Annotated in this window: 52 protein-coding genes and 1 pseudogene (1 of these 53 cut by a window edge); 16 read left to right on the top strand and 37 right to left on the bottom strand. The window is 66.3% G+C overall.

Annotation, left to right across the window (positions count from 1 at the left end; all coding sequences use genetic code 11):
* The 6 genes from CJ179_RS12615 to CJ179_RS12590 form a co-directional block, all read right to left on the bottom strand.
* Positions 1-213, bottom strand: the start of a protein-coding gene (locus CJ179_RS12615; protein ID WP_095861745.1) for a GTP-binding protein. Its footprint begins 1,014 nt before the window's first position; only the first 213 of its 1,227 coding nucleotides appear in the window; it begins with the start codon at positions 211-213; its stop codon lies off the left edge, out of view.
* Between the two features lie 113 nt (positions 214-326).
* The gene (gene nthB, locus CJ179_RS12610) at positions 327-968 is read right to left on the bottom strand and encodes a nitrile hydratase subunit beta (RefSeq protein ID WP_095861744.1); all 642 of its coding nucleotides are present in this window, start codon (positions 966-968) and stop codon (positions 327-329) included.
* Positions 969-993: 25 nt separating this feature from the next.
* Positions 994-1,617, bottom strand: coding sequence for a nitrile hydratase subunit alpha (nthA, locus tag CJ179_RS12605; protein ID WP_072944368.1), 624 nt, complete (start codon positions 1,615-1,617; stop codon positions 994-996).
* A 40-nt stretch (positions 1,618-1,657) separates the two neighbouring features.
* Positions 1,658-2,713, bottom strand: coding sequence for a phenylacetaldoxime dehydratase family protein (locus CJ179_RS12600; protein WP_095861743.1), 1,056 nt, complete (start codon positions 2,711-2,713; stop codon positions 1,658-1,660).
* 153 nt (positions 2,714-2,866) lie between these two features.
* Positions 2,867-3,772 (bottom strand): helix-turn-helix domain-containing protein, encoded by a 906-nt coding sequence (locus CJ179_RS12595; protein WP_373560139.1) that lies wholly within the window; start codon positions 3,770-3,772, stop codon positions 2,867-2,869.
* A gap of 113 nt (positions 3,773-3,885) precedes the next feature.
* Complete coding sequence (locus CJ179_RS12590) at positions 3,886-4,848, bottom strand: helix-turn-helix domain-containing protein (protein WP_072944362.1); 963 nt, start codon at positions 4,846-4,848, stop codon at positions 3,886-3,888.
* 281 nt (positions 4,849-5,129) lie between these two features.
* Between CJ179_RS12590 and CJ179_RS12585 the strand changes: the two genes are divergently transcribed.
* The 3 genes from CJ179_RS12585 (at position 5,130) to CJ179_RS51350 (ending at position 7,637) form a co-directional block, all read left to right on the top strand.
* Positions 5,130-6,677 carry an amidase gene (locus CJ179_RS12585; RefSeq protein WP_095861741.1) on the top strand — a complete coding sequence of 516 codons (1,548 nt, stop codon included), beginning with the start codon at positions 5,130-5,132 and terminating at the stop codon, positions 6,675-6,677.
* Positions 6,678-7,035: 358 nt separating this feature from the next.
* Positions 7,036-7,332 carry a putative quinol monooxygenase gene (locus tag CJ179_RS12575; protein ID WP_095861739.1) on the top strand — a complete coding sequence of 99 codons (297 nt, stop codon included), beginning with the start codon at positions 7,036-7,038 and terminating at the stop codon, positions 7,330-7,332.
* A gap of 137 nt (positions 7,333-7,469) precedes the next feature.
* The gene (locus tag CJ179_RS51350) at positions 7,470-7,637 is read left to right on the top strand and encodes a hypothetical protein (protein WP_179377576.1); all 168 of its coding nucleotides are present in this window, start codon (positions 7,470-7,472) and stop codon (positions 7,635-7,637) included.
* Positions 7,638-7,664: 27 nt separating this feature from the next.
* On the opposite strand, the gene CJ179_RS12570 is transcribed toward CJ179_RS51350, so the two are convergent.
* From CJ179_RS12570 to CJ179_RS12530, 9 genes are all read right to left on the bottom strand, one after another.
* Positions 7,665-8,960 (bottom strand): Glu/Leu/Phe/Val dehydrogenase, encoded by a 1,296-nt coding sequence (locus tag CJ179_RS12570; protein ID WP_095861738.1) that lies wholly within the window; start codon positions 8,958-8,960, stop codon positions 7,665-7,667.
* Positions 8,961-9,016: 56 nt separating this feature from the next.
* A complete protein-coding gene (locus CJ179_RS12565) occupies positions 9,017-9,688 on the bottom strand; it encodes a 4-carboxy-4-hydroxy-2-oxoadipate aldolase/oxaloacetate decarboxylase (protein ID WP_072944356.1) in 672 nt (223 codons plus the stop codon).
* A gap of 32 nt (positions 9,689-9,720) precedes the next feature.
* Positions 9,721-10,929: an aspartate transaminase gene (locus CJ179_RS12560; protein WP_095861737.1), complete on the bottom strand. Its 1,209-nt coding sequence runs from the start codon at positions 10,927-10,929 to the stop codon at positions 9,721-9,723.
* A gap of 141 nt (positions 10,930-11,070) precedes the next feature.
* Positions 11,071-12,135, bottom strand: coding sequence for an L-idonate 5-dehydrogenase (locus CJ179_RS12555; RefSeq protein WP_095861736.1), 1,065 nt, complete (start codon positions 12,133-12,135; stop codon positions 11,071-11,073).
* Between the two features lie 8 nt (positions 12,136-12,143).
* Positions 12,144-12,899 (bottom strand): SDR family oxidoreductase, encoded by a 756-nt coding sequence (locus CJ179_RS12550; RefSeq protein WP_095861735.1) that lies wholly within the window; start codon positions 12,897-12,899, stop codon positions 12,144-12,146.
* An 89-nt stretch (positions 12,900-12,988) separates the two neighbouring features.
* A complete protein-coding gene (locus CJ179_RS12545) occupies positions 12,989-14,338 on the bottom strand; it encodes an MFS transporter (protein ID WP_095861734.1) in 1,350 nt (449 codons plus the stop codon).
* Positions 14,335-15,378: a biotin-dependent carboxyltransferase family protein gene (locus tag CJ179_RS12540; RefSeq protein WP_072944348.1), complete on the bottom strand. Its 1,044-nt coding sequence runs from the start codon at positions 15,376-15,378 to the stop codon at positions 14,335-14,337. Before CJ179_RS12540 ends, CJ179_RS12545 begins: the two co-directional genes overlap by 4 nt.
* Positions 15,371-16,093: an allophanate hydrolase subunit 1 gene (locus CJ179_RS12535; RefSeq protein ID WP_095861733.1), complete on the bottom strand. Its 723-nt coding sequence runs from the start codon at positions 16,091-16,093 to the stop codon at positions 15,371-15,373. Before CJ179_RS12535 ends, CJ179_RS12540 begins: the two co-directional genes overlap by 8 nt.
* Positions 16,081-16,887 carry a LamB/YcsF family protein gene (locus CJ179_RS12530; protein ID WP_072944344.1) on the bottom strand — a complete coding sequence of 269 codons (807 nt, stop codon included), beginning with the start codon at positions 16,885-16,887 and terminating at the stop codon, positions 16,081-16,083. The genes CJ179_RS12535 and CJ179_RS12530 overlap by 13 nt, the downstream gene beginning before the upstream one ends.
* Positions 16,888-17,169: 282 nt before the next feature.
* Between CJ179_RS12530 and nac the strand changes: the two genes are divergently transcribed.
* Entirely contained in the window at positions 17,170-18,087 is a 918-nt protein-coding gene (gene nac / locus CJ179_RS12525; protein WP_095861732.1) for a nitrogen assimilation transcriptional regulator NAC, read from the top strand.
* Here the strand turns inward: nac and CJ179_RS12520 are convergent.
* The 5 genes from CJ179_RS12520 to kdgD all read right to left on the bottom strand — a co-directional run bounded on the left by CJ179_RS12520 (position 18,081) and on the right by kdgD (position 23,690).
* Positions 18,081-19,007, bottom strand: coding sequence for a D-isomer specific 2-hydroxyacid dehydrogenase family protein (locus CJ179_RS12520; RefSeq protein ID WP_095861731.1), 927 nt, complete (start codon positions 19,005-19,007; stop codon positions 18,081-18,083). The genes nac and CJ179_RS12520 overlap by 7 nt on opposite strands.
* A gap of 29 nt (positions 19,008-19,036) precedes the next feature.
* Entirely contained in the window at positions 19,037-19,810 is a 774-nt protein-coding gene (locus tag CJ179_RS12515; protein ID WP_095861730.1) for an SDR family oxidoreductase, read from the bottom strand.
* Complete coding sequence (locus CJ179_RS12510) at positions 19,807-20,340, bottom strand: gluconokinase (protein ID WP_095861729.1); 534 nt, start codon at positions 20,338-20,340, stop codon at positions 19,807-19,809. Before CJ179_RS12510 ends, CJ179_RS12515 begins: the two co-directional genes overlap by 4 nt.
* 127 nt (positions 20,341-20,467) lie before the next feature.
* The gene (locus CJ179_RS12505) at positions 20,468-22,690 is read right to left on the bottom strand and encodes a thiamine pyrophosphate-dependent enzyme (RefSeq protein ID WP_095861728.1); all 2,223 of its coding nucleotides are present in this window, start codon (positions 22,688-22,690) and stop codon (positions 20,468-20,470) included.
* Between the two features lie 85 nt (positions 22,691-22,775).
* Positions 22,776-23,690, bottom strand: a complete 915-nt coding sequence (gene kdgD, locus CJ179_RS12500) for a 5-dehydro-4-deoxyglucarate dehydratase (protein WP_072944333.1) — start codon at positions 23,688-23,690, stop codon at positions 22,776-22,778.
* Positions 23,691-23,923: 233 nt separating this feature from the next.
* Between kdgD and glsA the strand changes: the two genes are divergently transcribed.
* The 4 genes from glsA (at position 23,924) to CJ179_RS12480 (ending at position 28,614) form a co-directional block, all read left to right on the top strand.
* A complete protein-coding gene (gene glsA / locus CJ179_RS12495; RefSeq protein WP_072944331.1) occupies positions 23,924-24,937 on the top strand; it encodes a glutaminase A in 1,014 nt (337 codons plus the stop codon).
* Positions 24,934-26,577 (top strand): MFS transporter, encoded by a 1,644-nt coding sequence (locus tag CJ179_RS12490; RefSeq protein ID WP_218834810.1) that lies wholly within the window; start codon positions 24,934-24,936, stop codon positions 26,575-26,577. Before glsA ends, CJ179_RS12490 begins: the two co-directional genes overlap by 4 nt.
* A 148-nt stretch (positions 26,578-26,725) precedes the next feature.
* Positions 26,726-28,156, top strand: a complete 1,431-nt coding sequence (locus tag CJ179_RS12485) for an aldehyde dehydrogenase family protein (RefSeq protein WP_072944329.1) — start codon at positions 26,726-26,728, stop codon at positions 28,154-28,156.
* Between the two features lie 50 nt (positions 28,157-28,206).
* Entirely contained in the window at positions 28,207-28,614 is a 408-nt protein-coding gene (locus CJ179_RS12480; protein WP_095861727.1) for a hypothetical protein, read from the top strand.
* A gap of 135 nt (positions 28,615-28,749) precedes the next feature.
* On the opposite strand, the gene CJ179_RS12475 is transcribed toward CJ179_RS12480, so the two are convergent.
* The 7 genes from CJ179_RS12475 to CJ179_RS12445 form a co-directional block, all read right to left on the bottom strand.
* The gene (locus tag CJ179_RS12475; RefSeq protein WP_095861726.1) at positions 28,750-30,579 is read right to left on the bottom strand and encodes an amino acid permease; all 1,830 of its coding nucleotides are present in this window, start codon (positions 30,577-30,579) and stop codon (positions 28,750-28,752) included.
* Positions 30,580-31,140: 561 nt separating this feature from the next.
* Entirely contained in the window at positions 31,141-33,399 is a 2,259-nt protein-coding gene (gene katG / locus CJ179_RS12470; RefSeq protein WP_095861725.1) for a catalase/peroxidase HPI, read from the bottom strand.
* A 76-nt stretch (positions 33,400-33,475) separates the two neighbouring features.
* Entirely contained in the window at positions 33,476-33,901 is a 426-nt protein-coding gene (locus CJ179_RS12465) for a Fur family transcriptional regulator (RefSeq protein ID WP_072944321.1), read from the bottom strand.
* A gap of 211 nt (positions 33,902-34,112) precedes the next feature.
* Positions 34,113-35,171, bottom strand: a complete 1,059-nt coding sequence (gene moaA / locus CJ179_RS12460; RefSeq protein WP_095861724.1) for a GTP 3',8-cyclase MoaA — start codon at positions 35,169-35,171, stop codon at positions 34,113-34,115.
* Between the two features lie 59 nt (positions 35,172-35,230).
* Positions 35,231-36,352: an aromatic ring-hydroxylating dioxygenase subunit alpha gene (locus CJ179_RS12455; RefSeq protein WP_095861723.1), complete on the bottom strand. Its 1,122-nt coding sequence runs from the start codon at positions 36,350-36,352 to the stop codon at positions 35,231-35,233.
* A gap of 53 nt (positions 36,353-36,405) precedes the next feature.
* Positions 36,406-37,569: an NAD(P)/FAD-dependent oxidoreductase gene (locus CJ179_RS12450; protein ID WP_174705522.1), complete on the bottom strand. Its 1,164-nt coding sequence runs from the start codon at positions 37,567-37,569 to the stop codon at positions 36,406-36,408.
* Positions 37,566-37,928 (bottom strand): bifunctional 3-phenylpropionate/cinnamic acid dioxygenase ferredoxin subunit, encoded by a 363-nt coding sequence (locus CJ179_RS12445; protein WP_072944315.1) that lies wholly within the window; start codon positions 37,926-37,928, stop codon positions 37,566-37,568. The genes CJ179_RS12450 and CJ179_RS12445 overlap by 4 nt, the downstream gene beginning before the upstream one ends.
* Before the next feature lie 499 nt (positions 37,929-38,427).
* Between CJ179_RS12445 and CJ179_RS12440 the strand changes: the two genes are divergently transcribed.
* Complete coding sequence (locus CJ179_RS12440) at positions 38,428-39,285, top strand: bifunctional methylenetetrahydrofolate dehydrogenase/methenyltetrahydrofolate cyclohydrolase (RefSeq protein ID WP_072944314.1); 858 nt, start codon at positions 38,428-38,430, stop codon at positions 39,283-39,285.
* A gap of 15 nt (positions 39,286-39,300) precedes the next feature.
* On the opposite strand, the gene CJ179_RS12435 is transcribed toward CJ179_RS12440, so the two are convergent.
* From CJ179_RS12435 to CJ179_RS12415, 5 genes are all read right to left on the bottom strand, one after another.
* Positions 39,301-40,104 carry an IclR family transcriptional regulator gene (locus tag CJ179_RS12435; protein WP_072944312.1) on the bottom strand — a complete coding sequence of 268 codons (804 nt, stop codon included), beginning with the start codon at positions 40,102-40,104 and terminating at the stop codon, positions 39,301-39,303.
* A 144-nt stretch (positions 40,105-40,248) separates the two neighbouring features.
* Positions 40,249-41,070 (bottom strand): formate dehydrogenase accessory sulfurtransferase FdhD, encoded by an 822-nt coding sequence (fdhD, locus tag CJ179_RS12430; protein ID WP_095861722.1) that lies wholly within the window; start codon positions 41,068-41,070, stop codon positions 40,249-40,251.
* Between the two features lie 3 nt (positions 41,071-41,073).
* Entirely contained in the window at positions 41,074-43,398 is a 2,325-nt protein-coding gene (locus CJ179_RS12425; protein WP_095861721.1) for an FdhF/YdeP family oxidoreductase, read from the bottom strand.
* 140 nt (positions 43,399-43,538) lie between these two features.
* Positions 43,539-44,171, bottom strand: coding sequence for an MBL fold metallo-hydrolase (locus tag CJ179_RS12420; protein ID WP_095861720.1), 633 nt, complete (start codon positions 44,169-44,171; stop codon positions 43,539-43,541).
* Positions 44,168-45,253 carry an S-(hydroxymethyl)mycothiol dehydrogenase gene (locus CJ179_RS12415; protein WP_095861719.1) on the bottom strand — a complete coding sequence of 362 codons (1,086 nt, stop codon included), beginning with the start codon at positions 45,251-45,253 and terminating at the stop codon, positions 44,168-44,170. Before CJ179_RS12415 ends, CJ179_RS12420 begins: the two co-directional genes overlap by 4 nt.
* A 675-nt stretch (positions 45,254-45,928) precedes the next feature.
* Between CJ179_RS12415 and CJ179_RS12410 the strand changes: the two genes are divergently transcribed.
* Positions 45,929-47,437, top strand: a complete 1,509-nt coding sequence (locus tag CJ179_RS12410) for a BCCT family transporter (RefSeq protein WP_095862645.1) — start codon at positions 45,929-45,931, stop codon at positions 47,435-47,437.
* A gap of 95 nt (positions 47,438-47,532) precedes the next feature.
* Here CJ179_RS12410 and CJ179_RS12405 read toward each other — a convergent pair whose 3' ends face one another.
* Positions 47,533-48,759, bottom strand: coding sequence for an acyl-CoA desaturase (locus tag CJ179_RS12405; RefSeq protein WP_095861718.1), 1,227 nt, complete (start codon positions 48,757-48,759; stop codon positions 47,533-47,535).
* Positions 48,760-49,118: 359 nt separating this feature from the next.
* Here CJ179_RS12405 and CJ179_RS12400 point away from each other — a divergent pair, with 359 nt between their 5' ends.
* Positions 49,119-49,448: a WhiB family transcriptional regulator gene (locus tag CJ179_RS12400; RefSeq protein ID WP_095861717.1), complete on the top strand. Its 330-nt coding sequence runs from the start codon at positions 49,119-49,121 to the stop codon at positions 49,446-49,448.
* Positions 49,449-49,471: 23 nt separating this feature from the next.
* Here CJ179_RS12400 and CJ179_RS12395 read toward each other — a convergent pair.
* Positions 49,472-49,585, bottom strand: a pseudogene (locus CJ179_RS12395) (RidA family protein); the annotation flags it as partial.
* A 207-nt stretch (positions 49,586-49,792) separates the two neighbouring features.
* On the opposite strand from CJ179_RS12395, the gene CJ179_RS12390 reads away from it, so the two are divergent.
* The 3 genes from CJ179_RS12390 (at position 49,793) to CJ179_RS12380 (ending at position 53,852) form a co-directional block, all read left to right on the top strand.
* Positions 49,793-52,255: an FAD-dependent oxidoreductase gene (locus tag CJ179_RS12390; protein WP_095861716.1), complete on the top strand. Its 2,463-nt coding sequence runs from the start codon at positions 49,793-49,795 to the stop codon at positions 52,253-52,255.
* An 89-nt stretch (positions 52,256-52,344) separates the two neighbouring features.
* The gene (locus tag CJ179_RS12385; RefSeq protein WP_072951710.1) at positions 52,345-52,965 is read left to right on the top strand and encodes a cyclodeaminase/cyclohydrolase family protein; all 621 of its coding nucleotides are present in this window, start codon (positions 52,345-52,347) and stop codon (positions 52,963-52,965) included.
* Positions 52,962-53,852 (top strand): bifunctional 5,10-methylenetetrahydrofolate dehydrogenase/5,10-methenyltetrahydrofolate cyclohydrolase, encoded by an 891-nt coding sequence (locus CJ179_RS12380; RefSeq protein ID WP_095861715.1) that lies wholly within the window; start codon positions 52,962-52,964, stop codon positions 53,850-53,852. Before CJ179_RS12385 ends, CJ179_RS12380 begins: the two co-directional genes overlap by 4 nt.
* Positions 53,853-53,936: 84 nt before the next feature.
* On the opposite strand, the gene CJ179_RS12375 is transcribed toward CJ179_RS12380, so the two are convergent.
* Positions 53,937-54,602, bottom strand: a complete 666-nt coding sequence (locus tag CJ179_RS12375; RefSeq protein WP_371851628.1) for a GntR family transcriptional regulator — start codon at positions 54,600-54,602, stop codon at positions 53,937-53,939.
* Between the two features lie 222 nt (positions 54,603-54,824).
* On the opposite strand from CJ179_RS12375, the gene purU reads away from it, so the two are divergent.
* The gene (purU, locus tag CJ179_RS12370; protein WP_095861714.1) at positions 54,825-55,673 is read left to right on the top strand and encodes a formyltetrahydrofolate deformylase; all 849 of its coding nucleotides are present in this window, start codon (positions 54,825-54,827) and stop codon (positions 55,671-55,673) included.
* Positions 55,674-55,695: 22 nt separating this feature from the next.
* Positions 55,696-55,869: a hypothetical protein gene (locus tag CJ179_RS51345; protein ID WP_179377575.1), complete on the top strand. Its 174-nt coding sequence runs from the start codon at positions 55,696-55,698 to the stop codon at positions 55,867-55,869.
* A 109-nt stretch (positions 55,870-55,978) separates the two neighbouring features.
* Here CJ179_RS51345 and CJ179_RS12365 read toward each other — a convergent pair whose 3' ends face one another.
* Positions 55,979-56,587, bottom strand: a complete 609-nt coding sequence (locus tag CJ179_RS12365; protein ID WP_095862644.1) for a 5-formyltetrahydrofolate cyclo-ligase — start codon at positions 56,585-56,587, stop codon at positions 55,979-55,981.
* 108 nt (positions 56,588-56,695) lie between these two features.
* On the bottom strand, positions 56,696-57,328 hold a 633-nt coding region (locus tag CJ179_RS12360), incomplete at its 5' end, for a GntR family transcriptional regulator (protein WP_143548895.1).

Raw genomic sequence — 57,328 nt, 5'->3', positions numbered from 1 at the left:
GCCGTTGGTCATCTCGACGAGCTTTTCCTGTGATCGACTCAGCGAGATCTCTCGTTCGACCTCGGCACTGTCGATGTTGATCTCGCTCATGTCGTTGACGATCACCGCGACGCGCCGGCCTTCACGGTTGCGCAGGATCTGGTTCAGGAGTGTCGTTTTTCCTGCACCGAGGAATCCGGACAGCACGGTGACGGGGAGGCGCGTGTCATTCATTGGTCGGTTCCTTCCGGAGAATCTGGTTGTACTCGACGACAGACCGGCGGCGGAGGCGCGGAGTTCCGGGCAGGCTTTCCACCGCCGGTCTGTGTTCATCGTGTCGGATGCGTTCAGGCGGCTACCTTTTCGAGGTATCCCTCGAAGAGGTCGACCACGACACTGCCTGCGTCGGTGTCCTCGCCGAAGAGGTCCTCCGCCGTGAACTGGACGTGATAGGTGGATTCGGCACCGGCGTCGTCGCGCCCGTGGCCTATCGAGTCGGGGAACGGCCATTTCTCGGTGGTGCGGTGGGTGATCGTTCCGACCCGGCCGCGGCAGTATGCCGGCATCCGGATGTGCCCGGGCACGTGCTCGTCGCGGACCCGAACGCGCTGCCCCACCTCGAAGGTGATGCCGTCCGTCCGCGCCGGCCGGCCTTCCGATTCCGCAGGAAGGGACAACGGGAACGGGCCGCCCGCGAGCGCCTCGAGCTCGTCGTGGGTCAGGATTCCCTTCTCCACCATCAGGGTTGCGACGCCGATGACGTACCGCTCGTAGTACGGCGTCATCATGTAGTGGCGTGGTTCCATTCGTTCGACGACGTGCCTGACTTCGTCGACACTGAACGCCCCCAGGTCTGCGGCGCCGAGGAACAGCAGACTGTAGGGGAGGTGCTCCCACTCCGCGTGAAAGGGTCCGCCGATGTCGGCGTTGACGGTGTGCGGGACCTTACCGAACCCCTGGACACCGGCGAGATCGTGTACTCCATCCATGGATCTGTTCCTTCTCTTCGGGTGCTCAGGCGCTCGGAACCTGCGGGATCGCGACCCCGATCAGGCAATCTTTGGTGACGATCTGCTGGAGTTGCTCCCGGCTCCACCCCTCGGTGCCTGCCGGCCGCTGGGGCAGGACGATGTAGCGCGTTTCGGCGGTGGTGTCGTACACCCGGATCTCGACGCCCTCCGGAATGTCGGTGCCCATCTCGGACAGCACTTTTCTCGGTTCACGAACCACGCGGGCGCGGTACTCGAAGCTCTTGTACCAGGTCGGCGGCAGGCCGAGGATCGGCCAGGCGGTGCACGAGCACAGAGAGCAGACGATCACGTTCTTGAGTGTGGGCGTGTCCTCGAGCGCCACGATGTATTCACCCTGCGGTCCCAGGTACCCGTACGTGCCGACGGCCTCGGTACCGTCGGTGAGCAGAAGTTGCCGGAACTCGTCGTCGGTCCATGCCCGGGCGACCAGTTCTGCGCCGCGGTGGGGGCTGAAGTCCTCTTCGAACGTCTTCTTCCAGCCTTCGACGTATCCCTCGGGAACCAATCCCTTGCCGTCCAGCGCCCGGAACAGCGCCCAGGCGCGGTCGGCGGCCGGTGCCTGTGCGGGAGTCGCGTTCTCTGGTGTGTGTTCGATCGTTACCGACATTCTTCACCTTCTCTGTAGGGGCTGAAAATTGCGAATAGCTCTACTGCGGCGGCTGCGCATCACGCAGCATGCCGGTCAGCGGATGGCAATTGATGTACTCGTATCGCTGGTCGCGCGCGTCGAATACCGAGACTTCATGGTAAAGGCGAAGTTTCGACAAGCTGGCTGCGACGCGGAAGAAAGTGGTGAAGATTCGCAGGTGGGTGGGATGAGATTCCGCCCAGCGTTCGAGCTTGTCCAGCGAACCCCAGTGGCCGATGTTGTAACTCTGGTCGAGAAAATTTCCGTCCAGATCGATGTTGCGCACAAACCTGTTGCTGTAGCAGCCCACCGATTGTCCGTTGTCGCGCAGAAAGTCCATGCCGTCCTGCAGAGTGGGCAGAATCTCGTCGAGATACAAGTTGCGTTCCGCCGTTTCGGCCTCGGCCCAGTCCTGCCCGGAGCGGATCAGTGCGATGTTGTCGTGACCCTGAACCACCACGCGGCCACCTGCGGCGGGATCACCACTGAGTACGCGCAATTCACCCGACGGCTGGATCCAGTCGGTCTGGGAGATCGGGAAGCGCTCGCGCATCGAGCCCCAATAGCCGTGCTCATTGATCTCGCCGCTGATACCGCCCATGACGGCACCGACACCCGGAAGGGCGTCCTGGAACGCGTACAGCGTCTCGAACTGTTCGGCCCGCGGGGCCACGATCTCACGGAAGTGCCCCAGCCCCTCCGACAGCCTCTCGTCCGATGCCCACCAGTCGGCCACCTCCGGAAACTGGAGCCAACGATCATGGGCAGCAATATCTTTCCAATAGCCCACGACCATCAGATTCTCATGACTCTGATTGTCGACGTGATGGGTCAGGTCATAGTGCAACGGGCCGTCGGGCAGATCGAAACCAGCCACCATGTCGCGCATGGCGCGCAGCGCGGCCGGGCGTTGCGCGTCACCGCGGAACTGCACACCGAGGTATCCCATCACCACCTGCTGCACTTCTTCGGCGGCACGTCCCACCCACATCGGAAAGGGTGGCTGGTAGCCATCCGGGACGCGTCGGGTCAACGTGCGGGGGCAGGTGAGGTGATCGCTGATTGCAGATTCCATGAGGGCTCCTGGTTCTGGTTCATCGCGTGCGGGCCGCCGCGTCGGCGGCTGAAAATCCCGGCAACACAGAAGTTACCTCCCCGACCGACGGCGAATCTGACCGAGAGAGACAGGTATTTGGACGAGAGGGACAACTCGAGTTGCGTCCCGACGTCAGGTCCGCGGCGCTGCCGCCGTCGCCCGGTACTGGCGCGGGCTCATCCCGTACTCGCTCTTGAACGTGCGGCTGAACAGTGAGGGGTCGGCGAAACCCCAACGGCGAGAGATCTGGCCCAGCGAGCGATCCGGGGTCGTGCTCTGGGCCAAGTCGCGGCGACATTGCTCGAGTCGCCGCACTCGGATGACGCGCGATACCGTCGTGTCCTGCTCGGCGAATACCCGGTGCAGGTGCCGGGTGGAAATGCCGAGGGCCGAGGCGATCACGGACGGCGAGAGCGATGGATCTCCGAGGCTCTCGTCGATCATCGTGATCGCTGCGCGGTAGGTACTCGAACGTGGCGCGCCGACCGGCCGGCCGACGGCCCGCAGGACGGCAGTGACCAGGTCGCCGACCTCGTCCACGATTGCGTTCCCCGCTCCGGCATCGGATGCGATCCGGCTCGTCACGATGTCGTGAAGGAACCGGCCCACAAGCCCACTGGCTCCGGCACGGCCGTCGAAGGCTATCGCGGTGAGGTCGTGAATCTCCGTTTCGCTGAACGACAGTGAGCTCCTCGGCCACGTGAAGACCTCGAGCACCCACGAACCGTCATCCGGATGCCCGTCGATCCGCCAATCGAAAGGGCGAGACGTGTCGTACAGGACGAAGTCGTCGTGATCGAGTACGCACTCCCGGTCATCCTGGGTGACCACGGCACGCCCACGACGGATCCGCCCGATCTGGAGGTAGTCGGCACGGTCGGCTCTGGCCAGGCTGCCGCTGCGGGCGATCCGTTGCTCGGTCGATTGGACTGTGGACACCTTGAGATGAGCAAGTTCGGACGACCGCACCGCACCGGTGAACCGGGGGCGGTCTTCGATGCCCGAGACACTGAGGGCGACGAAGTGCTCGCGCAGCATGTCCTCCCAGTCGGAGGCCCGTGTCGTCCGCACGGGTAATGCAAACCCGGACCTGACAAGCATCGGTACCTCTCTTCGGTCTGATCGCGCAACGCTCCCCCGGGAGCCTTCGGTTACCGGTGCAATTCCCGGTACCTGCTCGGGCTGACGCCGTATCGGGTGGCGAACGCTCGGCTGAATACCGACAGATCGATGAATCCGAACTGCGCGGCGATATCGGTCAGCGAACGGGAGGCGTTGCGCGGTGACAGCATCGCGTCACGGCAGACCTCGAGTCGGTGTGCCCGGATCGTGGCTGCCACGGTGTTTCCGAATCGAGCGAACACTCTGTGAACGGTTCTCGTGGAGATGAAGAACGCATGGGCGATGCGCTGCGGGGACAGGTCCGGGTCGTCGAGATTCCGCTCGATGTACCGGAGCATGTTCGCGTAGAGGTCGCGTGCGGTGACATCGGGATCGTCCGGCTCAGCCTCTTCCTGTGCGGCGGTGATTGCCAGGTCTGCAATTCCGTCCGCCAGCCGCATCGCACCGCTTGGCGACGGTTCCTTCTCGACTGCGAGAAGTCCGGCGAGCATCGGCGACAGTAGCTGTCCTACTGCCGAATTGGATCGCACGGTCCGTGCCGTCAGTTTCTGCGACTCACCCTCGGTCAGCGAGACGGCACCGCGCGGCCACGTGAATACCTGGAGGTGCCATTCCGGTCGCAGGTTCCAGGTGAACGGGCGGGAGGATTCGTAGATGGCGAAGTCGCCCGGCCGCAGTGTGCAGGTTCGTCCGTCTTGGACGAGTTGTCCCTCACCGGCGACGACCATGCCGATCTGCATGAGGTCGAGCGGATGCCGGTCGGTCAGCTGCGGCGTCCTGTGAAAGGTCTGCGGTGTGGCCAGGACGTCGGCGGCCAGCAGATGCGCGAATCGCCGGGTGTGGACCGCCCCCGCGAAGCGATCGGATTCGCCCGGGCTGATCTTCAATGCCACGAAGGTCTCGCTGATCACCTCGACCCAGTCTCGGAGGGCAGCTGTCCGGATCACCTCCGTGCGGCGGTGCTCGCCACCCGGTGCGAGCGACAACGGCATGAGCAGCCCCTTTCCCTCGCCTGCACGTCACGCTAAGAGCAATCCGGCGTCACTGTCAATGACAGCTGACCACTGTTTCCGCTGGAGACAGGCCTCGGCGGCGAAGTTGGCACTGAGCGCAAAGCGGGCTGTCACTCTGAGACAAACGCTGCGGTTCGGCGGCTTCTACGGTTCGTAGAACACCGGGAAATGCCGGCGGGTCCTGCGTCGCATCCGGACCGACAGCCGGCCCTCGACCAGGTGCCCGCGGGCGCCACTGCACAGCTGAGGAGCGCACCTTCATGACTTCGTTGCCTGCACCCGATTCCGCCCGATTGGCGGCGTTGAACGAGCATTTCCGATTCGGGTTGTCCGCCGTCGACCTCGACGAGTTCGCCCCCGCCGTCGAGGCCACCCTCACTGCGCCGATCGCGGTCGAGCAGCTCTATCGGCGTGCGGCGTCACCGGCCCCCGAGCGATCCTGGGCGCCGCCGGCACCGGAGCACAACCGTCTCGGAGCGTGGTACGTCACGACCTCGATCGACGGCTCCTCTGGGGGTCCGCTGGCCGGCCGCACCGTGGCGGTCAAGGACAACGTCGCGGTCGCGGGTGTTCCGATGATGAACGGATCGCGCACCCTGGAGGGGTTCGTCCCGCGGCAGGACGCCACGGTCGTCCGCAGGCTGCTCGATGCCGGCGCCACGATCGCAGGAAAATCGGTATGTGAGGATCTGTGTTTCTCGGGCGGGAGTTTCACCTCGCAGCCGGGACCGGTGCGCAATCCGTGGGATACGACCCGCAATTCGGGTGGATCTTCCAGTGGCTCCGGCGCTTTGGTCGCCAGCGGTGAGGTCGATTTGGCCGTCGGCGGAGACCAGGGCGGCTCCATCCGCATTCCTGCCGCATTCTGCGGGATCGTGGGTCACAAACCGACGCACGGGCTGGTCCCCTACACCGGTGCATTTCCGATCGAGAGGACCATCGACCATCTCGGCCCGATGACCCGGACCGTCGCCGACGCGGCCACCATGTTGAGTGTGCTCGCCGGTACGGACGGGGCCGATCCACGGCAATCACGCCAGGTCGAGCCGGTCGACTACCTGGCGGCGCTCACCGAAACGGCCTCCGGGCTGCGCGTCGGAGTCGTGGCCGAGGGCTTCGGCACCGCAGGGTCCGATCCGGAGGTCGATGCCGCCGTCCACGCCGCGGTCGACGTGCTGCGCAGCGCCGGACTCGCGGCGGAGCACGTGTCGATTCCGTGGCACCTCGACGCGATGCACGTCTGGAACGTGATCGCGACCGAGGGTGCCGCGTACCAGATGCTCGACGGCAACGCCTACGGCATGAACACCGACGGATTCTACGACCCGGAACTGATCGCGCATTTCGCCGCTCAGCGCCTCGAGCGCGGTCACGAGTTGTCCGAGACGGTCAAGTTGGTGGGGCTGTCGGGCCGGTACACCTTCGAGGTCGGCGGCGGAAAGTACTACGCGATGGCGCGCCAACTCGTCCCGGAACTGCGCGCGGCCTACGACGCCGCGCTCACGGACTACGACGTGCTGGTCATGCCCACCGTCCCCTATACCGCGAAGAAGATCCCGCCTGCAGATGTGGCATTGGGCGACTACCTCGACGTCGCGCTGTCAATGGTCGGCAACACCGCCCCGTTCGATGTCACCGGTCACCCCGCCTGCTCGGTTCCCGCGGGGCTCGTCGACGGCCTGCCGACCGGGCTGATGATCGTCGGCAACACGTTCGACGACGCCACGGTTCTGCGCGTTGCACACACCTATGAACAGGCTGTCGGCGGCTTCCCCTCCCCGCCGGCCTTGATGAGTTCCGCTCGATGACACCACCACGCTTGTCTCTGGACGACGAGATTCTCGATCTCGCCGTCATGTGGCTTCCCATCGGGGATCCACCGGCCGACAAGATCAGGCGCGACTTCGGCGTCGAACCGGCCGAATATCGCGTGCGTCTGGCGCGCGCCATCGACCGTTACCTGCAGACCTCGAACGCGAGAACCGCCGCACGACTCGACCGATTCTTCGAGACGTCGATGCTGACAGCCCTGAGACCGAAACAGTCACCACCAGGTGACGAACAGTCCGGTCGCAACTTGTGTCAGAGGGGTGGTGGTCACCCGCTCGACGCTCGTAGCGTCGTAGGTGGGTGCACGCGAGTCGGAACGAACGAGGAGGAGACATCGTGACGATCGACAGAGGAATTCTGGCCCTGCTCGAGGCCAAGCCGGGCAAGGGCGAGGAACTGGCTGCGTTCCTGGAGCAGGGGCGCGCCCTGGCCGCGGCGGAGGAAGGCACCGTCACCTGGTACGCGTTCAAGGTCAGCGACACCACGTACGGCATCTTCGACACCTTCGAGAACGAGGACGGCAGGCAGGCGCACCTGAGCGGAGCGATCCCCGCCGCGCTGGCCAACGTCGGCCCCGACCTGCTGGCCAGGGACCCCGACATTCGTCCGGTCGACGTGGTCGCCGTCAAGTAGGGCGCGCGCCGGGTTTCCTACCGTACGGTCAGTCGAATCCTGCCCGTAAACCTACCCGATCGGGTAGGGCCCCGACTGTCCGTGCCGCGGCATACTTGCCCGGCTCGGGGGTTTCCGAAAACGATACGGAGAAACTGATGCTCGACCGGCTGTACGCCGCTGTCCTCGCCGTCGCCGGTCTCGGCTACGGCGGTTACATCCTCCTCGACGAACTGACCGGAGGGTCGGACACACCCGGCGAGGACGACCATCGACTCCACGAAGTCGCTTCGGGAGCAGGTGTCCACGCTGTGACGTCCCCCTGATACCGCCCTGAGGAACTGATACCGCCGTCAGGGAAACAGTCCCCGCGCCTCGTGCGCTTCGGCGACCTGCCCGACACCGATGACGTGAGCGGCGCGCCGCAGGGTCAGGGACTTCTCCGCGGCGAGGGCCCACACGCTGCGCGAGGCGTTCTGCATGAACACGCAGAGCTTCCGGTCCACTTCGGCACCGGTCCAGGAGAACGCCTGCAGGTTCTGGACCCATTCGAGGTACGACACGACCACGCCGCCGGCGTTCGCGAGAATGTCGGGGACGACGGTGACGCCGTTGCTCTGGAGGATCGTGTCGGCCTCGGGTGAGGTCGGCCCGTTCGCTCCTTCGACGATCATGCGGGCGCGGACGTCGTCGGCGTTGTCGGCGGTCAGGACGCCGTCCATCGCGGCGGGAACCAGAACGTCGACGTCGAGGCCCAGCAGTTCCCGGTTCGTGATGGAGTCCGCGTTCGGGTACGACGCGAGCGACTCACCCCCTGCGACCCACGCCTCGAGTTCCGGGATGTCGAGTCCACCGGCCCGGTAGCATCCTCCGCTGATGTCGGACACCGCGACGACGCGGCAGCCCTCGTCGGCGAAGAACCGCGCGGCACCGGCACCGACCTTGCCGAAACCCTGCACCGCGACCGTGCGTCCCGTGGGGTCGAGGTGGCAGTGCCGCATCGCGTCGAGTGCGGCGAGAACGACGCCGCGGGACGTGGCGCCTGCGCGGCCGTTGGACCCACCGACGGTGAGCGGTTTGCCGGTCGTGGCTCCGTGGACGGAATACCCGGCGTTGACGGAGTAGGTGTCCATCATCCAGGCCATGGTGGATTCATCCGTGTTCACGTCCGGGGCGGGAATGTCCTTGTCGGGACCGATGAACGGGAGGATCTCCTGCGTGTAGCGCCGGGTCAGCCGTTCCTTCTCCGACAGCGTCAACCCCCGCGGATCGATCGCGATGCCGCCCTTGGCCCCGCCGTAGGGCAACCCGAGCAGCGCACACTTCCACGTCATCCACATCGCGAGCGCGGTCACTTCGTCGATGTCGCTGTCGGGGTGGAACCGCACCCCGCCCTTGCCGGGCCCGCGCGTGAGATTGTGCTGAACACGGTAGCCGGAATAGACCTCTACTCTTCCGTTTTCGCGCCGCAGGGGCACCGACACCGTCAGCGATCGCCGCGGTGTGGCCAGCAGCCGGTACATGCCCTCGTCGAGGCCGAGGATGCCGGTCGCGTCCCGCAATTGCGACAGGGCAGCGCGGTGAGCCAACGCTCCCGGGGCGGCGCGATCCGGCGCCGATACGGGTGGAGCCAATTCTTCAACGGTCATGACCTACGCCTTCGTCGTCGAACTCCGATGGACATCTGCGGCGGGGAGCGGCCTGCTCACTGGTCGACGGTGAGACCCTTCGCCTCGAGCACCTGGGCGAGGTTGCTGACCTGGATCGGGGTTTCGCCCTTCTTGTACCGCTCGATGTAGGCGGCCTCGGCGGCGTCCCGCTCACGGGAGGCGTCGATGGCGACCTGGACCTCGTCACGCCGGACCACGACCACACCGTCGCAGTCGCCCTTGATGACGTCGCCGGGATAGATGATCTGGCCGCCGAACACCAGCGGCTGATTGACGGGACCGAGGGATTCCTTCACCGTTCCCTCGATGCACACGTGCTTGGAGAAGACGGGGAACCCGAGTTCGCGGATCTCCCTGCTGTCCCGCACGCCGCCGTCCGTGACGAGTGCGCTGATGCCCCGCGCCACACACGCATTGGCCAGCACGTCGCCGAACTGTCCCGCCGGCTGGTCGCCGGAGGACACGATGAGCACGTCACCGGGTTGCGCGTAGCTGATGGCGACCTGGAGCATGATGTTGTCGCGCGGATGGCACACGACGGTGAAGGCGGACCCGCAGAACGACATGTCGCGGTCGATGGGCTTGATCCCCGAATCCAGTGCGCCCTTGCGGCCCTGCGCCTCGTGGATGGTGGCGGCCGAGAAGGCGCCCAGGCTGTCGATGGCGGCCTTGTCGGCGCGATCGATCTTCGTCGTGACGTGAACCATGATGTCTCCGTAGTTCTGTGATGGCGGGTGGGTCAGCTGAGCGAAGCGACGGCCTTCTCGACCGCGGCTGCCGCATTCCTGAGCACGTCCTCGGACGTGGCGAAGGAGACCCGGAAATAGGATTCGGCCCCGTACGCAGAGCCCTGGATGGTGGCCACCGACGCGTGGTCGAGGAGGAACAGCACCACGTCCTGGTCGTTCTCGAGCAGTGTGCCGTCGGGTGTCCGCTTGCCCACGAGGCCGGCGCATCCGACGAACAGGTAGAAGGCGCCCTGCGGCAGTACGGGTTCGAGACCGTCTATGCCGGAGAATAATTCGAACGTGACATCACGCCGGGCGCGATAGCTCGCGACGGACGTGGTGACGAAACTCTGATCCCCGGTGAGGGCTTCGGCGGCGGCGGCCTGACTGATCGACGACGGGCAGGACGAACTCTGCGACTGCAGCTTGTTGATCGCGCCGATCAGGCCCTTGTTCCCGACGCCGTACCCCAGCCGCCAGCCGGTCATCGCGTAGGCCTTCGACACACCGTTGGTGACCAGGATCCGATCGCGCAGGTGCGGCGCGGACGACAGCAGGTTCGGAACGGGTGAATCGGTGAACACGATCTCGTCGTAGATCTCGTCGCAGAGCACGTTCACGTGCGGGTTCCGGTCGAGGACCTTCGCGAGTTCCGCCAGTTCGTGCTCGCTGTACACGGCGCCCGTCGGGTTCGACGGCGCGTTGAGGATGACCCACTTCGTCGCCGTGGTGATGGCGGCCTCGAGCTTCTCTGCGGTGAGCAGGAACCGGTCGGATTCCGGGCAGTCGACGACGACGGGTGTCCCGCCGTGCACGGTCACCATGTCGGGGTACGACACCCAGTACGGGGCGGGCACGATCACCTCGGTGCCCTCCTCCACCGTCGCCATCAGCGCGAGGAAGATGACCTGCTTGGCGCCTCCACCGACGGTGATCTCGTTGTCCGCGAACTCCACCCCGGTGCGGGCCAGCGTCTTCTTCGAGATCGCCTCCCGCAGCGCGGGAATGCCGTTGACGGGGGTGTACTTGGTGAGACCGGACTCCATCGCCGCCGCGGCCGCGGCCTTGATGTGCTCCGGGGTGTCGAAATCGGGCTCTCCGACCGTCAGGTCGAGGATCTCCCGCCCCGACGCCCGGAGTTCGCGAACCCGTTGCGCGGCTGCCACACTCGGCGACTCACGCATCTGGTCGACTCGCGCTGCTGGAACGAAGGTGGACATAGTTCCTCCTGGTAGAGGGCGTGGGAACGAAAGAAGCCGGGAAGTCGGGGGCGGTATCTCCACACTCACGCTATCGGGTGGGGACCACACCTGTACAAGACCGATTGTATGTCGGGTGATAGCCGTTCGGCATGGCTGAGATCAGAACGCCAGCAACACCTTCGCGGACGCGGACGCGTCCTTCGCGACGGCGAACGCCTCGAGGCCGTCCTCGATGCCGAACTCGTGACTGATCACCGGTTCGACGTTCAGGCTGCCGTCCGCCAGAGCCTCGAGCACCGCATCGATCTCGTCGTTGAACCGGAAGGAACCGACGAGTTCGAGTTCCCGCGTGATGACGAGCGACAGCGGAGCGGGCTGAAGCCCGGTGGGGAGCAGTCCGAGCATGACGATCCTGCCGCCGCGCGTCGCGCCGCGAATGGCCGATTCGAGTCCGAAGCGGTTGCCGGAGCACTCGACGACGACGTCGGCGTCGACGGCGGCGATGCTCACGGCGTCGGCGGCGTCCAGCGTCGTGTCCGCGCCGAGCGCCTTCGCGACCGTGCGGGGATAGTCGTGCACGTCGACCGCGGTGATCTCGCTCGCACCGGCCCGGCGGAGGACGGCCACCACGAGGGCGCCGATGGGGCCGCACCCCACGACGAGCGCGCTCTTCCCTGCCACGTCGCCCGCGCGGGCCACGGCGTGCCACGCCACGGCGGCGGGTTCCGCGACGGCGGCGGTGCGCAGCGGCAGGTTCGCCGGCAGTCGCCGCAGCATCCGCGACGGCAGCACCGCGTACTTCGCGAATGCCCCTTCGGTGTGCGGGAATTGCGCCGCGCTGCCGAGGTAGGTGCATCCCGGCGAGAGGTTCGGGCGGTCGTCGGGGAACCTGGCGCCGCGCCCGCCGGGGGTCGCGGGGTGCACGGCCACGGTGTCACCCGCGGCGGGGCCGGTCCCGTCCGCGGCGGCCTGCACGACCGTTCCCACCACCTCGTGGCCGAGCAGCATGGGCGCCTTCAGGATCGACTCGCCGGCGGCGCCGTGCGTCCAGTAGTGCAGGTCGGATCCGCAGATGCCGCCGTAGGCGATCTCGACGACCGCCTCGGACGGTTCGGGCCTCCGGAGGGGCACCGATTCGATACGCAGGTCGCCTGCGGCGTGCGCCACCACCCCGAGGGTCTCGGTGGGCAGCGGGGCGGAGGAGTGGTGCGGCGCAGTGGTCACGGCCGGCCTCAGTCGTTGCGCCGGACGAAGTCGAGACCACCCGGCACCTGGAAGGTGGGCATGATCTCGATCAGACCGAGGTTGACGTGGCGCGGGGCGTCGATCGCGAACTCGATCGTGTCGGCGATGTCCTTCGTCGTGATGGATTCGAAGCCTTCGTAATACGTCTCCCACGCCTCCTTCATCGCCTCCGGGGAGCCGCCCAGGTTGCGTCCGAAGATCTCGGTTTCGACCCGGCCCGGGCAGATCTCGGTCACGCGGATGCGCTTGCCGATGGTGTCGTTGCGCAGTTGCCGCGAGATCTGGTGCACCGCGGCCTTCGTGGCGTGGTACGCGGTGTGGCCGTAGAAGTTGTACAGGCCGGCGATGGAACTGATGTTCACGATGTGGCCGAGGTCCCGCTCGACCATCCCCGGCATCAGCAGCCGGCACAGGTGCAGCACCGCACGGAGGTTGACGTCGACCATGGCGTCGACCGAGTCGGCGGACGCGTCCAGGATGTTGCCGGTGGCCGAGACTCCCGCGTTGTTGATCAGCACGTCGATCTTGAGGCCCTCGACGGCGGCGCTGAGGGCGTCGATGTCGGTGATGTCGACGGCGAGCGGGATCATGCCCGTCTTCTCCGCGATCTCGTCGAGCCGTTCCTTGTTGCGGGCGACGCCGTAGACGGTGAGACCCCGCTTGGTGAGGATCTCGGTGACCGCGGCGCCCATTCCGGTGTTGGCGCCGGTGACGAGTGCGGTCCGGTAGTCGTTGAATGGCATGACGCTCCCTTGCCTTGCTGGTGGTGAAAGTTGGTGCAGCCCGGTGGTCTTCGAGTGGTCAGGAGACCACCGGGCCGAGTCTGGATCCGTCAGAGCGTGTCACGGAGCGGCACGTGCGCCCGGTCGGTGACGGTGCTGACGGCGATGAGGGTTCCCAGTGCGGTGACGACGGCGTAGACCGCGGGGACGTAGATCCCGAACTGCGGAATCAGCCAAGTCATCAGCAGGGGCGCGGTGCCGCCGAACACTGCCGAGGAGATGTTGTAGCCCAGCCCGTACGCCGAGTACCGCACCCGGGTGGGGAAGAGTTCGACGATGAGGATGTGGATGACGGCGGTGTGGCCGGCGAAGATCACAGCCATGATGCAGGCTCCGAGCACCGCGAGCGCGAAGTTGCCGGTCGCGATCAGGGCGTAACAGGGGACGGCGCCGACGGCCATGGCGATCGCCGCACCGGCGATGACCCTCTTGCGGCCGACGCGGTCCGAGAGTGCGCCCATGAAGGGAATGGCGAAGCAGATCGCCACCAGGCTCGCCGCGGTCACGAGCAGTGCCGTGCCGGTGGAGAAGCCGATGTTCTCGCCCTTGAGGAACGTCGGCATGTAGGAGAAGAGCACGTAGTAGCCGGAGCCGTTCATCAACGGGATGAACAGCGCGAGCAGCATCGCCTTGCGGTGTTCGGGAGTCGCGAACGCTTCCTTCAGCGGGTTGCGGGACAGTCCGCCTTCGGCCTTGAGCTTCTCGAAGTTCGGGGTGTCACTGATCGCCCGCCGGATGTACCAGCCGATGATGCCCATCGGGATCGCGACGAGGAACGGGACGCGCCACGCCCAGCTCGCCGGTCCGCCGCCCTCGATCGCGGCCTCGTTGAGCCAGGGCGACATCGCGAACGCGACCAGCGTGCCGGTGAGCAGGGCCAGGAACGACGCGATCTGGGCGTAGCTGGTGATGAGTCCGCGCTTGCCCTCCGGTGCGTGCTCGGCGAGGAAGGTCATGGCGCCCGCCGCCTCACCGCCCACGGAGAATCCCTGCAGGATGCGCAGGAGAATCAACAGCGCGGGAGCGGCGACGCCGATCGCGGCGTATGTCGGGAGAACACCGATGCCCGCGGTGGCGACGCTGATCAGCATGATCACGAAGACGAGCATCTTCTGCCTGCCGATCCTGTCGCCCAGGATGCCGCAGACGACCGCGCCGAGCGGTCGCACGAAGAACGAGATCGCGTAACCGGCGAAGACGAGCATCAGCGCGTCGCTCGACTTGGAGACGTCGAAGAAGACGATGGCCAGGGCGGTCGCCATGAAGGCGAAGATGCCGTTGTCGTAGAGCTCGACGAAGATGCCCACGCACCCTGCGAGAACGACCTTGCGTAGCTGGCGGGGTTGCACCTCGTGTTCGGGCGTGTGCCCGGCCGTGTCGGGTGAGATCGCGTTGGTCATGCTGACTCCATCTGGGCTACAGAGTGGTGCTGGGCGGATGTCGTTTCTGGGTGAGTGGGGATCCGAAGACTGGCGAAGGCGCTCGCCACGCGGGACCGCAGCAGCGCGATCGAGCGTCGTTGGCTCCGGTAACCGTCCACGGCTTCGGGGACGCTCACCTTTCGGAACCGCACCTCCTGGCCGGGGCGCGCCTGGCCGAGCTGTGACAGTGCGGTGGCGGTCACCACCGCGAGCACCGGATATCCGGCCGTCACTCCCCGGCCCCGGTGCAGGACGAGGATCTCGTTGCCTGCGGGAACCTCGACGGCGCCGATCGGTACCCCGCGGGAGAGCACTTCCGTCGACCGGTCCCGCCGGGGAACGTCGCTCCCCGGATCGGTCGGCGTCAGGCGGAGACCGATGTGGTTCGTGTCGGCACCGATGACGAAGGGGGTGTCGAACAAGCGGGCGGCGGACGCGCCGAACTCGTGCACGTCGGGACCGTCGGTGACGTCGATGGTCCAGCGGCCGGTGAAGGTCGCGGGCTCGGCGCCGAGCCGGAACAGCGGGACCCGGAAGTAGGGGTGGTCGATCGGCGGTCCGTCGACGTCGATGGCGACGGACTCGCCGACCGTCAGTTGCCGGCCGAAACCGAGAACCGAGTCGGGGGCGCAGCTGCCGAGCAGGGACGGCGCGGCGATCGCGCCGTGCACGGCGAGGTACACGCGGAGCCCGTCGTGGATTCCGCGGACGGTGAGTTCTTCGCCCGCGGTCCAGACGAACGGCTCCCACTGGGGGCGGGTGACACCCCCGACCTGGACCTCCGCCGGTGCGCCGGTCACCGCGACGAGCAGGTCGACGCTTGCGACGGCGCCGAAGTCCATCGCCACCATTTCGAGCAGCGGCGCGGTGCGGTGACTTCCGACCAGGGCGTTCGCCACGTCGGCGCTGTACTGGTCGGAGGCTCCCCCGGTCATCTGCCCGAACCGGGAGCCCCGGAGACGTCCGAGATCCTGGATCGAGGTGAGCCCGGGTGTCGTGACGGTGATCGTCTCAGCCATGCCGGACCCCCTCGTACAGCGGCCACTCGGCCGCGGTGATCGGCACGAAGCGGAACGTGTCGCCGGGCCGGAAGTCGGACAGCGGTTCCGTCGACGGATCGACGATGGTCAGGGGCGTGCGGCCGATCACCGGCCAGCCGCCGGGCGCCGGTCGCGCCGAGATGACGGCCTGCCTGCCCGCGACCGCCACCGCGCCTGCCGGAACGTGCGGCCGCGGAATGGTGCGACGGGGAACGGGCTGCGGGAACGCGGGGCCGTCGAGCATGGGGGCGCCGCCCGGGGACCCGAAGCAGCGCATGGTCAGCGGGCGGGCGCTGTGCAGGCGGATCACCTCGGCCGGGGAGAGTGCGAGGTGCGCCGCCACGTCGTCGAGGTCGGGTCCGAATTCGGCTCCGTAGACGACCGGGATCTCGAATTGTCGCGAACCGCGCGTCGCGGGTTGCGCCGGAAGCTCGATCAGCCGTTCGACCAGCGCGCGAATGGCGTCATGCGTCGTTGCAGCACAGTCGAATTCGACCAGCAGTGAGTCGTAGGTGGGGATGATGCCGGTGACCGCGACGTCGTCGTCGCGTGCGTCGAGCGCGGCGGCGACCGTGTGGACGGCCTGCCAGCGCTCCTCCGCATCGGGGGACAGCGACGTCAGGCGGACCGCGGAGTCCCCGCAGTCCGCGAGGACGAAGTCGCGGTGCGGCCGGGTGCACGTCACGCCGGACACGACGCGGACTCCTTCTCGGCCCTGGCCTCGAGGACCTCGGTGACGGGGGCGATGACGACGCCCGCGCGCAGCAGTGCCTCCCGGATCGCCCGCGCGTTGCCTACCGCGTCGGCGCCGTCGCCGTGCAGCAGCACCGTGTCTGCCTCGATCGGGATGCGCGTGCCGTCGACGGCGTCGACGACCCCTTCGGTCACCATCTGCACCGTGCGCGACACCAGCGCGTCCCGGTCGTGAATCACGGCGCCGGCCTCGGACCGCGGTACCAGGGTGCCGTCCGCCCGGTATGCACGGTCGACGATGGCGACGATGGCCACCCGGAGCCCCCGCGCACGGGCGTGGTCGGCGAGTTCCCCGTCCTGGGCGAGCACGATGAGCCGCGGGTCGAACGCCTCCACCGCATCGACGACGGCGCCCGCGTAGTCGGCGCGGGTCGCGACGAGATTTCCCAACCGACCGTGCGGTGCGATGTGCGAGAGCGATGTGCCGTGGGCCGTCGCGAAGGCGTGCAGTGCGCCGAGTTGGTACAGAACGTCCGTGCGGACCTCGTCGGCGGTGAGGTCCATCGCGCGCCGGCCGAACCCTGCGAGATCGGGGAAGCTGGGGTGTGCGCCGATGCCGATTCCGCGGGCGACGCACCCTCGGACCGTCGCATCCATGGTCCTGGGGTCGCCGGCGTGAAAGCCGCACGCGACGTTGGCGGACGTCAGCACGTCGAGCAGTGCGTCGTCGTCGCCCATCGTCCAAGCGCCGAAGCTCTCGCCGAGGTCGGCGACGAGATCGATCTTGACAGTCACGGTGCCTCCAAGGGGGGCCTGCAGTGGAACCGCGGGTGCCGTTCCAGTGAACTTTCGATGTAAACGGACGCTACGCAGGTTCCGGTTCAGGCGGTTAATACCTGTTTTACGTGAGGCGATAACGAACGTCTATGGTGTTTGAACAGCGACGATGCAAAGACGGAAGAATCGGGCCCCGCACTTGGCTACAGCGGTGTTTCCGCCCGGCAACCTTCTCGAAACCGCGGCGTGCTTGCGTCGCCGCATCGTCAGAAAGGCAGATCGCTCGTGGATACCCGACGCTTGTTCTCATTCGTCCGCATCGTCGACGCCGGATCCATCACGCGGGCGGCGGACATACTGCACATCGCGCAGCCGGCGCTCAGCCAGCAGATGACGGCGTTGGAGACGCACTTCGGTCAGCAACTGCTGATCCGCAGCAAGCAGGGAGTGGAACCCACCGACGCGGGGCGCGCGCTGTACCGGCACGCACAGGTGATCCTGCGGCAGGTGGAGAGCGCTCAGGCCGAGGTGAGCGTCGTCGGCCGGGAACTGGCGGGCGGTGTCTCCGTCGGACTCGCGCCGTACAGCACCGTCAGCTCCATCGCGCTGCCGCTGCTCACCGCGGTGCGGTCGCGCTACCCCAGCATCCTTCTGCACATCAACGAAAATTTCGGCGGTGTGCTCAGCGAGGCCATGATGACGGGCCGGATGGACATGGCCCTGCTGTACGACGCCGGGCCGATCAAGGGCGTCAACTTCGAGCGTCTACTCACCGAGGAACTGATGGTCGTCGCCCCGGCGGGCACCGGACTGCCCGGCGAAACCGGGACGGCCGTCGCCATCAAGGATCTCGTCGATCTGCCACTACTGCTGCCGGGCCCGATGCACACGATCCGCAAGGTGGTGGAGCAGGCGTACGAGCACGCCTTCGAGCACGCACGGGTGGTCGGCGAGGTGGAATCGGTGACGCTGATGGCGCAGGCCGTCCGAAACGGACTGGGCGCGACGGTATTACCGTTCTCGGTGGCACGCCGGATCATGAACGTGGAGAACCTGGAACTCCGCCGCATCGAACCGTCGATCGAAGTCCAGGTCTCCCTCGGGACACCCGCCAATCAGCCGCTGTCCGGGCCGGCGGAGGCGGTGCGCGAGGTGCTGCGCAGTGTCGTGTCCAACTACATCAGGACCAGTTCGGAAGCCGAACGCGGCCCTCAGTAACCCCGGGCCGGATCGATCGGCGCCAGCAGGGGCGCGCCCGCGGCGAAGCGTTCGACGTTGGTCGCGACGTGATCGGCGAGCAACCCGGTCAGTCCGGTCGCGGGATTCGCGACGTGTGGGGTGATGATCGCATTCGGCAGGGTCCAGAGCGGATGCCCGTCGGGCAGCGGTTCGGGGTCGGTGACGTCGAGCGCGGCGCCGCCGATCGACCCGGCGCGCAGCGCGCGGACCAGACCCTCGGTGTCGATGAGGGAACCGCGCGCCACGTTGACGATCCACGCCGTCGATTTCATCTGTGCGAGCGCGGTCTCGTCGACGAGGTGGGCGGTGGCCGACGTCGCCGGTGCGGCGATGACGAAATGGTCTGCTCTGGACCAGATTTCCGAGGTCCGGTCGGCCGGCAGCGTCTCGGATACACCCGGGACCGGGGTGCCCGAGCGAGTGACCGCCAGCACGTCGGCGCCGAACGCGGCGAGCAGCGGGATCATCGCGCGACCGATGCCGCCGCAGCCGACGATGGCGACCGTCGCCCCGCGCAGCGTGCCCACCTGCGGGTCGAACTCGGCCTTGCGCCACGACGTCGCGCGCACCTGCTCGGTGAGGGCCCGAACCCCGGCCAGGAGCAGCAGGACGCCGTGTTCCGCGACGTTGCCGGCGTAGGCGCCGGCCGCGGACGTCCAGGCCCGGTCGGTGTCGACGATGCCCGCGGAGATCCAGGGCTCCACACCCGCCGAGGGCAGCTGCACCCAGCGCACCGAGTCCGGCAGTTCCGCCGGAAACGTGTCGGGGCCCTGCGCCCAGACGACGGCCTCGGCGTCGTCGAGCGGGGCGAGTACGCCGCCGCCCCTCTCGATCCCGCGTATCAGGGCTGCGTCGGGGTTCGGTCCGAGGTGGATGCGGGGCGTTGCAGTGTTCGGCATCTTCGTCTTTCGAGTCGGTCGGGTGGGGATCAGACTACGGCGGTCAGTCCGCCGTCGACATACAGGATCTGGCCGTTCACGAAGTCCGACGCCGGCGAGGAGAGGAAGAGCAGCGCACCCACGAGTTCGTCCGTGCGTCCCCACCGTCCGGCGGGCGTGCGTTTCGTGAGCCACGTACTGAACTCGGCGTCGTTCACGAGCGCCTCGGTGAGCTGGGTGTCGAAGTAGCCGGGTGCGATGGCGTTGGCCTGCAGTCCCAATGGTGCCCAGTCGGCGCACATTCCGCGGGTGAGCATCTTCAGCCCACCCTTGCTGGCGGCGTACGGGGCGATGCCCGCCCGGCCGAGTTCGCTCTGCACGGAGCAGATGTTGACGATCTTGCCGTGCCCGCGTTCGACCATCGCCCGCGCGAACTCGCGGCCGACGAAGAAGGCGCTGCTGAGATTGGTGTCGAGAACACGCCGGAAGTCGTCGTCGCCGAACTCGAGCAGGGGGCTGCGGTGCTGGACGCCGGTGTTGTTGACGACGATCTCGACGGGGCCGATCTCGCTCTCGACCCGCTTCGCGGCGGCGGCGACCTCCTCGGGAGCGGTCACGTCGAAGGCGCAGGTGTGGACCGTCGCGCCGGTGGCGTTCACGATCTCGTCGCGACTGCGCGCGAGGGCTGCCGCGTCGCGTCCGTTGAGCACGACCTCCGCGCCCGCCTCGGCGAGCCCGTTGGCCAGTGCGAAACCGATTCCCCGGCTCGACCCCGTGACGAGCGCGATCCTGCCCTCGACGTCGAAGCTCCGATGCGAACTCACTGTGTGGCGACCTTTCGTTCTTCGTGCAGGTATTCGACGGCGGCCCGGGCGATCAGGTCCGGCGCCGGTGCGACGTCCAGGGCGACACCGAATTCGTCGGAGTCGAGTGGTTCGAGGAGCGCGAACTGGGAATCGAGCAGTGCAGGCGGCATGAAGTGCCCGCTCCGTGCCTGCATCCGGCCGCGGATCACCTGCTGGTCTCCCGTGAGGTGCACGAACAGCACCGGGTCGGAGACGTCGCCGAGGATCGTCCGATAGCTGCGCCGCAGCGCCGAGCACGCCACCACACCGCGGCGCCCCTGCCCGGACAGCTCCTGCAGCCGGTCCCGGACGACGCCCAGCCACGGGGCCCGGTCGTCGTCGGTCAGCGGGATGCCGGCGGCCATCTTCGCGACGTTCGACGGCGGGTGCAGATCGTCGGCGTCGAGGAACCGGTGGCCGGTCAGTGCGGAAAGTTGCTGCGCGACTGTCGTCTTCCCGCAGCCGGTCACCCCCATCACCACGATGTGGGGTAGCTGATCGCCACTCATGAAATGTTCCTGTCCGCCGGTGTGGAGAGATGCAGTTCGAACATGCCCGACCGCACGACGGCTTGGCAATGGCGGAGGGGATACCGGTTGACGTTGCCGTCATACCGAAGCGCGAGGGATGCCGGTGCTAGCGGCTCACGAGTGTGATCGCCGCGGCCTCGACGGTGTCCTCGGACAGCAGCACCTCGAGCGCGGCGTCGCCGAGTGGGATGAAGCTGTTCTCGCTCGTCACCCGCGCGAGCGGCCCGGTGAAGCCCTCGTCGACCAGTGCTGCGACCACGCCCTCGGACACACCCCCCGACTTGCGGGTCTCGTCGACCACGAGCACCCGGCCGGTGGCGTGCGCCTCCCGGACGACGTCCTGCACCGGCAGCGGTGCGAGCCAGCGCAGGTCCACCACCCGGGCGGCGATGTGCGCACGCTCGAGCTTTCGCGCGACTCGCAGGCTCATCCGCAGACCGTTGCCGTAGGTGACGATCGTCAGGTCGGTGCCATCACCGTAGGTGCGGGCCGAGCCGATCGGGACGTGGTTCTCGGCCTGCGTCGCGGGGTCCGGATACGGTGCCAGCCACAGCCCGTCGCCGTCGTCGTACAGATCCCGGATGTGGTACAGCGCAATCGGTTCCAGGAACACGCACACCGCGCCGGCGGTGCGCGCCGCCGCCACACAGGTGTGCATCATGGCCGCGGCGTCTTCGGGGCGGGACGGCGACGCCACCACCACGCCGGGGATGTCGCGCAGTGCGGCGACGGCGTTGTCGTTGTGGAAGTGCCCGCCGAAGCCCTTCTGATACCCGTATCCGGCGATCCGCACCACCATCGGATTGCGGTATTGCCGGTCGGAGAAGAACTGCAACGTCGCACCCTCCCCGCGGATCTGGTCGGCCGCATTGTGCAGATACGCCAGATACTGGATCTCCGGGATCGGCAACAACCCGGACACCCCCGCACCCAGCGCAAGACCCAGGATCGCCTGCTCGTCGAGCAGGGTGTCGAATACGCGCGCCGACCCGGCCTTCTTCATCAGACCCCGGGTCACCCCGTACACCCCGCCCTTGCGGGCCACGTCCTCACCGAACACCAGCGCCTCGGGGCAGCGGGCGAGCACGTCGAGCAGGGCACGGTTGATCGACAGGGCGAGGGTCAGCCTGCCTTCCTCCTCCGGCAGCGGCGATCCGACAAACTCCGCGCGCTCGGCCGGGTCGACGCGCTCCGGCACCGCCGCGGTCGCCTGCTCGGCGGTGTCGATGAGGGGCCTCATCACCGCCGCGGGACTGTCCAGTTGAGATAGCTCGGCGACATCCCGGGCGAGACCGAGAACCTCCGCGCGTGTGTCCTCGTAGCGCGCGAGGATCTCGGTGGGGCCGAGGTGTCCGCCTTCGATCAGAAGACTTGCGGTGCACAGCACCGGATCCCGGTCGAAGTCTGCGGTGATCTCGGCGGACGTCCGGTACGCGGACTCGAGATCGGATCCGGCGTGACCCATCAACCGGACGGTCCGCAGATGCAGGAACGCCGGCTTGCGGTGCCCGCGCACCCAGTCGGCGGCCCTCTTCGCGGTGGCGTACGCCGCCGGCAGGTCGGAACCGTCCGCCTCGAAGTACTCCAGACCCGCCCGCTCACCGAAATTCGCGGCGATCCATCCCGTCGGTGTCTTGGTGCTGATCCCGATCCCGTTGTCCTCGCAGACGAACAGCAACGGGAGCGGCAACCCCTGGTAGGCCGAGTGGACGGCGGTGTTGATCGCGCCGACGGCGGTGGAGTGGTTCGCCGACGCATCCCCGAAACTGCACACGGCCACCGCGTCGGCGGGCCACGGCGAGGGCAGGTGGAGCTTGTGTGCCCGGGCGATCGAGAAGGCGACACCAACTGCCCGCGGCAGATGCGAAGCGACGGTGGAGGTCTGGGGAATGATGCCGAGATCGTGGCGGCCGAACACCTTGTGCCGTCCACCCGAGATCGGCTCCTCCGTCGCGGCCACGACACCGAGGAGGACGTCGCGGAGCGGATCACTGCCGTCCACCTGCTGCGCCCGCGCGAGGAAGAATCCACCGGAACGATAGTGCAGCAGAGCGGGATCGGTCGGACGCAGCGCTGCTGCGACGGCGGCATTGCCCTCGTGCCCGGAGGAACCGATCGTGTAGAAACCCTTACCCTGCGACCGCAACCACCGGGCCGCCAGATCGAGATGCCTGCTGCCGAGCTGGGCGTCGAAAAGGTCCAGAGTGCCCTGCACCGACAACGGGGACGGGGGCCGGATCGGATCCTCCGGGCGGACCCCGGTGCTGCTTTTCCCGCGGACAAGCCCCGACACGACAGAGATGAAGTAATCGTCGATCTGTTCGGCCATCCCCCGATCATCCTGTGACGCCGAGCGGCGGGCAAGGGTCACCGGACCGGAGTGTCGCGCTCCATGCCGCAGGTGACCGTCGTGTTCAGCTCACCTTCTTGATCAGGTCGGCGAGTTCGGCCAGTTCGACGGCGTCGAGGTCGGTCAACGGTGCACGCACGGGGCCTGCGGGCCGGCCGATGACCTTCATGCCGGCCTTGATGATGCTGACGGCATATCCCTGCTTCTTGTTGCGCAGGTTGCAGTACGGGATCACGAACTCGTTGAGGGCGTTGACGACGAACGCGTTGTCTCCGCTGCGGAGGGCGTTGTAGAAGTCGAGTGCGAACTGCGGGACGAAGTTGTAGATCGCCGAGGAATACGTGGTGACGCCCAGGGCGAGATACGGCAGGGCGAACATCTCGGCGGTGGGCAATCCGCCGACGTAGGTGAGGCGGTCACCGAGGCTCGCGTAGATGCGCGTCATCTGCTCGATGTTGCCGACACCGTCCTTGAAACCGACCAGGTTCGGGCAGCTGTCCGCGAGTTCCGCCACGGCCGACTCGGTGTACACGGCGTTGGCGCGACTGTAGATCGTCACACCGAGAGTGGTTGCGGCACATACCCCCTTGACGTGCGCCACGAGGCCGTCCTGGCTCGCCTCCGTGAGGTACGGGGGAAGCAGCAGGATGCCGTGCGCGCCGGCGCTCTCGGCCGAGCGGGCCATCTGTACGGCGGTCGCGGTGCCGTAACCGGCGGGGGCGATGACCGGAAGTCCGTCCGGTGCCTCCTGCACGGCGGCCCGGACCACCTGCTCCACCTCGGGTGGGGTGAGCGAGAAGAACTCGCCCGTGCCACCGGCGGCGAACAACCCGGAGGCGTCGAACTGCCCGAGCCAGCCGATGTTCTCGCGGTACGCGGCCTCGTCGAACGAGTGGTCCTCCGTGAAATGGGTGACCGGGAACGACAACAGACCGGAGCCGAGCTTGTGGGCAATCTCTTGGGGCGACGCTGTGGTCATGGGTTTCGTTCTCCTCGTTCGCAATCGCGTCACTGTCGGTGCGCTGTGTTCACAAGGCTAGGAGCGCTTTCGATTCAAGTCCAACACTTGTTTGGGATCTTTCGATACCTGAACGGTATCGATGGCGCGGATGCTGCAGCGGTGGCGTGATCGTCGAAAGCCCACCAGTGTCCGTCCTTATCCGGACAAGAACGTGTTCCGGCGTGAGAATGTCAGGACGGAGGTGGGGTTCGATGGAGTTGGACGTGACCGGGGTGCCGGAACGGGTCTCGACCGGAGCTCTGCCCGGCTGGGACGACGTGGAGTCGCTTCTGCACGGCGCGTACGAGCGATCTGCCGCCGCCACCGACGGTGTCGTGGCGGATTACATCCCGATTCTCGCGGCAGTCGACCCCGACCTGTTCGGGATCTGCGTCGCCGAGGTCGACGGGGGTGTGCACGCCGTCGGCGACGCGGTGCACGAGTTCTCGATCCAGTCCATTTCCAAGGCCTTCACGTACGCGCTCGTCTGCCAGGAGATCGGCCACGAGGTGGTGGGCGTACGGATCGGGGTGAACAACACCGGCCTGGCGTTCAATTCCGTCGTGGCCCTCGAACTCAACGACGGCCATCCGATGAATCCCATGGTCAACGCGGGCGCCATCGCCACGACCGCACTCGTTCCCGGGGTCACTCCCACCGCGAAGTGGGAGTTCGTCCAGGACGGTCTCTCCCGCTTCGCCGGGCGCCGGTTGACGCTCGACGTCACCGTGTACGAATCGGAGGCGGCGACGAACCTGCGCAACCGCGGGATCGCCCAGCTTCTGGAGAGCTACGGCCGCCTGGACGTCGACCCGTTGGACGCCGTCGACGTCTACACCAAACAATGCTCACTCCGGGTGAACACCCGGGATCTCGCAATCATGGGCGCGACTCTCGCCGACGGCGGCGTCAACCCGGTGACGGGAGAACGCGTCGTCGACGAGTCGATCTGCCGCGACACGCTGTCGGTGCTGGCCGCCACCGGGTTCTACGAACGTTCCGGGGAATGGCTGTTCGAGATCGGCGTGCCCGGCAAGAGCGGCGTGTCCGGCGGCATCGTCACGATCGCCCCGGGCAAGGCCGGACTGGCCACCTTCTCCCCGCGGCTCGATTCCGCGGGCAACAGCGTTCGGGGGCAGCGGGCAACTGCCTACCTGTCCCGGACTCTCGGATTGAACGTCTTCGCGTCCGGGCCCCACCCTCCGCGTGAAAGCAGGTCAGCATGACGATCCCCGCCGATACGTCCCGCCCGCATGATCCCGGCGAGCAGGTGAAGGCGTCGTGGCGTCCGATGATCGGACTCGCCCTGGCGCAGGTGCTCATGTCGTTCAACGTCGCGGCACTGCCGGTCTCGCTGGGTGGCATGGTCGAGGATTTCGGCGTGCCCCCGACGACGGTGAGCACCGCGATCGTCACCTACGGCCTGGTGGTCGCGGCGCTGGTGATGGTGGGTGCGAAGCTGGGACAGCGAGTCGGCTGGGTGCTGATCTTCCGCATCATGGTCGCCGTGTTCGCTGTCGCGGAACTGATGATGGTTCTCGCACCGAGTATCGGCTGGGTGATCGCCGCGCAAGCGCTCGCAGGGGCCTCGGCCGCGATCATCGTGCCCGCCCTCGTCGCCCTCATCGCCGAGAACTATCGTGACACCCAGCAGGCCACCGCGATCGGATCACTCGGATCGGCACGTGCGTTCTCCGGACTGTCCGCGTTCCTGATCGGTGGCGCACTGGGAACTCTCGTCGGCTGGCGGCCCGTCTTCGCCATCCTCATCGTCGTCGCCGTCGCGGTGTTCCTGCTGAGCTTCACGCTTCGCTCCGATCGCGGCAACGACGCCATCAGCATCGATATCGTCGGCGCATTCATCATCGGTATCGCCGTCGTGTCGCTGACGCTGGGTTTCAACAATCTGAACTCGTGGGGTCTGCTGACGGCATCCCCCAACGCGCCCTTCAGCGTGCTCGGCGTCTCCGGCGCCCCGGTGCTGATCGTGCTGGGAATCATCCTCGGGCAGGCGTTTTTCGTCTGGACCAGACGGCGCGCCGACAGTGGCCGAGTGCCCCTGATCAGTCTCGAGGTGGTGTCGGCGCCCACCGAGCGCGCGGCCGTGTATGCGATGTTCGTGGTCGTCGCACTCGAAGCGGCCCTGAACTTCACCGTGCCCCTCTACATTCAAATCGTCCAGGGCCGCACCCCGTTCGACACCTCGCTGGCGATGATGCCGTTCAACATCACCGTGTTCGTCACCGCCATGCTCGTCGTCCGCTTCTACGGCCGGTTCAGCCCCCGCGTCATCGCACGCTTCTCCTTCGCACTGACCACCGGTGCCTTGATCTGGCTCTCGTTCGTGGTGACCAACAACTGGGAGACCGTCCCGACCATCCTCGGGCTCATCGTCTTCGGCATCGGACAGGGCGCCCTCGTCACCCTCGTCTTCAACGTGCTGGTCACGGCTGCCCCGAAGGAACTGGCGGGCGACGTCGGGTCGGTACGCGGCACCACCCAGAACCTCGCATCCGCCGTCGGCACGGCCTTCGCCGGCGCGCTCCTGGTGACGCTGCTGTCGATCGGCGTCGGGCAGGCAGTGGCCGGCCACGTCGACCTACCCGAAGACCTCGTTGCACAGGTCGACCTCGACAACATCAACTTCATCAGCAACGACCGCCTCGAGGAGATTCTCGACGCCACCACCGCCTCCGACGTGCAGGTCGACGCCGCCGTGCAGATCAATATCGACGCCCGCCTCGACGCCCTCAAGATCGGGTTGCTCACCCTGGCAGGGCTCAGCGCGATCGCCATGGTGCCCGCGAGCCGGCTCCCGAACTACCGCAAGGACGAGATCCCCGACCCCTCCCCCCACGAGGACTAGACCCACCCGGCAACGGGGTTGTCCCCCGATCGGAGGACAACGCATTCACCCCGGAGAAGGCCCCGTCGGCGGACAGACGTCCGAGCGGCGAGAAGCCATTGTTGTCACATGCCGCGAACACCCGGACGGCGGACAACGAGGGAGCACCATGCAGAACACCCGGAAGTTCTACATCGACGGCGAGTGGGTCGAGCCGATCGGCACCGACACGCTCGACGTCGTCAACCCTGCGACGGAAATGGCCATCACCACCATTGCGCTGGGCGACGAGAAGGACGTCGATCGAGCCGTCACGGCCGCGCGCACAGCCTTCGACAGTTACGCGTCGACGACACGTGCCGACCGAATCGAGTTGCTGAGCAGAGTCATCGAGGTTTACGGGCGGCGAATGAACGACCTTGCCACGACCATCACCCAGGAGATGGGCGCACCTGCCGGGCTCGCTGCGACCGCTCAGGCACCGTGCGGCATGGCACACCTTGCCGCCGCCCTCGATGCGCTCCGCAGGTTCGAATTCGAGGAGAAGATCGGCACCACGACCGTCGTGCACGAACCGGTCGGCGTGTGCGCGTTCATCACACCGTGGAATTGGCCCGTCAATCAGATCGCCGCGAAAGTCGCGCCCGCGCTGGCCGCCGGCTGCACGATGGTGCTGAAGCCGTCCGAGATCGCGCCGCTCAATGCGATCATCTTCGCCGAGATACTTCACGAAGCGGGTGTCCCGGCCGGGGTGTTCAACCTTGTTCACGGTGACGGACCTACGGTCGGAGCCGCCCTGTCGAGGCACCCGGACGTCGACATGGTGTCGTTCACCGGATCGACCCGTGCCGGTGTCGAGGTCGCGCGGAATGCTGCACCGACCGTGAAACGCGTTGCGCAGGAACTCGGCGGCAAGTCGGCGAACATCGTGCTGGTCGACGCGGACTTCGACGAAGTCATCACCCGGGACGTGATGGGCGTGGTCGTCAACGCGGGCCAGTCCTGCAACGCCGGCTCTCGTATCCTCGTCCCGTCGGACCGCATGGACGAAGCCTGCGCGATCGCGAAGGCGGCTGCCGAGAAGATCGTCGTCGGGCCTCCCGACGCCGACGGGACCACCGTGGGTCCCCTTGTGTCACAAGCACAATTCGACAAGGTCCAGCGTCTGATCCAGACGGGCATCGACGAGGGCGGCACACTCGTCGCAGGCGGTGTCGGCCGTCCGGCCGGACTCTCCGCCGGATACTTCGTCCGGCCCACCGTCTTTGCGAACGTCACGAACGATATGACCATCGCACGAGAGGAGATCTTCGGCCCCGTCATGATGCTGATCGGCTACGAGGACGAAGCCGACGCAATCCGCATCGCGAACGACACCACGTACGGGCTCTCCGGAATGGTCTCCTCGCGCGACCCACAGCGCGCACGGAACGTCGCCCGGAAGCTGCGGACCGGAATGGTCCACCTCAACGGAGCACCGCTGGCGTTCGATGCGCCCTTCGGCGGCTACAAACAATCAGGCAACGGCCGCGAGTTCGGCAAATTCGGCCTCGCCGAATACCTCGAAGCCAAAGCCATCTTCGGCGACAACGAGAACTGAGCGGGAGCGTTCCGCATTTCTGCACGACTGCTGTACTGGAGGGACGGATCGTGAATCCGATTATGTGGATGGGCATCGCCGGGATAATCGGCACGGCCGTCTCACCGTGGATCGCGGAACGACTACGCAGCAAGAATGCGAGGAAAGACCAGCTCATGAAACTGCGGCTCGCCATCTATGCCGAGTTGCTGGGAGCGACGGCTCGCCTCGCAGCACAAGCACACGCGGGGGCGCCGAATCCCGCTGCCGAGGTGGAGTCGATCGACACCGAAGAATTGGACGGCCTGCTCAGCCAGGCGAAGGTCGTCGCCGGCCCGGACGTGTTGCGACAACTCGAGGAGCTGTCGCAACACACCGAGTCGCTCAACCGAAGCGCAGATCTCGCCGAGATGGCGGGCAGCATCGCCGCAACTCGGGGGAAGGTCCAGGACGCCATCCGTAGCGAGATGGTGCGCTGACCGCCTTACCTGGTGGGGGCGCCGCGCCGGGGAACGATCATCACCGGTACCTGCGTGGAACGCGGGGCACAGCCGCGTGGCGCGATTGCCCCGAAGGCAGTCCGCGCTCGATGACCGCAGCGGCGATGATCGTCACTACGCATTCTCTTCTTGTCTCACCGGCGTGGCCACCACATGGGTCACCGGGACTGCCGGGTGTTCGGCCCGTGCCCGATCGACCACATCGAAACGATGCCAAATCGACTCGTCCGGCGGCAGTGTCGCGATCACGATTCGATCGGGATGAAAGTCGTCCACGGACTCCGCGAGCGCGCGCAGCGGGCGGTAATCACCCAGTGCACCGTCGACGTCGAGATCGTCGGCACGCAGTGTGGTGAGTGTGTAGTCCAACCGGCTCTGCGCCGCCGATTGTGTTGCCGCTCGTACGTCGAGCGGACCGTGCGTTGCGGCGACTCCGGTCTCGATCGGACTCTCGGGCACGGTGACGAAGTACTTGGCCTCGCGGTCGGCGCCGATCCGGCGCAACTCGTCCAACAGTTCCGCGGAGTTCGCAGTCTCGTTGGCCATCACCAGCACTCGATGCGGCCGCGCTGTCCCGACCACTTCCTCTGCCACCGGGCGACGTGCGACATACCACTTGTTGAGGAAGTAGAAGCCGACGACGACAGCCCACGACAGCAGGCTCAGTACGAGTTGTGACCGCGATTCCTTCTGCAGGTACATCTGAAGCAGAACGCCCAGGATTGCCAGGACGGTGACGATGGACAGTACCGGGAACAGCCACATCCGAACCCGCAGGTGCGACGATCCGGACCGGAACCTCAGGATGATCTGCGATACGCCGATCAGGGCGTACACGAAGAGAATGACCGCACCACTCGAGTTCAGCAGGAACGCGAAGACCGTTTCGGGCGATATCGCTGCGGCGACGACACACAGGAAACCGACCACCGAGGAGGCGAGGATCGCGACGGCGGGTACCCCACGTCGCGTCACGTTCACCAACTTCGCAGGGGCTTCGCGTCGGGCTGCCAGCACGAACAGCATGCGCGATGCGGTGTACATCCCTGAATTGAGGCAACTCAGCACGGCCGTCAGCACCACGGCGTTCATGATGTGGTCGGCGTAGGGAATCCCCATCTCGGTGAATGCGGCGACGAACGGGGACACGGAGACGCTCTCGTCGTTCCACGGCAGAATCGTCGCCAGCAGGAAGACCGAGGTAACGAAAAAGATCGCGATACGGATGATGACAGAGTTGGCGGCCTTGGCCACGGCCCGCTCGGGATCTTGCGATTCGGCGGCCGCGATGGTCGCGACCTCGGCGCCGGTCATCGAGAAGATGACGGTGACGATACCGGCGGTGATCGCCGCGGCCCCGTAGGGCATGAGGCCACCGTGGCTGGTGAGGTTGGAGAAGTCCATCGACTTCCCGGGCCACAGCCCGAACACGAATGCGCTTCCGAGAGCGAGGAACACGATGATCGCGGCGACCTTGATGCCGGCGAACCAGAATTCGAACTCACCGAAGGAGGACACCGAGAAGAGGTTGGTCGCCGTCATGGCGATCAGCAGCACCAGGGCGCACAGCCAGAGCGGTACGCCCGGCAGCCAGTACTGGACGATCTTCGCGCCGGCGATTGCCTCGAACCCGACGATGATCACCCAGAAGTACCAATAGAGCCATCCGACCGAGAACCCTGCCCAGTCCCCCAGCGCCAGGCGGGAATAATCGGCGAACGACCCCGTCGAGGGGTTGGCGACAGCCATCTCCGCGAGCATCCGCATCACCATGATGACGACGGCCCCGCTGATCGCGTATGCGATGAAGGCCGCCGGTCCGATGTCTCGGATGGCCACGCCCGAACCGACGAACAATCCTGCGCCGATGACGCCGCCGATGGCGATCATCCTCAGCTGACGGTCGTTGAGCCCCTTCTCCAACTTGCCGGGAACACCACTCATCGCAAACCTCCAGTACTACACCGAGGGTCGCTGCGGAATATTGCGCGTGCGGTCCCCCTCAGGCCTTCCTTGGCTGGTGCACACGATCTCCGGAACATGGTGAACCTCCGTTGGCGGTAACGCACCGGCAGATGCCGGCTCTTGATATATAACTGATATAACACTCACCTGTCGGGTGTATGTCAAGAGCTGAGATGGCGTTCATACGAACTTCTCATCAGTTCGTCATCAGCAGAGGAAGATCGACCACGCTGCGGCCGTCGGGCCGGGCTGATCGGTACGACGTGGACGGGACACACGCGCGCTGGGCAGCGAGGGGGGGCGGGCGACAGCCCGGACTCGCGATCACCGAATTGAACTCTGCAGCACTGAACTCCGCAGTGGCGGACTCCGCAGTGGCACGCCTCGGGCACGTCTGCGGTGCGCGGACGCACTGCGGTGGGGCATCGAAGGCCCGGCGTACCGACCGTCAGCCGTCGGCACTGCGAAAGGTGAGACGAAAAGCGCGACACCCCTGCAGGGGTGAGCTCCCGCAGGGGTGCCGCGCAGACTCGTCGAGGATCAGACGAGTTCGAACCGGTCGAGGTTCATCACCTTGTCCCACGCGGAGACGAAGTCGCGCACGAACTTCTGCTTCGCGTCGTCGGCCGCGTAGACCTCGGCGAGGGCGCGCAACTCCGAGTTCGACCCGAACACCAGGTCGACGCGGGTTCCGGTCCACTTGACCTCACCGCTGACGCGGTCCCGACCCTCGTAGATCTCGGAACCCGTGGACGCCGGCGCCCACGTCGTCCCCAGGTCGATCAGGTTCGCGAAGAAGTCGTTGGTCAGCGCGCCGGGGTTCGAGGTGAAGACACCCTCTTCCGACGTGGTGTTGTAGTTCGCGCCCAGCACCCGCAGGCCACCGACGAGAACCGTGAGTTCGGGTGCGCTCAGGTTCAGCAGGTTCGCCTTGTCGACCAGGAGGAACTCCGCCGGCAGGCGGTTGCCCTCGCCGAGGTAGTTGCGGAAACCGTCCGCCGCCGGTTCGAGCGCGGCGAAGGACTCCACATCGGTCTGCTCCTGCGTCGCGTCCGTGCGACCGGGCGTGAACGGCACCTCCACGTCGTAGCCGGCATTCTTCGCGGCCTGCTCGACAGCAGCGGCACCACCGAGCACGACGAGGTCGGCGAACGAGACCTGCTTGTTCCCGGTCTGTGCCGAGTTGAAGGACTTCTGGATGCCTTCGAGGGTCCGCACCACCTGGGCCAGCTCGTCCGGGTTGTTGACCTCCCAGCTCGCCTGCGGCTCGAGGCGGATCCGGCCGCCGTTGGCACCGCCGCGCTTGTCGCTGTTGCGGAACGACGAGGCCGACGCCCACGCGGTCGAAATCAACTCTGCGACAGTCAGTCCGGACTCGAGAATCCGGCTCTTCAGGGTCGCGATGTCGCCGGCGTCGATCAGCTCATGGGTGAGCGCGGGGATCGGATCCTGCCACAGCAGCGTCTCCTCCGGCACCAGCGGGCCGAGGTAGCGCACGATCGGCCCCATGTCACGGTGGGTCAGCTTGTACCAGGCCTTGGCGAAGTCGTCGGCGAGCTGATCCGGGTTCTCGAGCCAGTTGCGGGTGATCTTCTCGTAGGCCGGATCGATCCGCAGCGACAGGTCCGTCGTCAACATGACCGGCACGTGCGTCTTCGACGAATCGTGGGCGTCGGGCACGGTGCCGGCTCCGGCGCCGTCCTTCGGGATCCACTGGTACGCACCGGCGGGGCTCTTGGACAGCTCCCACTCGTAGCCGTAGAGGGTCTCGAGGAAGCTGTTGTCCCACTGCGCCGGGGTCGGCGTCCAGGCGCCTTCGAGGCCGCTGGTGATCGTGTCGCCACCCTTACCCGTGCCGAACGCGCTCTTCCAGCCCAGACCCTGCTCCTCGAGCGGAGCGGCCTCCGGCTCGGGTCCGACCAGATCGGCCGGGCCGGCACCGTGCGTCTTGCCGAAGGTGTGACCGCCGACGATCAGCGCGGCCGTCTCCACGTCGTCCATCGCCATGCGGCCGAACGTCTCTCGGATATCCCGTGCTGCCGCGACGGGATCCGGGTTGCCGTTCGGTCCTTCGGGGTTGACGTAGATCAGACCCATCTGGACCGCACCGAGCGGCTTGTCGAGGTCCCGCTCTCCGGTGTAGCGCTCGTCTCCGAGCCAGGTCAGCTCCGGACCCCAGTAGACGTCTTCCTCGGGCTCCCACTGATCGACACGGCCGCCGCCGAAACCGAAGGTCGTAAAGCCCATCGACTCGAGCGCGACGTTGCCGGCGAAGACGATCAGGTCGGCCCACGACACGGTCTTGCCGTACTTCTTCTTCACCGGCCACAGCAGCAGGCGCGCCTTGTCCAGGTTCGCGTTGTCGGGCCAGCTGTTCAGCGGCGCGAAGCGCTGCATCCCGCCGCCGGCACCACCGCGGCCGTCGGTGATGCGGTACGTGCCCGCGGCGTGCCACGCCATCCGGATGAACAGCGGTCCGTAGTGTCCGTAGTCGGCGGGCCACCAGTCCTGCGAGGTCGTCATGACCTCTTCGATGTCCCGCGCCAACGCCTCGAGGTCGACGCCCGCGAATTCCTCGGCGTAGTCGAAATCCTCGTCCATGGGATTGCGCACGGCGGGGTTCTTCTGCAGGATCTTCAGGTTGAGCTGGTTCGGCCACCAGTCACGGTTTCCACCACCCCGGGTGGGATGCGCGAGCCGGCCGTGTGCGACGGGGCAACCGCCACTCTGTGCGGGCTCGGTCTGAGCCTCGGCGATCGGCGGGTGTTCTTCCGCGAGAGTTTGGGTGGAGTCAGACACGACTTTCCTTTCACAAGGGGCTGTTTCGGGCTGTTTCGGGCTGGGCTGTTTCACGTGTGCGTGTGAAAGTGTGGGGTTAGTTGTGAGGCGAGCAGTCGGGGCACAGTCCCCAGAAGATGACCTCGGCCTCGTCGACCAGGAATCCGTACCCCAGCGACAGGTTCAGGCACGGGGTCTCGCCGATACTGCAGTCGATGTCTGCGATGGCTCCGCAGGACCGGCAGACGGCATGATGGTGGTTGTCACCGACCCGCGACTCGTAGCGCGCCACCAAACCCGATGGCTGAATCCGCCGTACCAGGCCGGCAGCAGTCGCCGCGTGCAGTATGCCGTACACCGACTGCCGGGACACACCCGGCAGAACCGAGCGCACCTCTCCGAGAATCGTCTCCGTGTCAGCGTGCGGATTCGCCTGTACCGCTTCCAGTACCGCGACCCTGGGCCGGGTCACGCGCAGTTCAGCCTCACGCAACTGTTCTGCGTACTTCGATGTCACGGACACTCTCCTACTATTGCCTACAAATCTGGAACGAGTCAAGAGTTTGTGAAAATCTTTGCTGGATGGCGGAACTCGAGCAGTACGAGAAAGCCTCTCGAACACGTGCCGTTCGGTACCACTAATTGCCGCCGCCCGCTTCTGTTGGCACCCAATGACATAACTGAGCCGGCACCTGTCCGGTCCACACAGGCCGGCCGCAACCGATATGTCCCATTCAGCCGCCGATCGCTCCCATGCTGCGCACGGGAGGCGCGAATCCGTCGGCTTCGATGCCGTGCCCCACCCACTTGTTCCACATCGCACCACGCCACAACAGCGCCAGTTCCTCGTCGCCCGCGCCCGACCGCATCGGGCCGCGCAGGTCGATCTCGGAGTCACTGAACAAACACGACCGGACGGTACCCTCGGCGGTGAGCCGGGTCCGGTCACAGTCGGCGCAGAACGACCGCGAGACCGACGCGATGATCCCGACCGTCGACGGACCGCCGTTCACCCGCCACTTCTCCGCGGGCGCCGACGGGTCGTCCCGACCGATCTCCCCGAGGTCGAATCGTTCACCGAGCACCGCGAGGAGCCGGTCCGCCGGAACCATGTTCTCGCGCGCCCACTCGTGGTCGGCATCGAGCGGCATCTCCTCGATGAATCGCAACTGCACGCCCTCGTCCAGGCACCACTTCAGCAGATCCGGTGCACCACCCAGCGTTTCGGGCATGAGCACGGCGTTGATCTTTACCGGCGACAGCCCGGCGGCGACGGCGGCGCGGATTCCGGCGAGCACGGAAGGCAACCGGTTCCTCCTGGTCAGCTTCGCGAACTGCCCTCGCTCGACAGTGTCGAGGGAGACGTTCACGCGGGTCAGACCGGCGGCGGCGAGCCCGCGTGCCCGGTGCGCGAGACCGACCGCATTGGTTGTCATCGCCAGCGGGACACCCGGGACCCGCGCCGCGCAGCCGGCGACGATGCGCTCGAGGTCGGCGCGCATCAGCGGCTCGCCGCCGGTGAACCGCACTTCCCGGACTCCGAGGCGACGCACGGCGACGACGACGACGAGCCGGACGATCTCGTCCGCCGTGAGCAACCGCTCCGCCAGGATGGCGGGCAGGCCTTCCTCCGGCATGCAGTAGGTGCACCGCAACGAGCACTTCTCGGTGATCGACACCCGCAGGTCCCTGGCCACCCGGCCGAAGCGGTCCACCAGGTGCGCGACGTCCGGCCTCCCCGCCGAAGAGGCCGGCGTCCGTACCGTGGGAATGCCCATCTCCACCGTCGTCATCGCGCTGCCCTTCCCTTCATCAGGGAGCGGAACCCACGAGCGGCCTCGTCACCACGACGTCAGTGAGCGATCTTCTCGCGCAGCCAGTCGTGGAACTCGCCGATGTGATGCTCGCTGGGAACGAGCACACCGCCGTCGCGGTAGCGTCGCGAATCCATCGCAGGCTGGCACCGCTCGCAGGCGTCGAAGTCCTGCTGGTTGACGCGATGGAAGAGTTCCACGGAGCGGTCGAGGTCCTTACCGGTCGCCACCACCTCGGGCAGGTACAGCCAGTCGCATTCGACGATGGTGTGGTCGGCGGCGAGCGGGAACATCCGGTGGACGATCACGTGGTCGGGCACGAGATTGACGAACACCGTCGGCCGCACGGTGATCGCGTAGTACCGGCGGTCCTGCTCCTCGGCGATGCCGGGAATTACGTCGTGGCCTGCGGAGCCGTCGACGGTGAACCCTTCGACACCCTCACCGAACTCGGCCCCGTGACCGACGTAGTACTGAGCGGCATATCCGTCGGCGAACTCGGGCAGCACCTCGGTCAGTTCCGGGTGGATCGTCGCGCAGTGGTAGCACTCCATGAAGTTCTCGATGATGAGCTTCCAGTTGGCCTTGACGTCGTACACAATTCGACGGCCGAGGTCCAGGTTCGCGATGTCGTACCGATCGATCGACTCCACGTCGCCGAGCCGGTCGCGGATGTCCTGAACGACGGTGGTGTCGAAGGACGTCGGCTCGTCGGCCAGGTTGAGCCAGACGTAGCCGATCCATTCCTGGACCGCCACGTTCTTCAGCCCGTACTCGACGCGGTCGATGTCGGGCATCTTGGTCAGGTTCGGTGCCGCGACGAGCTTGCCGTCGAGGTCGTAGGTCCATGCGTGGTACGGGCACTGGAAGGAGCGCTTGACTTCTCCGCTCTCCTCCGTGCACAGCCGGGCGCCGCGGTGGGCGCAGATGTTGAGGAAGGCCCGGATCTCACCTGTCCGGGATCGAGTCACGATGACGCTTTCCCGCCCGATCTGGACGGTCTTGAATGCGCCGGGCTTGTCGAGGTCCGCGGCCCGCACAGCGCAGAACCACATCTCCTCGAAGACCTTCTCCTGCTCGAGCTTGAAGATGTCGCTGTCGGTGTAATAGTTTCCCGGGAGCGTGGAGATGAGGCTCTCAGGCAGGTGCGTGGTTGTCACTGGGGGTCTCCCTTAGTGTGTGATCTCGTGGATCCGTGGGCTGAGAAGGTTGTTCAGATCGGGGTCGGCTGAGCGGAGATTTGGCGGCGCCAGCGGGTGAAGAGACGAACCTGATCTACGCCGAGGACCGCAACCGGGTTCCCGTCTCGCCGATAGACGGCGAGGAAACTACCCGCGTCGAGGCTGCCCTCTTCGATGGTGAATTCTGCGTCCGGTCCGGCGATTCCGGCGAACTGGATGCGCGCGCCGTACTGGTCCGACCAGAAGTACGGTGGCTTGACATGCTGGCCCTGGTACTCGCCGGAGAGGAGAGTCGACACCGCGATCGCCGGCCGTTCCGAGGCCCCGGTCCAGTGTTCGACGCGACGGTGAGCGCCCGAGGCGTCCATCCATGCCGCGCAGTCACCGACCGCGACGACATGCGGAATCGACGTAGCGCCGCCCCGGTCGCACAGCACACCGTTGCCGAGTTCGATGCCGCTTCCCTCGAGCCATTCGATGTTCGGTATGCCCCCGATCCCGACGACGACGACGTCAGCGGGAACGTGGCGACCGTCGGCGAGGTCGACGCCGGTCACCCGGTCGGTACCGGTCAACCCTGCGACTCCGACACCACAGTGGAGGGCGGTGCCGTTGTCGCCGTGGAAGCGGGCCACAGCCGTTCCCAACTGCGGACCGAGCGGGCCGATGAGCGGTGACGGAGCGGCTTCGACGACCGTGACATCCAGTCCCAGCTTGCGCGCTGTGGAGGCAACCTCGGCGCCGATGAAACCTGCACCGATGACCACCAGTCGGGCGCCGGAGACGAGGTCGGCGCGCAGCCGGTCTGCGTCCTCGATCGTACGGAGGACGTGCACACCGGCGAGATGCTCGGTCCCTGGCCACGGCCGCGCACGCGAACCGGTCGCGAGGACGAAGCCGTCGGCGCTCAGCTGGGAGCCGTCGCTGAGCGTGACGCTACGGGTGCCGGCATCGAAATTCGTTGCGGACAGTCCGAGAAGCCAGTTCGCCTGCAGGTCTTCGTCATCCGGTTCGAGAGTCAGAGAAGCCTGGTCGATGTCGCCGGCCAGATACTCCTTGGACAGCGGCGGACGATCGTAGGGCCGGTTGCTCTCCGCTCCGACGATGTTCAGCTCACCGGCGAAGCCCTGCGCGCGCAGGGCACGCGCAGCACAGAGACCGGCGAGCGATGCGCCGATGATTGCAATGCTCTTCATGCTTTCCCCTCCGCGTCGAGACGGCTCCGGATGTCGGGTGGCAGGTTGGGCGCTTCGGTGCTGAGCTCGACGTAGATCACGCCGTCCTCGATCACGACCTCATGAGTCCGCACGGGGAGCTTCGCGGGCGGCGCATCGACCGCCCCAGTCCGAAGGTTGAACTTCGAGGCATGCAGCGGGCACTCGACCTCGCAGCCTTCGAGCCAGCCATCTGCCAACGAAGCGTCCTGGTGCGAGCACGTGTCGTCGACGGCGAACACCTCACCATCGTCGGTGTGGAACACCGCGATGGGCGGGGAGGCATCAACACGGCGTGCGTCACCGCGAGGGAGGGACGCTAGTGGGCAGACCTCGAGCATTGAAAGCCTCTCTGTTGTGCAATGCGAAACACGTCGTGTGTTACGCAACAGTGTGACAATCGCCATAGGGCAGTGTCAAGTGGAGATGCACCATCGAAATCCGACGCGTCGCAGCCCTGCCCGGAGGGCGGGCGGGAAGCAGCTTCGGCGCAGAGCATCCGTCGAAGAGGTTGCGCCACAGGATCATCACTCGATCAATCCGCTCGGAAGATCCCGAGACAGACGGCTCGGCGTCGAACGAAGCAAGGCCGACCCTGACGCCGAGAAGACATCCACCCCCACTCGGCGCCCCCGGTCGCCATCAACGTCGGCAGGCCGAGAACCTTTGACCAGCCGCGCCTGGTGAACTACACTCCTTCCATTCTGATATATCAGTTGTCGTCAGACAGTTCCCCATCCTGCACAGACCCGGTTCGGGTCAGCCGTCCCGTGCTGTGACCGCAGACCTACGGCATCGGCTTACATGCACCATTTCGGCGTTCCAGAGAGGGCGTATCCCATGGCAATCGCGACGTTGATCGACGGCAAGGCCGTGAGCGAGCAGATCAAGGATGATCTCGCCGACCGAATCGCCATGCTGCAAGTGCAGGGGATTCGGCCTGGCTTGGGCACCATCCTCGTCGGCGACGACCCCGGCAGTCATGCCTACGTCGCAGCGAAACACCGCGACTGCAGGCGCGTCGGTTTGAACTCCATCCAGGTTCGCCTGCCGGCAACCGCGTCTCAGCTCGACATCGAGGCAGCTGTCCTGCGACTGAACGCCGACAGCGCCTGCACCGGCTTCATCGTCCAGCTCCCGTTACCGAAGCACATCGACACCCACCGGGTCCTCGCGCTGATCGATCCCGCCAAGGATGCGGACGGATTGCACCCGACGAATCTCGGTCGACTCGTGCTGGGGATGGCCGGACCGCTGCCGTGCACCCCGAGAGGAATCATCGAACTTCTCCGCCATCACGATGTCCCGATCACCGGCGCTCGGTTCTGCGTCCTCGGATGTGGCGTCACCGTCGGCCGGCCTCTCGGTCTGATGCTGACGCGCCGAAGCGAACATGCGACCGTGACCCTGTGCCACGAGGCCACCGTCGACACGGCCGCCCACACGCGTAACGCCGACGTCGTGATCGCTGCGGCCGGTGTCGCCCACCTGGTGCAGCCGGATTGGATCAGCCCCGGTGCCACCGTGTTGTCGGTCGGCATCACGCGCACCGTCGAGGGGATTCTCGGTGACGTGCACCCATCTGTGGACCGCGTTGCCGGGAAGATCAGCGGTGCAACCGGTGGCGTCGGCCCGATGACGCGGGCCATGCTGCTCACGAATGTCGTCGAGATGGCCGAAGAAATCGCGGGGTACTGAGGACCCTCGACGAGCTCAGGCGCTGGGTGTGTACGACTCCCGGAAGCCCATGCGTTCACTGATCTCTGCAGCCGCTGCAATGACGTCGGGTACCACGTCCCGCATGCGCTCTTCGCTGAAACGGTAGACCGGTCCGGACACGCTCAATGCTGCTGTGGTGCCGCCTGCGTAGTCCCGGATCGGTGCCGCAATAGCGTTCAACCCGTCTTCATACTCTTCGACGACCACGGCATAGCCGAGGCTCCGCGCCGCGTCCAGTTCCTCGTCGAGTCGAGCGAGCGTGGTGATCGTGTGATCGGTGAACTGCTCGAGCACCGACGAGCTCAGGATTTCGTGTCGTTGCCGCTGATCGAGGTTGGCGAGGAGAACTTTTCCACTTGCCGTCGCATGGAGCGGGGTGGGCTCGCCGATCCAGTTGTGCGTGCCGATAGCCGCGGGCCCTCTGGCCTGATCGAGGTGGACGGCAAAATGCGAACGCAGAACTGCGACGTTGACCGTCTCGCCGAGTTTCATGGCAAGCCGTTCACACACGGCGTGGCCCTGCTCCGTTATCTCGAGCCGTTCGGGCACTGCCGCGGCCAAGCGCAGGATCCCCAGGCTGAGGCGGTACTTTCCCCGGTCATAGGTTTGCGTGACCATTTCGTGCTCTTCCAGGGAGCCCAGCAGTCGAGACACCGTGGACTTGTGCACACCGATTTCGGCGGCGATCGCACTGACCCCGACCTCACCGTTGCGGGCCAGGACCTCCAGCACTCGTACCGCGCGGTCGACCGACTGCACACCGCCGTCGTTCGACCTCACTCCGTCGCCTTTGGTCATGAGGCAACTATACGAAAGTTTTACTGGCGCCGACGCCGCCCTCCGTGTAGGGCCAACGCTCCGTCAGTATCGCGTGAACATCAGTTCGACTCACTGACCCCAGGTGAGTGGCGCGGTGTGCGGGAGCACGCTGTGCCACTCACCTCAGGTGATGCGGTCCGGGTGGGTGTAGAGGTTCATGGTGGTGCCGCGCAGGAACCCGATCAGGGTCAGGCCGGTGTCGTGGGCGAGGTCGATCGCCAGCGACGACGGCGCGGACACCGCCGCCAGGATCGGAATCCCCGCCATCACCGCCTTCTGCGCCAACTCGAACGACGCCCGACCCGACACCAGCAGCACCGTCCCCCGCAACGGGATGCGGTCCTGCTCGGTGGCCCACCCGATCAGCTTGTCGACCGCGTTGTGCCGGCCGACGTCCTCCCTGACCGCGAGCAGCTCCCCCGTGCGGGTGAACAACCCCGCCGCATGCAAACCCCCGGTCGTCTCGAACACCTTCTGCGCCGCCCGCAACCGATCCGGCAGTCCCACGATGGTGGCCGAATCGACCCGCACCGTGTCCGCCGCCGGGGAATGCCGGGTGCGTTGCCGGATCGCGTCCAGGGACGCCTTCCCACACACCCCACACGAGGAGGTGGTGTAGAAGTTGCGTTCGATCCCCATGTCGGGCAGAAACACCCCCGCCGCCAGATCCACGTCGAGGACGTTGTAGGTGTTGACGCCGTGCTCGTCGACGCTGTTGCAGTACCGGATCGACGCGATGTCCGCGCGGCCGGCGATGATGCCCTCCGTCAGCAAAAACCCCTGCGCCAACTCCACATCCGAACCCGGGGTCCGCATCGTCACCGCCAACGGTGTCCCGTTCACCCGGATCTCCAGGGGTTCCTCCACCACCACGGTGTCCGGCCGGGTCGAGTGCCGGGTGTCGGTGATCCGGGTGACCGGGGTCCGGGTCGTCACCCGCCCCACCGGTCAGCCCCGCCTCTCGAGGCGGATCGTGACCGCCTTCGACACCGGCGTGTTCGACTTTTTCGCGACGTGATCGAGCGGGATCAGCGGATTCGCCTCCGGATAATAGGCCGCCACATTCCCCCGCGGGGTCGGGTAGGGCACCAACCGGAAATCCTCCGCCCGCCGCTCCTCCACGCTGCCGTCCGGGGTCGTCCATTCGGAGACCAGGTCCACCCGATCCCCCGCCGCGTACCCGAGGGCGGTGATGTCGAGTTCGTTGATGAACAGCACCCGCCGGCCGCCCTTGACCCCGCGGTAGCGGTCGTCGAGACCGTAGATGGTGGTGTTGTACTGATCATGCGAGCGCATCGTCTGCAGGATCAGCCTGCCGTCCGGCACCGGCACCCAGGACAACTCGTTGACCGTGAAATTCGCCTTCCCCGTGTCGGTGTCGAAGCGGCGCTCGTCGCGGGGTGGGTGCGGCAACCCGAACCCGTCCGGCCCGCGCACCTTCCGGTTGAAGTCCGCGAACCCCGGGATCACCCGGGCAATGGAATCGCGGATCCGGTCGTAGTCGGCGGTGAACGCCGCCCACGGCACCGCATGCCCCGGCCCGAACAACGCCTGCGCGATCCCGCAGACGATGGCGACCTCGCTGCGCAACTGCTCGCTCGCCGGGGTGAGGCCGCCGCGGGACAGGTGCACCATCGACATCGAATCCTCGACCGTCACCTGCTGCTTGCGACCGTTTTGCACGTCCTTGTCGGTGCGGCCGAGCGAGGGCAGGATCAGCGCGGCCCGCCCGGTCACGAGGTGGGAGCGGTTCAGTTTCGTCGACACCTGCACCGTCAACGCACAGTTGCGTAGCGCCGCCTCGGTGGTCTCGGTGTCCGGGGTCGCGGAGACGAAGTTGCCGCCCATCCCGACGAACACCGACGCCGTCCCGTCCCGCATCGCCCGAATCGAATCAACCGCATCCAGACCGTGCGTGCGCGGGGACCGGATCCCGAACTCCGCATCCAACGCCGCCAAGAACGACTCGGGCATCTTCTCCCAGATCCCCATCGTCCGGTCACCCTGCACGTTGGAGTGCCCGCGCACCGGGCACACCCCCGCCCCCGGTTTGCCGATCATCCCCTGCAACAGCAGCAGGTTCACCGCATCCTGGATGGTCGCCACCCCGTGCGTCTGCTGCGTCAGTCCCATCGCCCAGCAGATGATGGTCTTCTTCGATCCGATCAACGCGTCCGCGGTGGCCCGGATCTGGTCGAGCGTCAACCCGGTGGCCGCCACCACCGTCCCCAGATCGACCCGCCGCAGGTGCGCCGCGCACGCCTCGAACCCGGCGGTGTGCCGGTCGATGAACTCCCGGTCCAGCACCGTCCCCGGTGCCGCGTCCTCGGCCTCGAGCAGCAACCGGCCCAAACCCTGGAACAGGGCCTGATCGCCGCCGATCCGGATCTGCAGGAACTCGTCCGCAATGGCCACGCCGTCACCGACCACCCCGTGCACCTTCTGCGGGTCCTTGAACCGCAGCAACCCCGCCTCCGGCAGCGGGTTGATCGCGATCACCCTCGCCCCATTCGCCTTCGCCTTCTCCAACGTCGAGAGCATCCGCGGATGATTCGTGCCCGGATTCTGGCCGGCGATCAGGATCAGATCCGCGTTCTCCAGGTCGGGGACCGACACCGACCCCTTCCCGATCCCGATCGTCTCCACCAACGCACTACCCGACGATTCGTGGCACATGTTCGAACAATCCGGCAGGTTGTTCGTCCCGAACGCCCGGATCATCAACTGATACACGAACGCCGCCTCATTACTGGTGCGCCCGGACGTGTAGAACACCGCCTCGTCCGGCGATCCCAGACCCCGCAGTTCGCCGGCGATCAACCCGAACGCCGCATCCCACCCAATCGGCTCGTAATGCGTGGCCCCCGGCAGCAACACCATCGGATGCGTCAGCCGGCCCTGCTGCCCCAACCAGAACTCGGTCCGACCCAACAACTCCGCCACCGAATGCTGGGCGAAGAACTCCGGGGTCACCGTCCGGGTCGTCGCCTCCTCCGCGACCGCCTTCGCCCCGTTCTCACAGAACTCCGCATGCTTACGGTGCCCCGGAGTCTCCGGCCACGCACACCCCGGACAGTCGAACCCGTGCCGCTGATTCAGCCGGAAGAAGGTCCGCGCCGTACGCACCGGACCCATCTGCTCCACCCCACGCCTGAGCGACACCAACACCGCAGGAACACCCGCCGCATAGGACTTCTCGTGCGTGACGACGACATCGTCCTCGTCGAAGGTGTACCTGTCGGTGGCCTCGGGGCGGTCGGTGGTGTCGGTCATCGAATCAGCGTCCTCAGGGTGTGCCGGTGTTTCTCAGCGTTCTCGGTGTCGTTCTCGGTGTTTCTCAGTGTCGTTCTCGGTGTTTCTCAGTGTCGTTCTCGGTGTTTCTCAGTGCCGTTCTCGGTGTTTCTCAGTGTTTCTCAGTGTCCTCGGGCAATCCACTCGGCGAGATGCGGGGCCTCGGTACCGATCGTGGTCCCGTCCCCGTGCCCGGTATGGACGAGCGTCTCCTCGGGCAACGCGAACAACCGGTCCCGGATCGACCCGATGATCGTCGGGAAATCCGAGAACGACCGACCCGTGGCGCCCGGACCACCCGAGAACAGGGTGTCCCCCGAGAACAACGCCCCGACCTCCGGCAGATACAGGCACACCGACCCCGGCGAATGCCCCGGCGCGTGGATCACCCGGATCTCGGTACCCGCGATCGCGATCCGCTGCCCGTCCTCGAGATTCCAGTACTTGCCGTCGGGGTGGCTCATCTTCCACAACACGTCATCACCCGGATGCAGCAACACCGGGGCGTGCAACCGCCCGGCCAGCTCCGGGGCGACGGTGACGTGATCGTTGTGCCCGTGCGTGCAGATCACCGCGTTCACGTGCCGGCCCCCGACCGCGTCGACGATCGGCTGCGCACTGTGCGCGGCGTCCACGATCACCACATCGGTGTCGTCCCCAACCAGCCAGATGTTGTTCTCGACACTCCACTCCCCACCGTCGAGGGCGAACGTGCCCTCCGTGACGACCCGCTCGATCCGCAACCGCCCGCTCACAGCACGACCACCGAACGCAGCACCTCACCGGCATGCATCCGGTGAAACGCCTCCTCGACCTCGTCGATCTTGATCCGCTCGGTCACGAACTTCTCCAGCGGCAGCCGGCCCTGCTGGAACAGATCCACCAGCATCGGGAAGTCGCGTTCGGGCAGGCAGTCGCCGTACCACGACGACTTCAGGGATCCGCCGCGGGAGAAGAAGTCGATCAACGGCATCTCCAACCGCATGTCCGGGGTCGGAACACCCACCAGCACCACGGTGCCGGCCAGGTCGCGGGCGTAGAACGCCTGCTTCCACGTCTCCGGACGCCCGACCGCGTCGATCACCACATCCGCACCGAAACCGCCGGTCAGCTCCCGCACCGCCTCTACCGCGTCCACCTCGCCGCCGTTGACCGTGTGCGTCGCACCCAGATCCTTCGCCCACTCGAGCTTCTTCTCGTCCCGGTCGATCGCGATGATCTTGTTCGCCCCGGCCAGCCGGGCACCCATGATCGCCGCATCCCCGACCCCGCCGCAGCCGATGACGGCGACGGTGTCGCCGCGGCCCACGTTGCCGGTGTTCACCGCCGCACCGAGGCCGGCCATCACCCCGCACCCGAGCAGCCCGACGACCGCCGGGTCCGCGGAGGCGTCGACCTTGGTGCACTGCCCCGCATGAACGAGGGTCTTGTCGGCGAACGCGCCGATCCCCAGCGCCGGGGTCAGTTCGGTGCCGTCCTCGAGCGTCATCCTCTGCGCCGCGTTGTGGGTGTCGAAACAGTACTGCGGGCGACCGCGCTTACACGCCCGGCACTGACCACACACCGCCCGCCAGTTCAGCACCACGAAATCGCCGACCGCCACCGACGTCACACCCTCGCCGACACTCTCCACGATCCCGGACGCCTCGTGCCCGAGCAGGAACGGGAACTCGTCATTGATCCCACCATCGCGGTAGGTCAGATCCGTGTGGCACACACCGCACGCCGCGATATCCACCACCACCTCACCCGGACCGGGGTCCGGAATGTTGACGGTCGCGATCTCGACGGGGGCACCCTTGGAGCGGGCGATGACGCCTCGTACCTGCTGCGGCATGGAAGGCACTCCTACATTTCTGGGCCTGTCGGCGACACGCGGTGCGCTCCGAGGCTGTCGTACCAAATTGTCGATAACTAATATATCAATACTCGAATGCGAACGGAAGACATTGGCGCATTTACCCGCGCGGACGCATAACCGCTGGCCAACCGGCCGAGACACACCTCCGCGCACGACGAGCGTCCGCCGACCACGACTCGGCGGCCCCGCCCGGCGGCGACGCGGTCACCGCACCCTCGACGTCGTCGAATCTTGTTGCACTAAAGCCATATCCGCCGCAACATAGCCGACTCACACCCCGCCGATCGGCCCGCCCGGCACCTGCATGACCACGTCGACCACGGGTGTCGAAACCGTGGATGTGAGCTGGAACATTCCGTCGTCAGCACTTGACATAGATCACAGTTGCGCTCACTCTTGTTCCCCGTGGAACACCTCGTTGCGCATTAAGCAACAGCAGCCAAACGGGATGATCTCCCGCACTGGCACTCCGCACTCCGTCCACACACCTACTCAGCGACACGCTGCAGGGAGACTGATGTGACAACACAAGGCAACCCAATCGAAGCGGATACCGAAACGCGGCCTCATCAACCACCCGATCCCGACGTTACCGACCCCCTCGCCGTCAACGAATCGAAGGGCACGACCCCGAACGGTACCGATCGGGTGGTGTTCGGCGTCACGGCCGCCATCGTGGTGGCGATCCTGGCATGGGGACTGCTGTGGCCGGCGAGCCTGACCACCGCGACGTCGTCGATCCTGGACTGGGTGGTGACCAACCTGGGCTGGCTGTTCATAGTCTCCGCCACCGGGTTCGTGCTGTTCGCTGTGTGGCTGGCGCTGAGCCGGTACGGGCGAATTCCACTCGGCGGGGACGGGGAGAAACCAGAGTTCAGAACGGTCAGCTGGGTTGCGATGATGTTCAGCGCCGGCATGGGGATCGGTCTGATCTTCTGGGGCGTGACCGAACCTCTGACCCATTTCGTTCAGCCACCACCGGGAATCGGCGATTCCACGGTGGGCACCGCGATGGCGACCGCACTTTTTCATTGGGGACTGCACCCGTGGTCGATGTATGCAGTGGTCGGTCTGTCGATCGCATACGGCACGTATCGAATGGGGCGGAAGCAGCTCATCAGCTCCTCGTTCATTCCCCTCATCGGCCGCCGCGCCGAGGGACCGATCGGCAAGGTAATCGACATCCTCGCGATCTTCGCGACCATGTTCGGCACCGCGGCGTCACTGGGTCTGGGAGCACTCCAAATCGGTTCGGGAATCAAGGTTCTCGGCTGGATGAGCCAGGCCGGGACGCTTCTGCTCGTCGCGATCGTCGCCATACTCACCCTGGCGTTCGTGGCCTCGGCCGTTTCCGGTATCTCGCGCGGAATTCAATGGCTGTCGAACATCAACATGGTGCTCGCGCTTGTTCTGGCCGTCTTCGTCTTCGTCGCCGGTCCCACCGTGTTCATCTTGAATCTGCTGCCCACCACGTTGGGTGACTACGCCGCCGAAATTGCCAGTATGTCGGCACGCTCGGCTGCATCCGGCGATGCCTCGACCGAAACATGGCTCTCCTCGTGGACCATCTTCTACTGGGCGTGGTGGATTTCGTGGACCCCCTTCGTCGGGATGTTCCTGGCCCGGATCAGCAGGGGCCGGACGATTCGTCAGTTCGTCGTCGGCGTCATCCTCATTCCGAGCTCGGTGAGCCTGGTGTGGTTCGCCGTCTTCGGCGGGGCAGCGATCGGCGAACAGAGTCAGGGCACCGACCTGTTCTCCCGAGGAACCCCGGAATCGCAGCTGTTCGGCATGCTGGATCACCTGCCGCTTGCGGGCGCATCGTCGATTCTGGTGATGGCTCTCGTCGCGATCTTCTTCGTCTCCGGCGCCGACGCTGCTTCGATCGTCATGGGGACGCTGTCCCAGCGCGGCACGTTGGAACCTTCCCGCAGGACTGTCGCGTTCTGGGGTGTGGTCACCGGAGGCGTTGCGGTGCTCATGCTGTGGATCGGAGGAACGGACGCACTGAACGGCCTCCAAACGATGACCATCATCGTGGCAGCACCCTTCGTGATCGTGATGATCGGCATGTGCATCTCGCTGTATCGCGACATCACCCGAGATCCCCTGGTCGCGGACAAGCAGAAGGCGCCGCGGATTCCCACTTTCCGCCGGTAGCCCGAGCGACGGCGAGGTCCTGTTTCGTATCCGGTGGATATGAAACAGGACCTCGCCGTTTTTCCGCTTCCCGTCTGCGCCGACGCGGCTTTGTCCTATCGATTCAGGAAACCGCGCCGCCGCTTCCGAAGGATCGCCGTCTTCAGCCCCTGGCGACGTCCGGTGGCCGGATCAATTGTCGCCGTGGTGTTTCCACCGAACTTGCGCTCCGACGCCGTCTCCGGCGCGTCATCCGTGGTCGCCTCGAGGTACTTGTTCGGCAATGACAGCTTGGCGATGGTCCGCCACGACTTCGCGTACTGCACCAGGAACGGGCCGGTCGTGTACGGCAGGTCGTACTTCTCGCACAGCGCCCGCACCCGCACCGCGATCTCCGCATACCGATTGCTCGGCAGGTCGGGGAACAGGTGGTGCTCGATCTGGTAGCTCAGGTTGCCGGACATGAAGTCCATCAGCCTGCTGCCCTCGATGTTGGCGCTACCGAGCATCTGGCGCAGGTACCACTCGGGCTGCGTCTCCTTGTCGATGTCGGCCTTCGTGAACTTCTCGGCGCCGTCCGGAAAGTGCCCGCAGAAGATGATCGCGTTCGCCCACACGTTGCGGATGGTGTTCGCCGCGAAGTTCGCCGTGATCGTGCTCTTCCATGCCGGGCCGGTGAGGGCCGGGTAGATCACGTAATCCTTGACCAGCTGCTTGCCGATCTTCGTGCCGACCTCGCGGGCCTTCTGTTTCGTCTCCGGGCTGAGGTCACCCCGCTTGACCACCTTGCCGAGCTCGAGGTGCTGCACAGCGACGCCCCACTGGAAGAACAGCGTCAGCAGGGTGTTGTAGACGAGATTGCCGGTATTGAACGGCCGCCACCGCTGGTCGCGAGTGACCCGGAGCAGGCCGTATCCCACGTCGTCGTCCATGCCGAGAACGTTGGTGTACTTGTGGTGCAGATAGTTGTGCGTCTGCTTCCAGTGCGCGGATGGATCGTGGATATCCCATTCCCACGACGTGGAGTGGATTTCCGGATCGTTCATCCAGTCCCACTGCCCGTGCATCACGTTGTGGCCGAGTTCCATGTTCTCGATGATCTTCGAGACACCGAGCATGCCCGCCCCGAGCAGCCATGCCGGCCGTCTGCGACTCCCGAACAGCACTGCGCGGCCGCCGATCTCGAGCGAACGCTGCAACCTGATGGTGTTCCGCACGTAGCGCGCGTCGCGCTCCCCGCGAGATTCTTCGATTTCGCGGCGGATCGCATCCAACTCGCGCCCGAGCGCCTCGACATCGGCTTCGGTGAGATGTGCGTATTCCTTGACATCTGCAATCGCCATGGCAACCCTTCCTGGCTTGGCATGCTCGAACGACGCATGTCGCGTCGTCGGCTCTTCGCGATTCGTAACCTACGGTACCGTAGGTAAGTGTTACCTTACACACCCGAAGCCGGGATCGAGAGGGGGCGACGACGCGAATCCCGCGACCCGGCCACAGCACCCGAAGAGCATCGGAGTGTGAGATACACTGCAAAGGAACAGCTTTGATGCCGATTCGTGTGGTCCACTCCGGACGATGCAGGCCGGGCGCCGCCGCCCGCCGCACACGAGGCCAACCCGCGCCCTCCCGTCGCGGGTACAGATCAGCCTGAGCCCAGTCGGCCGACACCATCCACTACGCGTACAACTATGGAGTCGAAATGTCGCTGCAGAACTTCACAGCAGTCGTTGCACCGCCGGATGGAGTGGACTGGCGCCTACGAGCACGATGCCGATCCGAGGGCATGGACGTCTTCTTCCCCCCGGACGGCGAAAGCAAACCCCGCCGCATCGAACGCGAACGCGCAGCCAAGGACATTTGCGCGGCCTGCCCGGTGATCGACCTGTGCAGAGATCACGCACTGGCATCGAAGGAATCACACGGGGTATGGGGCGGCATGTCGGAGTCCGACCGCCGCAAGAGCGCCTCCATCGGTCGAGAAATACGATTTCGGAGTCTGCAACTACTGCAGCGCTACCAGCAGGATTGACGGGCTCCGACCGGCTTCGCCCCTCAGTCGACCTCGACGACGATCTCCACCTCGACCGGCGCATCGATCGGGAGCACGGCAACCCCGACCGCCGAACGGGCATGCACCCCGGCGGCGCCGAAGATCTCCGTGAGCAACGTGTATAGCAGGTCATCGAGCGAGGGTTGACCCGCTACGTGACACACACTACAGTGCTTGATATATCAGTTGTCGACATCGCTCTTCCCGCTTGCCGATCATCCGTTCCCGCTCGCACTTGTCGCGTGTACGACCAAGGCGCAGTGTGCAATACGGACGATCCGCGGAGTGCAGGCGATCGCACATCCACTTCAGGAAGGACCATCATGGGTTCACCGCGCGTCGTGATCATCGGAGCCGGCATCGTCGGTGCGAACCTGGCCGACGAGCTCACCGCTCGCGGCTGGGACAAGATCACCGTCCTCGACCAGGGGCCGCTGCCACTGACCGGCGGCTCCACCTCCCACGCGCCGGGGCTGGTGTTCCAGACGAACGCCTCGAAGACGATGACCGAACTCGCCCGCTACACCGTCGAGAAGTTCCTCAGCCTCGACGTCGACGGCCAGTGGTGCTTCAACCAACTCGGCGGCCTCGAGATCGCCACCACCGAGGAACGGTTGGCGGACCTGCACCGCAAGCAGGGCTGGGCCACCTCCTGGGGCATCGACGGCAGCGTCCTCGACCCGGCCGAGTGCGCGAAACTGCACCCCCTCCTCGACGAGAAGCGGGTCCTCGGCGGCCTCTACGTGGAAACCGACGGCCTCGCCAAGGCCGCCCGCGTCGTCGTCGCCCTCGCCCGCCGCGCCGAGGCCCGCGGTGCCGTGTTCCAGGGTTCGACGAAGGTGATCGGCATCGAGCACCACGGCGGCAAGGTCACCGGCGTCACCACCAACCACGGCACCATCCCCGCCGACATCGTCGTCTCCTGCGCCGGATTCTGGGGCCCCGAACTCGGCGAACTCGTCGGCATGGACGTCCCACTCCTGCCGCTGGCGCACCAGTACGCCACCACCGACCAGATCCCCGAACTCGTCGGCCGCAACACCACCCTCGCCGAGGCCGGCTTCCCGATCCTGCGGCACCAGGACCAGGACCTCTACTTCCGCGAGCACGTCGACCGCCTCGGCATCGGCACCTACGCACACCGCCCGATGCCGGTGAACACCCGCACCCTGACCGACAGCGCCGACATCTCCGACTCCGCCATGCCCTCGATGCTGGCGTTCACCGAAGAGGACTTCGCACCGTCGTGGGAGCAGTCCAAGCTGCTGCTGCCCTGCCTCGAGACCGCGAAGATCGAGCACGGCTTCAACGGGGTGTTCTCCTTCACCCCCGACGGCGGCCCGCTCATCGGCGAATCCCCCGACATCACCGGATTCTGGATCGCCGAGGCCGTGTGGGTCACCCACTCCGCCGGCGTCGCCCGCGCCGTCGCGCAACTGCTCGTCGACGGCCGCTCCGAGGTCGAACTGCACGGCTGCGACGTGCACCGGTTCGAGGACATCCAACTCGACCCCGACTACGTCAGCGAAACCTCCCAACAGAACTTCGTCGAAATCTACGACGTCATGCACCCCCTGCAACCGAAACAATCCCCCCGTGACATCCGGGTCAGCCCGTTCCACGCCCGCCAGAGCGAACTCGGCGCCGTCTTCCTCGAGGGCGCCGGCTGGGAACGCCCGCACTGGTACGAGGCCAACGCGCACCTGCTCGACCAGCTTCCTGCCCAGTGGCAGCCGCCGGCCCGCGAACCCTGGGCCGCGATGTTCCACTCCCCCATCGCCGCCGCCGAGGCCTGGAAGACCCGCACCTCGGTGGCGATGTACGACATGACCCCCCTCAAACGGCTCGAGGTCTCCGGCCCCGGCGCCCTGGCCCTGCTCGAACCGCTGACCACCGGCAAGATGGACAAAACCGTCGGCGCGGTCACCTACACCCTCGCCCTCGACACCGCCGGCGGCATCCGCAGCGACCTCACCGTCGCCCGCCTGGCCGACACCGTCTTCCAGATCGGCGCCAACAGCAACCTCGACCTCGACTACCTGCGCCGCCACGCCCCCACCGACGGCACCGTCCAGATCCGCGACATCACCGGCGGCACCTGCTGCATCGGCCTGTGGGGACCCCGCGCCCGCGACCTGGTCCAGGCCATCAGCCGCGACGACTTCTCCAACGACACCTTCAAATACTTCCGCTCCAAGCAGGTCCGGATCGGCGGCATCCCGGTCACCGCGATGCGCCTGTCCTACGTCGGCGAACTCGGCTGGGAGCTCTACACCACCGCCGACAACGGCCAACGCCTCTGGGACGTGCTCTGGGCCGAAGGGCGCAAGCATCAGATCATCGCCGCCGGCCGGGCCGCATTCAACAGCCTCCGGATGGAGAAGGGCTACCGCTCCTGGGGCACCGACATGACCACCGAACACAACCCCTACGAGGCCGGACTCGGGTTCGCCGTCCGCCCCCAGAAGGGCGACTTCGTCGGCCGCGACGCACTCGACGGTGTGTCCGACGACACCGTCACGCGGCGCCTCGCCTGCCTGACGATCGACGACCGCACCTCCGTGGTGCTGGGCCACGAACCCGTCTACCTCGACGGCCAGCCCGCCGGCTACGTCACCAGCGCCGCCTACGGCCACACCGTCGGCGCCCCCATCGCCTACGCCTGGCTACCCGCCACCGCCGGCACCGGCAGCACCGTCGAGATCGACTACTTCGGCACCCGCATCCCCGCCACCATCGTCGCCGAACCCCTCGTCGACCCCGAAATGAAAAAAATCCGAGCATAAACCACACCGGTGCCGGCCCGCTCCGCGAGTGGGCCGGCACCCTGTTCGGTCATTGCAGCGCCCGCCCACAGAAGAGGAAGACCACGCTGATGCAACAGGAAACCATCAGTTCATTTCTGGACTCACTCGCCGCACGGGTTCCCGCGCCGGGTGGCGGCGCAACTGCCGCGCTGCACGTCGGGCAGGCCGCGGCCCTGGTGGCAATGGTCGCCCGATATACGACCGGAGACCGGTACGCGGAGCACTCCGCTCTGGTCGAGCGGGTGTGCACCAGCGCGGATGCGCTGCGGGGCAAGGCGTTGCAGTTCGCCGAGGACGACATGGCCGCCTTCACGTCCGTGATCGATGCTTACAAACTTCCCAAGGGCACAGACGAAGAGAACGCCGCGCGTTCCGCAGCGATCGAAGGTGCCCTGGTGAACGCGGCTCGGGTTCCCGTCGAGGTGATCGATGCAGCAGCGGCGGTGGTCACGCTCGCCGAAGAACTCGGTCCCGTCGCAAACCGCAATGTCGTCAGTGACGTCGCGGCCGCGACGGAGGCGGCCCGGGCCGCGGCCACGACCGCACGGGTCAACGTCGAGATCAACCTGCCGGGCATCACCGACCCGGCCATCCGACAATCGCTCATCGACAGCGCCGCCGGCGTCGACGCACTCGCCGACCGTGCCGACGCAGTGACTGCCCAAGTGAGAAAGCAACTGAACTCATGACCAGAATTCTGGGTGGCTCCGATCTGGCAGCCGCAATCCGCAACGATGCGTCGGTCGCGGCGGCCGCGCTCACCGAGATCGGGATCCGGCCCAAGCTGGCGGTCGTGCTGGCCACCGCCGACGAGTCCACCGCCTGGTACGTCCGATCCATCGCCGGCGCCGCCCGACGCACCGGAATCGAGTGCGACATCGTCGATCTCGGGCCGGAGGCGACGACCGAAGAGATTCACGCCGTCCTCGTCGAACTCGGCCACGACCCGGATGTGCACGGCATCATCCTGCAGACCCCGCTACCGGACGGCACCGATCTCGACCTTCTGCGGGAAGCGATCAATCCCGGCAAGGACATCGACGGCACAAACCCGGTCAGCCTCGGTCGGCTGATCGCGCACCTGCCGGCCTTCGCGCCCGCCACTGCACAGGCAGTGCTCGCGTTGCTCGACCACCACGGAATCGATCTGCGCGGCAAGACCGCCACCGTGGTGGGACGGTCGACGGTCGTCGGGACCCCCGTTGCGCATCTGCTCGTGCAGCGTGACGCGACGGTGACCGTGTGCCACCGGCACACCGCCGATCTGGTGGCGGGTACCCGTTCTGCCGATATCGTCGTCGTTGCGGTGGGGATTCCGAGACTGATCACGGCGGAGCACATCAGCGATGGTGCCGTGGTGATCGACGTCGGTACGACTGCCACCGACGACGGGCAACTCCTCGGCGACGTCGACGCAGACTCGGTGGACGGGCGCGCCGGTGCGCTGACCCCGGTTCCTGGTGGGGTGGGACCGGTGACGACGGCGCTGTTGCTCAATCACACCGTCGATGCGGCGTCGACCCAGAGCGCCGTGAGGCGAGCCGCGAGCCTCGTCGGGCTGCAGAGCAGCCGCTGAAAGTCTTGGTGGGTAATCGGTCTTTCCGGGGAGGGTTCGCCCGATTACCCACCATCCTGTCGGTGCCGCGCCGCGGCCCGGGTACTAGATGATGGTGCGTACTGCCTGCTCGAACCCGGTGACATGCCGGCGTGCGATATCCGCAGCGAGGTCCGCCTGCCCGCCGGCAATCGCGCGCAACAGTTCTCCGTGCTCTCCGACGTGCTGGGGAACCGACGGCAGCCGTTCGAGAAAGAGGCAGAAGATCCGAGTCGCGAGATTGTCGTACCGGACGAGGACATCTTCGAGGTGTGGGTTGCGTGAGGCCCGATATATGGTCCGGTGCACGGTGAGATCCCACCGCATCAATTCGTGCCGCTCGATTCCGAGAACGTCGAGCTCGTCTGTCTTGTCGGCCATGTCGAGGAGCAACTGGCGAAGAGTCGGCGAGGCCCCTTCCGCCGCTCGGCGTGCCGCCACGGGCTCGAGGTGGGCTCGGATCTCGGAGATGTGGCCGAGGTCGGCGACGTCGACGCCGGTCGCGAAGGTTCCACGACGAGGAAATGACACCACGAGGCGTTCCGCTTCGAGTCGCTTGAGAGCTTCTCGGACCGGGGTCCGCCCGACACCGAGCTGTTCGGCGAGGTCACCTTCGACGATCGCGTCGTTGGGGCGGATGTCGAGCATGATCAGCTTGTCCTGGATCGCCGTGTAGGCGCGGTCCGCGAGAGAAGTCACGCCGTGCTCCGCTGATACCGCCTCCAGCCTCATGAGCGTCATCCTAGCGTTTCCCTTCTCCAACTCTTGACCCGTTCTTCTACACCTGAAATACTAGTACCAATCTGATATATCAGTCTAGTAGGACTGGGACTCCAGAAGAGCGCATGTGATGCTGACGTCGCCGGCAACGGAAGGTGGGGCGGCGACAGCACCGAACCGATATCCCCCGAACACCGATGCTGCCCGGCAGCGTCCAGCCCCGAGGAGACGCACATGACCGAAACCTTCACCTTGACGCTCAGCAGCGCTCAGCGCCCCGGAATCGTCCACGCCGTCAGTTCCTTTCTGTTCGAGCAGAACTGCGACATCGCCGAGCACCAGCAGTTCGACGACACGCAGAACGACGCCTTCTTCCTCCGCACGTCGTTCGTCTCCTCCGGCAATCTCGACATCGATCGACTGACGAGCGAGTTTCGCAGTGTCGCCGACAAGTTCGGCATGACGTTCAGCTTCAACGGGTGCAGCGTGCCGCGTGTTGTCGTGATGGTCTCGAAGATGGGGCATTGCCTCAACGACCTCATCTTCCGGTGGCGCGCCGGCAATCTCGGAGCAGAGCTGGTCGCTGTCGTCTCCAACCACGAGGTCCTTCGTCCCATGGCCGAAGCGGCCGGCCTGCCTTTCATCCACATTCCCGTGACGGCCGCGACGAAGCCGCAGGCCGAGGCGCAGCTCCTCGACCTCGTGGACGAGTACGACGCAGACCTGGTCGTCCTCGCGCGGTACATGCAGGTGCTGTCGGACGACGCATGCCGCAAGCTCCACGGCCGCGCGATCAACATTCATCATTCCTTCCTGCCCGGTTTCAAGGGCGCCAAGCCCTACCACCAGGCCTTCGACCGGGGCGTCAAGCAGGTCGGCGCCACCGCCCACTACGTCACACCGGACCTGGACGAAGGTCCCATCATCGAGCAGGAAGTCATCCGCATCGATCACAGCCACGACCCCGCACGTCTGGCCACCGTCGGCCAGGATGCCGAAGCACTGGCATTGTCCCGCGCCGTGCGCTGGCACTGCGAGAACCGTGTCCTTCTGCACGGGCACAGGACCGTCATCTTCAGCTGACGAGCTATCGAAAGATTCCACGATGAGACGACTGTCAGTGCAGCACGGCGCGAGAACCGACGAGTACTCGACCGGTTTCACCGCTCACGTACTCGACGGCGGCATACTTCGGATCCTCGCCCCGGACAAGCAGATTGCCGCGTCGTATCCACCGGCCAGCTGGACCATTCTGGCCTGCCTGCCGGAAGGCCGTTGAAAACGCCTGCCGGACTTCGACTCGGCGGTTCACGACGAAACCAGAAATGACTGCAGGCCGCCGCTGATGTGCGGCGGCCTGCAGCGTCGGAGGTCGTCTCGTGTGCTGCCTACGTGCGGGACCCGACGAATTCCGCGGGTTCGAGCGCCTGCAACCCACCCGACGGAGTGAGGGCATGGGTCATCCGGATGTCGTGCGGCTCGTCCGGAAGTGCATCGACCAGCTCGGCGTCATTGACCACGGCGATCAACGGGACGTCGCCGTCGACCATCGCCAGGCTGCGGTCGTAGTAGCCGGCCCCTCGTCCCAATCGGACTCCCCGACAGTCGACCGCAAGCGCCGGCACGATGATCGCATCCGCGCGGGCCAACCCTCCGGGCCCGAGATCCGGACCGGTTGGTTCACGCAGCCCGAACGCAGCAGGGCTCAGATCGGCCGGTCCGGTGTACAGGGCCCACGACAGCGGGCTGTTCACGACGGTGAAGGGAAGCAGCACCTGAACCCCCGCGTCCACCAGCGCATCCAGCATCGCAACGGACCCTGGTTCGCTATCCATCGGAACATAGGCGGCCACAGTCTGTCCTGGCCGCGCCACCTTCCCGATATGGTCGGCGATGCGCCTGCTCGCGCGGTCCCTGTCGTCGATGGTCTGTTGCTTACGCGCGTGGAGAACTCGTCGCCTCCATGCGTCCTTGCCATCGATGTCGTGAAAAGTCATGTCGAATTCCACCAGTCGTAGTAAATGATCGGCCTCGGCTACGGCTTCGCCGCCCTTGCGCCTTTCTGGTAGCGGGAACAACCAGAAAGGCGCACGGGCGCGGAGCGCCTACAGCAGGTTTCGGATAGCCGCTTCGAAACCGCTGACGTGCCCGAGCGTCAACGACGTAGCGGTGTCCTCTTCGCCGTCGACGATCGCCCTCAGAAGGGTGATGTGCTCGCGGACGTGGCTGGCGACGTCGGGGAGTCGGTCGAGGAACAGGCACCAGATGCGGGTGGCGTGGGCGTCGAGGCTGACGAGGATGTCCTCGAGGTGCGGGTTGCCCGAGGCCCGGTAGATCTCGCGGTGCACGTGGACGTCCTTGCGCAGCACCTCGCGGGGGTCCTCGGTGTCGGAGATCTCGGCGATGTCGGCGGCGAGCGCGGCGAGTCGGGCCCGGGCGTCCTGGGTCGCGGAGCGCGCGGCGCGGGCGGCGGCGGTCGGTTCGAGTCGTTTGCGGATCTCGGAGATGTCGGCGAGGTCGGTCATGTCGACGGCGGTGGCGAAGGTGCCGCGGCGGGGGTAGGCGACGACGAGGCGTTCGCGTTCGAGGCGCTTGAGGGCCTCGCGCACCGGGGTGCGGCCGAAACCGAGTTCCTCGGCGAGGCGGTCGTCGTTGATCGGCTCACCCGGCCGGATATCGAGCATGACCAGGCGTTCGCGGATGATCTCGTACGCGCGTTCAGCGTTGGTGCCGCCCTT

The organism is Rhodococcus sp. ACS1 (genome assembly GCF_002300155.1).
Lineage (GTDB): Bacteria > Actinomycetota > Actinomycetes > Mycobacteriales > Mycobacteriaceae > Rhodococcus_F > Rhodococcus_F koreensis.
Note: the sequence above shows the minus strand (reverse complement) of the source record. Positions and strands in the feature narration are given on the sequence as shown.

What these genes read in the sequence shown, in the direction of transcription:
- nthB (WP_095861744.1), bottom strand. Translation starts at nt 968, where the DNA reads ATGGATGGAGTACACGATCTCGCCGGTGTCCAGGGGTTCGGTAAGGTC.
- nthA (WP_072944368.1), bottom strand. Translation starts at nt 1,617, where the DNA reads ATGTCGGTAACGATCGAACACACACCAGAGAACGCGACTCCCGCACAG.
- CJ179_RS12600 (WP_095861743.1), bottom strand. Translation starts at nt 2,713, where the DNA reads ATGGAATCTGCAATCAGCGATCACCTCACCTGCCCCCGCACGTTGACC.
- CJ179_RS12595 (WP_373560139.1), bottom strand. Translation starts at nt 3,772, where the DNA reads ATGCTGCGCGAGCACTTCGTCGCCCTCAGTGTCTCGGGCATCGAAGAC.
- CJ179_RS12590 (WP_072944362.1), bottom strand. Translation starts at nt 4,848, where the DNA reads ATGCCGTTGTCGCTCGCACCGGGTGGCGAGCACCGCCGCACGGAGGTG.
- CJ179_RS12585 (WP_095861741.1), top strand. Translation starts at nt 5,130, where the DNA reads ATGACTTCGTTGCCTGCACCCGATTCCGCCCGATTGGCGGCGTTGAAC.
- CJ179_RS51350 (WP_179377576.1), top strand. Translation starts at nt 7,470, where the DNA reads ATGCTCGACCGGCTGTACGCCGCTGTCCTCGCCGTCGCCGGTCTCGGC.
- CJ179_RS12570 (WP_095861738.1), bottom strand. Translation starts at nt 8,960, where the DNA reads ATGACCGTTGAAGAATTGGCTCCACCCGTATCGGCGCCGGATCGCGCC.
- CJ179_RS12565 (WP_072944356.1), bottom strand. Translation starts at nt 9,688, where the DNA reads ATGGTTCACGTCACGACGAAGATCGATCGCGCCGACAAGGCCGCCATC.
- CJ179_RS12560 (WP_095861737.1), bottom strand. Translation starts at nt 10,929, where the DNA reads ATGTCCACCTTCGTTCCAGCAGCGCGAGTCGACCAGATGCGTGAGTCG.
- CJ179_RS12550 (WP_095861735.1), bottom strand. Translation starts at nt 12,899, where the DNA reads ATGCCATTCAACGACTACCGGACCGCACTCGTCACCGGCGCCAACACC.
- CJ179_RS12545 (WP_095861734.1), bottom strand. Translation starts at nt 14,338, where the DNA reads ATGACCAACGCGATCTCACCCGACACGGCCGGGCACACGCCCGAACAC.
- CJ179_RS12540 (WP_072944348.1), bottom strand. Translation starts at nt 15,378, where the DNA reads ATGGCTGAGACGATCACCGTCACGACACCCGGGCTCACCTCGATCCAG.
- CJ179_RS12520 (WP_095861731.1), bottom strand. Translation starts at nt 19,007, where the DNA reads ATGCCGAACACTGCAACGCCCCGCATCCACCTCGGACCGAACCCCGAC.
- CJ179_RS12510 (WP_095861729.1), bottom strand. Translation starts at nt 20,340, where the DNA reads ATGAGTGGCGATCAGCTACCCCACATCGTGGTGATGGGGGTGACCGGC.
- CJ179_RS12505 (WP_095861728.1), bottom strand. Translation starts at nt 22,690, where the DNA reads ATGGCCGAACAGATCGACGATTACTTCATCTCTGTCGTGTCGGGGCTT.
- kdgD (WP_072944333.1), bottom strand. Translation starts at nt 23,690, where the DNA reads ATGACCACAGCGTCGCCCCAAGAGATTGCCCACAAGCTCGGCTCCGGT.
- glsA (WP_072944331.1), top strand. Translation starts at nt 23,924, where the DNA reads ATGGAGTTGGACGTGACCGGGGTGCCGGAACGGGTCTCGACCGGAGCT.
- CJ179_RS12490 (WP_218834810.1), top strand. Translation starts at nt 24,934, where the DNA reads ATGACGATCCCCGCCGATACGTCCCGCCCGCATGATCCCGGCGAGCAG.
- CJ179_RS12485 (WP_072944329.1), top strand. Translation starts at nt 26,726, where the DNA reads ATGCAGAACACCCGGAAGTTCTACATCGACGGCGAGTGGGTCGAGCCG.
- CJ179_RS12475 (WP_095861726.1), bottom strand. Translation starts at nt 30,579, where the DNA reads ATGAGTGGTGTTCCCGGCAAGTTGGAGAAGGGGCTCAACGACCGTCAG.
- moaA (WP_095861724.1), bottom strand. Translation starts at nt 35,171, where the DNA reads ATGACGACGGTGGAGATGGGCATTCCCACGGTACGGACGCCGGCCTCT.
- CJ179_RS12450 (WP_174705522.1), bottom strand. Translation starts at nt 37,569, where the DNA reads ATGAAGAGCATTGCAATCATCGGCGCATCGCTCGCCGGTCTCTGTGCT.
- CJ179_RS12445 (WP_072944315.1), bottom strand. Translation starts at nt 37,928, where the DNA reads ATGCTCGAGGTCTGCCCACTAGCGTCCCTCCCTCGCGGTGACGCACGC.
- CJ179_RS12440 (WP_072944314.1), top strand. Translation starts at nt 38,428, where the DNA reads ATGGCAATCGCGACGTTGATCGACGGCAAGGCCGTGAGCGAGCAGATC.
- CJ179_RS12435 (WP_072944312.1), bottom strand. Translation starts at nt 40,104, where the DNA reads ATGACCAAAGGCGACGGAGTGAGGTCGAACGACGGCGGTGTGCAGTCG.
- CJ179_RS12425 (WP_095861721.1), bottom strand. Translation starts at nt 43,398, where the DNA reads ATGACCGACACCACCGACCGCCCCGAGGCCACCGACAGGTACACCTTC.
- CJ179_RS12415 (WP_095861719.1), bottom strand. Translation starts at nt 45,253, where the DNA reads ATGCCGCAGCAGGTACGAGGCGTCATCGCCCGCTCCAAGGGTGCCCCC.
- CJ179_RS12405 (WP_095861718.1), bottom strand. Translation starts at nt 48,759, where the DNA reads ATGGCGATTGCAGATGTCAAGGAATACGCACATCTCACCGAAGCCGAT.
- CJ179_RS12400 (WP_095861717.1), top strand. Translation starts at nt 49,119, where the DNA reads ATGTCGCTGCAGAACTTCACAGCAGTCGTTGCACCGCCGGATGGAGTG.
- CJ179_RS12390 (WP_095861716.1), top strand. Translation starts at nt 49,793, where the DNA reads ATGGGTTCACCGCGCGTCGTGATCATCGGAGCCGGCATCGTCGGTGCG.
- CJ179_RS12385 (WP_072951710.1), top strand. Translation starts at nt 52,345, where the DNA reads ATGCAACAGGAAACCATCAGTTCATTTCTGGACTCACTCGCCGCACGG.
- CJ179_RS12380 (WP_095861715.1), top strand. Translation starts at nt 52,962, where the DNA reads ATGACCAGAATTCTGGGTGGCTCCGATCTGGCAGCCGCAATCCGCAAC.
- CJ179_RS12375 (WP_371851628.1), bottom strand. Translation starts at nt 54,602, where the DNA reads ATGAGGCTGGAGGCGGTATCAGCGGAGCACGGCGTGACTTCTCTCGCG.
- purU (WP_095861714.1), top strand. Translation starts at nt 54,825, where the DNA reads ATGACCGAAACCTTCACCTTGACGCTCAGCAGCGCTCAGCGCCCCGGA.
- CJ179_RS51345 (WP_179377575.1), top strand. Translation starts at nt 55,696, where the DNA reads ATGAGACGACTGTCAGTGCAGCACGGCGCGAGAACCGACGAGTACTCG.
- CJ179_RS12365 (WP_095862644.1), bottom strand. Translation starts at nt 56,587, where the DNA reads ATGACTTTTCACGACATCGATGGCAAGGACGCATGGAGGCGACGAGTT.